Source organism: Streptomyces sp. sk2.1 (assembly GCF_008120935.1).
Lineage (GTDB): Bacteria > Actinomycetota > Actinomycetes > Streptomycetales > Streptomycetaceae > Streptomyces.
Map to the genome: position 1 here is coordinate 224,136 of NZ_RDBO01000071.1, position 56,726 is coordinate 280,861.

The 56,726-nt window shown below is 72.1% G+C and carries 48 protein-coding genes, 1 tRNA gene, 2 pseudogenes and 1 riboswitch; of the genes and pseudogenes, 13 read left to right on the plus strand and 38 right to left on the minus strand.

Annotated features, from left to right (window positions below):
- Both EAO76_RS46650 and EAO76_RS25805 read left to right on the plus strand, forming a co-directional pair.
- A pseudogene (locus EAO76_RS46650) lies at positions 1 to 125 on the plus strand (membrane dipeptidase); the annotation flags it as partial.
- 33 nt (positions 126 to 158) lie between these two features.
- On the plus strand, positions 159 to 1,031 hold the full coding sequence (locus EAO76_RS25805; protein ID WP_148838295.1) for a hypothetical protein: 873 nt from the start codon (positions 159 to 161) through the stop codon (positions 1,029 to 1,031).
- An 87-nt stretch (positions 1,032 to 1,118) separates the two neighbouring features.
- Here EAO76_RS25805 and EAO76_RS25810 read toward each other — a convergent pair whose 3' ends face one another.
- Positions 1,119 to 2,276, minus strand: coding sequence for an acyl-CoA dehydrogenase (locus tag EAO76_RS25810; protein ID WP_148838296.1), 1,158 nt, complete (start codon positions 2,274 to 2,276; stop codon positions 1,119 to 1,121).
- 199 nt (positions 2,277 to 2,475) lie between these two features.
- Between EAO76_RS25810 and EAO76_RS25815 the strand changes: the two genes are divergently transcribed.
- Positions 2,476 to 3,819: a UDP-glucose/GDP-mannose dehydrogenase family protein gene (locus tag EAO76_RS25815; protein WP_148838373.1), complete on the plus strand. Its 1,344-nt coding sequence runs from the start codon at positions 2,476 to 2,478 to the stop codon at positions 3,817 to 3,819.
- A gap of 85 nt (positions 3,820 to 3,904) precedes the next feature.
- On the opposite strand, the gene EAO76_RS25820 is transcribed toward EAO76_RS25815, so the two are convergent.
- Positions 3,905 to 4,417 (minus strand): CGNR zinc finger domain-containing protein, encoded by a 513-nt coding sequence (locus EAO76_RS25820; protein WP_148838297.1) that lies wholly within the window; start codon positions 4,415 to 4,417, stop codon positions 3,905 to 3,907.
- A gap of 95 nt (positions 4,418 to 4,512) precedes the next feature.
- On the opposite strand from EAO76_RS25820, the gene EAO76_RS25825 reads away from it, so the two are divergent.
- Positions 4,513 to 4,875, plus strand: a complete 363-nt coding sequence (locus EAO76_RS25825; RefSeq protein ID WP_148838298.1) for a VOC family protein — start codon at positions 4,513 to 4,515, stop codon at positions 4,873 to 4,875.
- 79 nt (positions 4,876 to 4,954) lie between these two features.
- On the opposite strand, the gene EAO76_RS25830 is transcribed toward EAO76_RS25825, so the two are convergent.
- The 3 genes from EAO76_RS25830 to EAO76_RS25840 are packed head-to-tail and all read right to left on the minus strand — an operon-like array spanning position 4,955 to position 7,829.
- Complete coding sequence (locus EAO76_RS25830) at positions 4,955 to 6,148, minus strand: dipeptidase (RefSeq protein ID WP_148838299.1); 1,194 nt, start codon at positions 6,146 to 6,148, stop codon at positions 4,955 to 4,957.
- A gap of 5 nt (positions 6,149 to 6,153) precedes the next feature.
- Positions 6,154 to 6,693 carry a 5-(carboxyamino)imidazole ribonucleotide mutase gene (purE, locus tag EAO76_RS25835; protein ID WP_148838300.1) on the minus strand — a complete coding sequence of 180 codons (540 nt, stop codon included), beginning with the start codon at positions 6,691 to 6,693 and terminating at the stop codon, positions 6,154 to 6,156.
- The gene (locus EAO76_RS25840) at positions 6,690 to 7,829 is read right to left on the minus strand and encodes a 5-(carboxyamino)imidazole ribonucleotide synthase (protein WP_148838301.1); all 1,140 of its coding nucleotides are present in this window, start codon (positions 7,827 to 7,829) and stop codon (positions 6,690 to 6,692) included. Before EAO76_RS25840 ends, purE begins: the two co-directional genes overlap by 4 nt.
- A gap of 177 nt (positions 7,830 to 8,006) precedes the next feature.
- On the opposite strand from EAO76_RS25840, the gene EAO76_RS25845 reads away from it, so the two are divergent.
- The gene (locus EAO76_RS25845; protein WP_262375742.1) at positions 8,007 to 8,645 is read left to right on the plus strand and encodes a GtrA family protein; all 639 of its coding nucleotides are present in this window, start codon (positions 8,007 to 8,009) and stop codon (positions 8,643 to 8,645) included.
- A gap of 24 nt (positions 8,646 to 8,669) precedes the next feature.
- Here the strand turns inward: EAO76_RS25845 and EAO76_RS25850 are convergent, their stop codons facing one another.
- Positions 8,670 to 9,935, minus strand: a complete 1,266-nt coding sequence (locus EAO76_RS25850) for an ATP-binding protein (RefSeq protein ID WP_148838302.1) — start codon at positions 9,933 to 9,935, stop codon at positions 8,670 to 8,672.
- Between the two features lie 144 nt (positions 9,936 to 10,079).
- Complete coding sequence (locus tag EAO76_RS25855; RefSeq protein WP_148838303.1) at positions 10,080 to 10,757, minus strand: response regulator transcription factor; 678 nt, start codon at positions 10,755 to 10,757, stop codon at positions 10,080 to 10,082.
- A gap of 493 nt (positions 10,758 to 11,250) precedes the next feature.
- Between EAO76_RS25855 and EAO76_RS25860 the strand changes: the two genes are divergently transcribed.
- On the plus strand, positions 11,251 to 12,741 hold the full coding sequence (locus EAO76_RS25860; protein ID WP_148838304.1) for an oligopeptide:H+ symporter: 1,491 nt from the start codon (positions 11,251 to 11,253) through the stop codon (positions 12,739 to 12,741).
- A gap of 156 nt (positions 12,742 to 12,897) precedes the next feature.
- Here EAO76_RS25860 and EAO76_RS25865 read toward each other — a convergent pair whose 3' ends face one another.
- From EAO76_RS25865 to EAO76_RS25890, 6 genes are all read right to left on the minus strand, one after another.
- The gene (locus EAO76_RS25865) at positions 12,898 to 14,280 is read right to left on the minus strand and encodes a hypothetical protein (RefSeq protein ID WP_187438802.1); all 1,383 of its coding nucleotides are present in this window, start codon (positions 14,278 to 14,280) and stop codon (positions 12,898 to 12,900) included.
- Between the two features lie 38 nt (positions 14,281 to 14,318).
- A complete protein-coding gene (locus EAO76_RS25870; protein ID WP_148838305.1) occupies positions 14,319 to 15,491 on the minus strand; it encodes a hypothetical protein in 1,173 nt (390 codons plus the stop codon).
- Positions 15,488 to 16,570 (minus strand): hypothetical protein, encoded by a 1,083-nt coding sequence (locus EAO76_RS25875; RefSeq protein ID WP_187438798.1) that lies wholly within the window; start codon positions 16,568 to 16,570, stop codon positions 15,488 to 15,490. Before EAO76_RS25875 ends, EAO76_RS25870 begins: the two co-directional genes overlap by 4 nt.
- A 35-nt stretch (positions 16,571 to 16,605) precedes the next feature.
- Complete coding sequence (locus tag EAO76_RS25880) at positions 16,606 to 17,301, minus strand: peptidase (RefSeq protein ID WP_262375744.1); 696 nt, start codon at positions 17,299 to 17,301, stop codon at positions 16,606 to 16,608.
- Positions 17,302 to 17,506: 205 nt separating this feature from the next.
- A complete protein-coding gene (locus EAO76_RS25885) occupies positions 17,507 to 18,031 on the minus strand; it encodes an ATP-binding protein (RefSeq protein WP_148838306.1) in 525 nt (174 codons plus the stop codon).
- Positions 18,032 to 18,256: 225 nt separating this feature from the next.
- Positions 18,257 to 18,625: an STAS domain-containing protein gene (locus EAO76_RS25890; RefSeq protein ID WP_148838307.1), complete on the minus strand. Its 369-nt coding sequence runs from the start codon at positions 18,623 to 18,625 to the stop codon at positions 18,257 to 18,259.
- Between the two features lie 284 nt (positions 18,626 to 18,909).
- Here EAO76_RS25890 and EAO76_RS25895 point away from each other — a divergent pair, with 284 nt between their 5' ends.
- Positions 18,910 to 19,953: an RNA polymerase sigma factor SigF gene (locus EAO76_RS25895; protein WP_148838375.1), complete on the plus strand. Its 1,044-nt coding sequence runs from the start codon at positions 18,910 to 18,912 to the stop codon at positions 19,951 to 19,953.
- A 200-nt stretch (positions 19,954 to 20,153) separates the two neighbouring features.
- On the opposite strand, the gene hutI is transcribed toward EAO76_RS25895, so the two are convergent.
- From hutI to EAO76_RS25940, 9 genes are all read right to left on the minus strand, one after another.
- On the minus strand, positions 20,154 to 21,326 hold the full coding sequence (hutI, locus tag EAO76_RS25900; protein WP_148838308.1) for an imidazolonepropionase: 1,173 nt from the start codon (positions 21,324 to 21,326) through the stop codon (positions 20,154 to 20,156).
- 126 nt (positions 21,327 to 21,452) lie between these two features.
- Positions 21,453 to 22,838 (minus strand): formimidoylglutamate deiminase, encoded by a 1,386-nt coding sequence (locus EAO76_RS25905; RefSeq protein ID WP_148838309.1) that lies wholly within the window; start codon positions 22,836 to 22,838, stop codon positions 21,453 to 21,455.
- Positions 22,829 to 24,112, minus strand: a complete 1,284-nt coding sequence (locus EAO76_RS25910; RefSeq protein WP_148838376.1) for an allantoate amidohydrolase — start codon at positions 24,110 to 24,112, stop codon at positions 22,829 to 22,831. Before EAO76_RS25910 ends, EAO76_RS25905 begins: the two co-directional genes overlap by 10 nt.
- A gap of 2 nt (positions 24,113 to 24,114) precedes the next feature.
- Positions 24,115 to 25,776 (minus strand): urocanate hydratase, encoded by a 1,662-nt coding sequence (hutU, locus tag EAO76_RS25915; RefSeq protein ID WP_148838310.1) that lies wholly within the window; start codon positions 25,774 to 25,776, stop codon positions 24,115 to 24,117.
- 125 nt (positions 25,777 to 25,901) lie between these two features.
- Positions 25,902 to 26,468: a hypothetical protein gene (locus EAO76_RS25920; protein ID WP_262375745.1), complete on the minus strand. Its 567-nt coding sequence runs from the start codon at positions 26,466 to 26,468 to the stop codon at positions 25,902 to 25,904.
- 158 nt (positions 26,469 to 26,626) lie between these two features.
- Positions 26,627 to 27,238, minus strand: a complete 612-nt coding sequence (locus EAO76_RS25925; protein WP_148838311.1) for a hypothetical protein — start codon at positions 27,236 to 27,238, stop codon at positions 26,627 to 26,629.
- 111 nt (positions 27,239 to 27,349) lie between these two features.
- The gene (locus tag EAO76_RS25930; RefSeq protein WP_148838378.1) at positions 27,350 to 28,195 is read right to left on the minus strand and encodes a MurR/RpiR family transcriptional regulator; all 846 of its coding nucleotides are present in this window, start codon (positions 28,193 to 28,195) and stop codon (positions 27,350 to 27,352) included.
- A 146-nt stretch (positions 28,196 to 28,341) separates the two neighbouring features.
- Positions 28,342 to 29,040, minus strand: coding sequence for a hypothetical protein (locus EAO76_RS25935; RefSeq protein WP_148838312.1), 699 nt, complete (start codon positions 29,038 to 29,040; stop codon positions 28,342 to 28,344).
- Positions 29,033 to 29,569, minus strand: a complete 537-nt coding sequence (locus EAO76_RS25940) for a SigE family RNA polymerase sigma factor (protein WP_262375746.1) — start codon at positions 29,567 to 29,569, stop codon at positions 29,033 to 29,035. The genes EAO76_RS25935 and EAO76_RS25940 overlap by 8 nt, the downstream gene beginning before the upstream one ends.
- A 183-nt stretch (positions 29,570 to 29,752) precedes the next feature.
- On the opposite strand from EAO76_RS25940, the gene EAO76_RS25945 reads away from it, so the two are divergent.
- Positions 29,753 to 30,172, plus strand: coding sequence for a hypothetical protein (locus tag EAO76_RS25945; protein WP_148838314.1), 420 nt, complete (start codon positions 29,753 to 29,755; stop codon positions 30,170 to 30,172).
- A 339-nt stretch (positions 30,173 to 30,511) separates the two neighbouring features.
- Here EAO76_RS25945 and EAO76_RS25950 read toward each other — a convergent pair whose 3' ends face one another.
- Positions 30,512 to 31,918, minus strand: coding sequence for a cystathionine beta-synthase (locus EAO76_RS25950; RefSeq protein WP_148838315.1), 1,407 nt, complete (start codon positions 31,916 to 31,918; stop codon positions 30,512 to 30,514).
- A 155-nt stretch (positions 31,919 to 32,073) separates the two neighbouring features.
- Here EAO76_RS25950 and EAO76_RS25955 point away from each other — a divergent pair.
- From EAO76_RS25955 to EAO76_RS25965, 3 genes and pseudogenes are all read left to right on the plus strand, one after another.
- Positions 32,074 to 33,051 (plus strand): annotated as a pseudogene (locus EAO76_RS25955) (SGNH/GDSL hydrolase family protein); the annotation flags it as partial.
- A gap of 367 nt (positions 33,052 to 33,418) precedes the next feature.
- A complete protein-coding gene (locus EAO76_RS25960; RefSeq protein WP_148838316.1) occupies positions 33,419 to 34,639 on the plus strand; it encodes an acetyl-CoA C-acetyltransferase in 1,221 nt (406 codons plus the stop codon).
- A gap of 441 nt (positions 34,640 to 35,080) precedes the next feature.
- Positions 35,081 to 35,914: a hypothetical protein gene (locus tag EAO76_RS25965; protein WP_148838379.1), complete on the plus strand. Its 834-nt coding sequence runs from the start codon at positions 35,081 to 35,083 to the stop codon at positions 35,912 to 35,914.
- Positions 35,915 to 35,997: 83 nt separating this feature from the next.
- On the opposite strand, the gene EAO76_RS25970 is transcribed toward EAO76_RS25965, so the two are convergent.
- The 6 genes from EAO76_RS25970 to EAO76_RS25995 form a co-directional block, all read right to left on the minus strand.
- A complete protein-coding gene (locus tag EAO76_RS25970; protein ID WP_148838317.1) occupies positions 35,998 to 36,315 on the minus strand; it encodes a hypothetical protein in 318 nt (105 codons plus the stop codon).
- A 194-nt stretch (positions 36,316 to 36,509) separates the two neighbouring features.
- Complete coding sequence (locus EAO76_RS25975; RefSeq protein WP_148838318.1) at positions 36,510 to 37,397, minus strand: Bax inhibitor-1/YccA family protein; 888 nt, start codon at positions 37,395 to 37,397, stop codon at positions 36,510 to 36,512.
- A gap of 167 nt (positions 37,398 to 37,564) precedes the next feature.
- Positions 37,565 to 37,906: a metalloregulator ArsR/SmtB family transcription factor gene (locus EAO76_RS25980; RefSeq protein WP_148838319.1), complete on the minus strand. Its 342-nt coding sequence runs from the start codon at positions 37,904 to 37,906 to the stop codon at positions 37,565 to 37,567.
- Positions 37,907 to 38,135: 229 nt separating this feature from the next.
- A complete protein-coding gene (locus EAO76_RS25985) occupies positions 38,136 to 38,564 on the minus strand; it encodes an ATP-binding protein (RefSeq protein ID WP_148838380.1) in 429 nt (142 codons plus the stop codon).
- A gap of 255 nt (positions 38,565 to 38,819) precedes the next feature.
- A complete protein-coding gene (locus tag EAO76_RS25990) occupies positions 38,820 to 40,910 on the minus strand; it encodes a SpoIIE family protein phosphatase (RefSeq protein ID WP_148838320.1) in 2,091 nt (696 codons plus the stop codon).
- Between the two features lie 352 nt (positions 40,911 to 41,262).
- Positions 41,263 to 41,348 (minus strand) — tRNA-Leu (locus EAO76_RS25995).
- 503 nt (positions 41,349 to 41,851) lie between these two features.
- On the opposite strand from EAO76_RS25995, the gene EAO76_RS26000 reads away from it, so the two are divergent.
- Positions 41,852 to 42,622, plus strand: a complete 771-nt coding sequence (locus EAO76_RS26000; RefSeq protein WP_148838321.1) for an ABC transporter ATP-binding protein — start codon at positions 41,852 to 41,854, stop codon at positions 42,620 to 42,622.
- 70 nt (positions 42,623 to 42,692) lie between these two features.
- On the plus strand, positions 42,693 to 45,221 hold the full coding sequence (locus EAO76_RS26005) for an ABC transporter permease (RefSeq protein WP_148838322.1): 2,529 nt from the start codon (positions 42,693 to 42,695) through the stop codon (positions 45,219 to 45,221).
- A gap of 251 nt (positions 45,222 to 45,472) precedes the next feature.
- Here the strand turns inward: EAO76_RS26005 and EAO76_RS26010 are convergent, their stop codons facing one another.
- The 9 genes from EAO76_RS26010 to EAO76_RS26050 all read right to left on the minus strand — a co-directional run bounded on the left by EAO76_RS26010 (position 45,473) and on the right by EAO76_RS26050 (position 56,721).
- Positions 45,473 to 46,777, minus strand: coding sequence for a cyclopropane-fatty-acyl-phospholipid synthase family protein (locus EAO76_RS26010; RefSeq protein WP_148838323.1), 1,305 nt, complete (start codon positions 46,775 to 46,777; stop codon positions 45,473 to 45,475).
- Positions 46,778 to 47,098: 321 nt separating this feature from the next.
- Positions 47,099 to 48,484 (minus strand): NAD(P)/FAD-dependent oxidoreductase, encoded by a 1,386-nt coding sequence (locus EAO76_RS26015; protein ID WP_148838324.1) that lies wholly within the window; start codon positions 48,482 to 48,484, stop codon positions 47,099 to 47,101.
- 467 nt (positions 48,485 to 48,951) lie between these two features.
- Positions 48,952 to 49,893, minus strand: coding sequence for a Ppx/GppA phosphatase family protein (locus tag EAO76_RS26020; protein WP_148838325.1), 942 nt, complete (start codon positions 49,891 to 49,893; stop codon positions 48,952 to 48,954).
- 191 nt (positions 49,894 to 50,084) lie between these two features.
- Positions 50,085 to 50,618 (minus strand): DUF501 domain-containing protein, encoded by a 534-nt coding sequence (locus EAO76_RS26025; RefSeq protein ID WP_148838326.1) that lies wholly within the window; start codon positions 50,616 to 50,618, stop codon positions 50,085 to 50,087.
- Between the two features lie 59 nt (positions 50,619 to 50,677).
- The gene (locus tag EAO76_RS26030; RefSeq protein WP_148838327.1) at positions 50,678 to 51,157 is read right to left on the minus strand and encodes a septum formation initiator family protein; all 480 of its coding nucleotides are present in this window, start codon (positions 51,155 to 51,157) and stop codon (positions 50,678 to 50,680) included.
- A 125-nt stretch (positions 51,158 to 51,282) separates the two neighbouring features.
- The gene (eno, locus tag EAO76_RS26035; RefSeq protein WP_148838328.1) at positions 51,283 to 52,569 is read right to left on the minus strand and encodes a phosphopyruvate hydratase; all 1,287 of its coding nucleotides are present in this window, start codon (positions 52,567 to 52,569) and stop codon (positions 51,283 to 51,285) included.
- A 338-nt stretch (positions 52,570 to 52,907) separates the two neighbouring features.
- Entirely contained in the window at positions 52,908 to 53,669 is a 762-nt protein-coding gene (locus EAO76_RS26040; protein ID WP_148838329.1) for a transglycosylase family protein, read from the minus strand.
- A 3-nt stretch (positions 53,670 to 53,672) separates the two neighbouring features.
- Positions 53,673 to 53,844, minus strand: a riboswitch (cyclic di-AMP (ydaO/yuaA leader).
- Between the two features lie 311 nt (positions 53,845 to 54,155).
- Complete coding sequence (locus tag EAO76_RS26045; protein WP_148838330.1) at positions 54,156 to 55,142, minus strand: transglycosylase family protein; 987 nt, start codon at positions 55,140 to 55,142, stop codon at positions 54,156 to 54,158.
- A 106-nt stretch (positions 55,143 to 55,248) separates the two neighbouring features.
- Positions 55,249 to 56,721, minus strand: a complete 1,473-nt coding sequence (locus tag EAO76_RS26050) for a cytochrome P450 (protein ID WP_148838331.1) — start codon at positions 56,719 to 56,721, stop codon at positions 55,249 to 55,251.
- Positions 56,722 to 56,726: the final 5 nt, after the last annotated feature.

Genomic DNA, 56,726 nt, shown 5'->3' on the forward strand with positions numbered 1-56,726 from the left:
CCAAGCTCACCTGGCGCAACGCGGTACGGGTGCTGCGCGACGCCGAGGACGTGGCGCGCGAGCTGCGCACCCGCCGCGGCCCGTCGCACGCCACGATCGAGCAGCTGGACGGCCCGGCCGCCTGACCGGAACATCACCCACGACCCGAACGGACCTGCATGGTCAGCTCGCCCCACGAGGCAATGCACCGCATCTTCCAGGAGTACCCCGGCCTCTTCTCCCGCGTCTCCGAAGTGCTCGGAGTCGACATCCCGCCCCCGACCTCGGCCGTCGCCCTGCCCACCGACCTCACCGAGGCCCGCCCCGTCGAACGCCGGGTGGACACCCTCCTGCGCATCGAGACGGAGCACGAGGGGTCCTTCCTCCTCGCCATCGAGGCCCAGGGCAAGAAGGACCCGCGCAAGACCGCCGGCTGGCCGTACTACGTCAGCTACCTCCACAACAGATATGCCCTGCCCGTCCTGCTGCTGGTCGTCTGCCAGGACCACGCCACCGCCGAATGGGCCGCGCGCCCCGTCTCCATCGGGGTCCGCCGATGGCAGACACTCACTCTGAGCCCCCTCGTCGCCGGGCCGCACAACATGCCCGTCATCACCGACGTGGCCGAAGCCCGCAAGGACCTCGCGCTCGCCACCCTGGCCGCCATCACACACGCCGACAATCCGGACGTCGGTGCCATACTGAAAACCCTGTCCGCCGCACTGCGGGACGCACCGGAAACCATCGCCAACCCCATCGTCGAACTCACCGCACAGGGCCTGGGCAACCGCTCGGCCGCACAACAGTGGAGAAACCTGGTGGCCGTGGACCTCTCTTTCTACAAGTCCTTCATGTCGGAAGAAATCCGGGACGAAGGCCGGGCAAAGGGCCTGGCAGAAAGCGTTCTACTGGTTCTCCAGGCACGCGGCATCGCCGTCACCGACGAACTCCGCGAGAGGATCGGCAGCTGCGGCGATTCCCGGCTCCTCCTCCAGTGGCTCAACCGCGCCGCCACAGCCACCACCGCCGAGGAAGTCTTCACCGACGAGTGACCCACTCGGTCCTTTGACCTCATACACGCATCCGGCCCCCCGATGGACCATCGCTATCGGGGGGCCGGATGTTCGGGGCAGCGGCCGTTACGGCAGGTTCCGCGCCATGACGATGCGCTGGACCTGGTTCGTGCCCTCGTAGATCTGGGTGATCTTGGCGTCGCGCATCATCCGCTCCACCGGGTAGTCCCGCGTGTAGCCGTAGCCGCCGAGGAGCTGGACCGCGTCCGTGGTGATCTCCATCGCGACGTCGGAGGCGAAGCACTTGGCCGCGGCGCCGAAGAAGGTGAGGTCGCCGTCGACGCGCTCGGACTTGGCGGCGGCCGAGTAGGTGAGCTGGCGGGCCGCCTCCAGCTTCATGGCCATGTCGGCGAGCATGAACTGGATGCCCTGGAAGTCGGCGATCGGCTTGCCGAACTGCTTGCGCTCCTGGACGTAGCCCTTGGCGTAGTCCAGGGCGCCCTGGGCGATGCCGAGGGCCTGGGCCGCGATGGTGATGCGGGTGTGGTCCAGGGTCTTCATCGCGGTGGCGAAGCCGGTGCCCTCCTCGCCGATCATGCGGTCGGCGGGGATGCGGACGTTGTCGAAGTAGACCTCGCGGGTCGGCGAGCCCTTGATGCCGAGCTTCTTCTCCGGGGCGCCGAAGGAGACGCCCTCGTCCGACTTCTCGACGACGAACGCCGAGATGCCCTTGGAGCGCTTGGTCGGGTCGGTGACGGCCATGACCGTGTAGTACTCGGAGACGCCCGCGTTGGTGATCCAGCGCTTCACGCCGTTGAGCACCCAGAAGTCGCCGTCGCGCACGGCGCGGGTCTTCATGCCGGCCGCGTCGGAACCCGCGTCGGGCTCGGAGAGGCAGTACGAGAACATGCCGTCGCCCTTGGCGAGCGGGCCCAGGTACTTCTTCTTCAGGTCCTCGGAGCCGGACAGGATCACCGGGAGCGAGCCGAGCTTGTTCACGGCCGGGATCAGGGAGGAGGACGCGCAGACCCGCGCCACCTCCTCGATCACGATGACCGTGGCGAGGGCGTCGGCACCCGCGCCGCCGTACTGCTCGGGCACGTGCACCGCGTGCAGGTCGGCGGCGGTCAGGGCGTCGAGCGCCTCCTGCGGGAAGCGCGCCTCCTCGTCGACCGCGGCCGCGTGCGGGGCGATCTTCGCCTCGGCGAGCGCCCGCACCGTCTCCCGGAGCATCTCGTGCTCCTCGGCCGGACGGTACAGGTCGAAATCGGTCGAACCCGCCAAGACGCTCACTCCCCAAAGACGCTAACTACCGTTAAGTAACCCAATTTTAGATCCCGGCTCCCACGATGGCCTATGCCGAGCGTGCGTGAGCTTCACGACAGGGGTGGCAGAAGCCTCGCAGCCGGTCGGAAACCGGGCCTCCAGGAGCACGACTATGCTCGTTCACCGCATGTCTGTCCGCATCTCCCAGGAGCGTTCCATGGCCCTCAGGATCACTGTGATCGGCACCGGCTACCTCGGCGCCACCCACGCCGCGGCCATGGCGGAACTGGGCTTCGAGGTACTCGGCCTCGATGTCGTGCCCGAGAAGATCGAGATGCTGGGCGCCGGCCGGGTCCCGATGTACGAGCCCGGCCTGGAGGAGCTGCTGCGCAGGCACGTCGAGGGCATCGAGGGGTCCACGGGGCGCCTGCGGTTCACCTCCTCGTGGGAAGAGGTCGCGGCCTTCGGCGACGTCCACTTCGTCTGCGTGAACACTCCGCAGAAGCACGGCGAGTACGCCTGCGACATGAGCTACGTGGACAGCGCGTTCGAGTCGCTGGCCCCGCACCTGACCCGGCCCGCGCTGGTCGTCGGGAAGTCGACCGTCCCGGTGGGCTCGGCGGCCCGGCTCTCGGCGCGGCTGACGGAGCTGGCACCGGCGGGCGCCGACGCGGAGCTGGCCTGGAACCCGGAGTTCCTGCGCGAGGGCTTCGCCGTGAACGACACCCTGCACCCGGACCGGATCGTCGTCGGCGTGGCGAGCGAGCGGGCCGAGAAGCTGCTGCGCGAGGTGTACGCGACGCCGATCGCCGAGGGGTCGCCGTTCGTGGTGACGGACTTCCCGACCGCCGAGCTGGTGAAGACCGCGGCCAATTCGTTCCTGGCCACGAAGATCTCGTTCATCAACGCCATGGCCGAGGTCTGCGAGGCCTCCGACGGCGACGTGATGAAGCTGGCCGAGGCGATCGGGCACGACGAGCGGATCGGGTCGAAGTTCCTGCGGGCCGGGATCGGGTTCGGCGGCGGCTGTCTGCCGAAGGACATCCGGGCCTTCATGGCGCGCGCCGGTGAGCTGGGCGCGGACCAGGCGCTGACCTTCCTCCGCGAGGTCGACTCGATCAACATGCGGCGCCGCGGCCACATGGTGGAGCTGGCCCGGGAGGCCGTGGGCGGCGACTCCTTCCTGGGCAAGCGGGTGGCGGTGCTGGGCGCGACGTTCAAGCCGGACTCGGACGACGTACGGGACTCGCCCGCGCTGAACGTGGCCGGGCAGATCCACCTCCAGGGCGGTCAGGTCACGGTCTTCGACCCGAAGGGCATGGACAACGCCCGGCGGCTCTTCCCGACCCTCGGCTACGCGGAGTCGGCGCTGGAGGCGGTGCGCGGCGCGGACGTGGTGCTGCACCTGACGGAGTGGCGCGAGTTCCGCGAGCTGGACCCGGCGGAGCTCGGCGCGGTCGCGTCCCGGCGGATCGTCCTGGACGGCCGCAACGCGCTCGACGGCGAGCTGTGGCGCGGGGCCGGCTGGACGTACCGGGCCATGGGGCGCCCGAAGGCCTGATCCATCCGGCCCGATCCATCCAGCCCGATCCATCCGGCCCGATCCATCCGGCCCGATCCATCCAGCCCGATCCGAACGAAAGGCCCTAGCCGTCGCGCCTGGCGCGGTAGGTGCGCATCTTGGCGCGGGCGCCGCACACCGACATGGAGCACCAGCGGCGGCGTCCCGCCGGGCTGCGGTCGTAGTACGCCCACCGGCAGTCCTCCGCCTCGCACGCCTTGAGCCGGGCCCAGGTGCCGTCGGCCGCCGCGGTGGCGATGGCCGCCGCGATCCGCGCGGTCAGCCCGGCGGGTTCGGCGGCGGGGCGCAGGGTCGCGGCGCCCGCCGCGTCCACGGTGACGCGCAGGGGTGCCCCGGCGAGCAGCCGGTCCAGCAGCGGCGCGGCGGCGTCCGGCGGACGGTGGCCGGCGTGGGCGAGGCAGACGGTGCGCAGCGCCTCGCGCAGTTCCCGGGCGTCCCCGACGTCCTGCTCGGCGATGCCGAACGCGGCGCGCCCGTCCTCCGTGTCGAGGCGGTCCGCGCCGGTCTCGATGTCCAGTGTGTTGACCAGCGCCTCGATCAGCGCGAGTCCACCGGGCGCGGATTCCTTCTCACTCATGGTTGCGACGTTACCCGTCATGCGGCAGCATGCAGTAACGGTTACCGGTTGAACCCATGTAGCGGTAACCACGTCGTTCTGAGGAGGAACACGTCATGGCTCTGGCCACACTGGGTGCCGTCGTCCTGGACTGCCCCGACCCCGCCGCACTCGCCGGTTTCTACGCCGGGCTGCTCGGCGGGGAGATCGAGCGCGGCGGTGACGACTGGGTGCAGCTGACCGGGGTCGGGGGCACGGTCGTCGCGTTCCAGGCCGCGCCCGGTCACGTACCGCCGAAGTGGCCGGCCCCGGACGGCTCGCAGCAGCTCCATCTGGACCTGGTCGTGCCGGACCTGGACGCGGCGGAGAAGGAGGTGCTCGCGCTGGGCGCCACCGTGCTGGACGCGGCGGACCGGGAGCGGAGCTTCCGGGTGTACGCGGACCCGGCCGGGCACCCGTTCTGTCTGTGCCTGAGCTGAGGCCCCGGGCCCGGCCGGAAAACACGTGTGGGGTGCCCCTCCGGGAGGGGCACCCCACACGTCCGTCGTGACCGGCCGGTCAGGCGGCCGGGCCGTCCAGCTGCTCGATCGTGGCGTGCGACGGGCCGCGGCGGGTGCGCAGCTCGCGCGCCACGTCCTCGGCGTCGCGCAGCACCCGTACCGCGTTGCGCCAGGTGAGCTTGGCGAGGTCGGCGGCGGACCAGCCGCGGCCGAGGAGCTCCGCGATCAGGTTCGGGTAGCCGGAGACGTCCTGGAGGCCGTCCGGGAGGAAGGCCGTGCCGTCGTAGTCGCCGCCGATGCCGATGTGGTCGATGCCGGCGACCTCGCGCATGTGGTCGAGGTGGTCGGCGATCGTCGCCACGGTGGCGACCGGGCGCGGGTGGGCCGCCTCGAAGTCGGCGTGGATCCGCATGGCCCGCTCGGTGGTGTCCAGGTGGTGCAGGCCGTGGGCGCGCATGTTCTCGTCCGCGGCCAGGGTCCAGGCGACGGCCTCCGGGAGGACGAACTTCGGCACGAAGGTCACCATGGCGATGCCGCCGTTGGCGGGGAGCCGGCCGAGGACGTCGTCGGGGACGTTGCGCGGGTGGTCGCAGATCGCGCGCGCGGAGGAGTGCGAGAAGATCACCGGCGCGGTGGAGGTGTCCAGCGCGTCGCGCATCGTGGTGGCCGCCACGTGGGAGAGGTCGACCAGCATGCCGGTGCGGTTCATCTCCCGTACGACCTCGTGGCCGAAGGGCGAGAGGCCGCCGACGCCCGGTTCGTCGGTCGCCGAGTCCGCCCACGCGATGTTGTCGTTGTGGGTGAGCGTCATGTAGCGGACGCCCAGCGCGTGCAGGGCGCGCAGGGTGCCCAGCGAGTTGTCGATGGAGTGGCCGCCCTCGGCGCCCATCAGGGAGGCGATGCGGCCCTCGGCGCGGGCCGCCTCCATGTCGTCGGCGGTGAGTGCGCGCCGCAGGTCGGCGGGGTACCGGTCGAGGAGCTCGGTGACGACGTCGATCTGCTCCAGGGTGGCGCTGACCGCTTCGTCGCCCGCCATGTCGGACTGGACGTAGACGGACCAGAACTGCGCGCCGACCCCGCCCGCGCGCAGCCGGGGTATGTCGGTGTGCAGGTGGGCCGACTGGTCGCCGGCTATGTCGCGGGCGTCGAGGTCGTAGTGGACCTGTTCGCGCAGCGCCCACGGCAGGTCGTTGTGCCCGTCGACGACCGGGTACTCGGCGAGGAGTTCCCTCGCCCGCTCCAAGCGCTCCACGGCCCCTACTTCCCGAAGCCGAAGGAGTCGGAGCCCTGGACCTTGCTGCGGAGCCGCTTGCCCTTCTCCGTCGCCTGGTGGTTCAGCTCCTGCTGGAACTCCCGCATCCGGGCCAGCAGATCGCCGTCGTGGGCGGCGAGGATGCGGGCGGCGAGCAGGCCCGCGTTGCGCGCGCCGCCGACCGAGACGGTCGCGACCGGCACCCCGGCGGGCATCTGCACGATGGAGAGCAGGCTGTCCATGCCGTCCAGGTACTTCAGCGGGACCGGCACGCCGATGACCGGCAGCGGGGTCACGGAGGCGAGCATGCCGGGGAGGTGGGCGGCACCGCCCGCGCCCGCGACGATCGCCTTCAGGCCGCGCTCCGCCGCCTGCTCGCCGTACGCGATCATCTCGTGCGGCATGCGGTGGGCGGAGACGACGTCGACCTCGTAGGGGATCTCGAACTCGTCGAGGGCCTTGGCCGCGGCTTCCATGACGGGCCAGTCGGAGTCCGAGCCCATGACGATGCCGACGAGGGGCGCGGCGGTGGCGGGGGAGGTCATTCGGTGATCGTTCCTCGCAGGTAGTCGGCCGCGTGCCGGGCGCGCTCCCGCACGTCCGCCAGGTCGTCGCCGTAGGTGTTGACGTGTCCGACCTTGCGGCCGGGCTTCACGTCCTTGCCGTACATGTGGATCTTGAGCTGCGGGTCGCGGGCCATGCAGTGCAGGTACGCCTGGTACATGTCCGGGTAGTCGCCGCCGAGGACGTTGGACATGACCGTCCAGGTGGCGCGCGGGCGGGGGTCGCCGAGCGGCAGGTCGAGCACGGCCCGGACGTGGTTGGCGAACTGGGAGGTGATCGCGCCGTCCTGGGTCCAGTGCCCGGAGTTGTGCGGGCGCATCGCGAGTTCGTTGACCAGGATGCGGCCGTCCTGCGTCTCGAAGAGCTCGACGGCGAGGTGGCCGACGACGCCCAGTTCGGAGGCGATGCGCAGGGCGAGCTGCTGGGCCTCGCCGGCGAGCCGCTCGTCCAGATCGGGGGCGGGGGCGATGACCGTGTCGCAGACGCCGTCGACCTGGATCGACTCGACGACCGGGTAGGCGACGGCCTGGCCGTGCGGTGAGCGGACGATGTTGGCCGCCAGCTCCCGTACGAAGTCGACCTTCTCCTCGGCGAGGACCGCGACACCGGCCCGGAAGGGGTCGGCCGCGTCCGCCTCGGAGCGGACCACCCAGACGCCCTTGCCGTCGTAGCCGCCGCGGACCGTCTTGAGGACGACGGGGAAGCCGCCGGTCTCCTCGGCGAAGGCGGCCACGTCGGCCGGGTCCGCCACGATGCGGTGGCGGGGGCAGGGCGCGCCGATCTCGGTGAGCTTCGTGCGCATCACCCCCTTGTCCTGGGCGTGCACCAGCGCGTCGGGCCCCGGGCGCACGGGGATGCCGTCCGCCTCCAGGGCCCGCAGGTGCTCGGTCGGTACGTGCTCGTGATCGAAGGTGATCACGTCGCAGCCGTGCGCGAAGGCGCGCAGCGTGTCCAGGTCGCGATAGTCGCCGACGACGACTTCGCTCACCACCTGGGCCGCCGAGTCCTGGGGGGTGTCACTGAGGAGCTTGAACTTGATGCCGAGGGGGATGCCCGCCTCGTGGGTCATACGGGCGAGCTGACCGCCACCGACCATGCCGACTACCGGAAACGTCACTTCTCCAGGGTATCCGCCGTCCCGGGAACCCTCCGACGACGCCCTCCGCTCCGGTCCGCCCGCCGCCCGGCCACGTCACAGCATCGCCACACCGGACACCGCATCCGGAGCGGGGCGCGGACGGGCTGGTTAGCATGACCGGGTTGACGTAACCGACGGACGGGCTGAGCGATCACCATGAGCGAACGGGGCGCACTGCGGGCCCGGCTGGAGCTGCTGGCCCGGGAGATCGCCAAGTTCGGCGTGGTCGGCGGGGTCGGCCTGGTGGTCAACATCGGGGCGTCCAACCTGCTCTGGCGGTACACGGACATCCCGACGGTCCGGGCCGGTCTGCTGGCGACCCTGATCGCCGTCTTCGGCAACTACCTCGGCTTCCGCTACTGGACGTACCGGGACCGCGACAAGAGCGGGCGCACCCGGGAGCTGACGCTGTTCCTGCTGTTCAGCGCGGTGGGTGCGGTGATCGAGTCCGGTGTGCTGTACGCGGCGACGTACGGCTTCGGCTGGAACAGCCCGGTCCAGAGCAATGTCTTCAAGATCATCGGGATCGGCATCGCGACGATGTTCCGCTTCTGGTCCTACCGGACGTGGGTCTTCAAGGCGCTGCCCGAGGCGAGGCCCCGGCCCGAAGGGACGCCCCCGACCGGTGCCGCCGTTTCCGGGACCGTTGCCGGTGCCGGCGCCGGCTCCGCGGCGGACTCCCCGTCCGACGGGGAGTCCGCGCCGGACGGGCCCGTGCGGGTCCCCGAGGGGTTCCTGGAGCAGCGCCGCGCGGAGCGGCTGCCGCGGGTCGAGGCGGATCCGGTACGCCGGTAGCCGGTACTCCCCCGGCTGCCGCGGTCACCGCACCGGGCGTTCCGGTTCCTCCCGCTTGCGGGCCACCCGGCTGAGGAACAGGGCGAAGACCGGCGGCTGCTGCTGGAGCAGTTCGAGACGGCCGCCGTCCGCCTCCGCGAGGTCCCGGGCGACGGCGAGGCCGATACCGGTGGAGTTGCGGCCGCTGATCGTCCGCTCGAAGATCCGGGCGCCGAGACCGGCGGGAACGCCGGGGCCCTCGTCCGTGACCTCGATGACCGCCTGATTGCCGGTGACCCGGGTGCGCAGCGCGACCGTGCCGCCGCCGTGCATCAGCGAGTTCTCGATCAGCGCGGCCAGCACCTGGGCGACCGCGCCCGGGGTGCCGACGGCCTGCAGCCCCTGTTTCCCGGAGCAGACGATGGCGCGGCCCGCGCTCCGGTAGGCCGGACGCCACTCCTCGATCTGCTGCTTGACCACCTCGTCGAGGTCGAAGACGACGGCGGAGCCGGTGCGCGGGTCGCGGGCGTTGGTCAGCAGCCGCTCCACCACGTCGGTGAGCCGCTCGACCTGGGTGAGCGCGATGTTCGCCTCCTCCTTCACCGTGTCCGGGTCGTCGGTGACGGAGATCTCCTCGATCCGCATGGAGAGCGCGGTCAGCGGGGTGCGGAGCTGGTGCGAGGCGTCGGCGGCCAGCCGGCGTTCCGCGGTCAGCATCCGGGCGATCCGTTCGGCGGAGGCGTCCAGGACGTCGGCGACCCGGTCCAGCTCCGGCACCCCGTACCGCTTGTGGCGGGGCCTCGGGTCGCCCGAGCCCAGACGCTCGGCGGTCTCGGCGAGGTCGGTCAGCGGCAGGGTCAGCTTGTTGGCCTGGCGCACCGCCAGGAGCACGGCGGAGATGATGGCCAGCAGGGCCACCGCGCCGATGATCATCAGGGTGCGGCCGACCTCACGGGTGACCGCGGAGCTGGACTCCTCGACGGTGACCCGCTCGCCGCGCTCCCCCTCGGCCGTGCCTCGGATCACACGGCCGGTGGGGCGCTCGCCGACCTCGATCGCGGGCCGGCCGGGCACCTTGATCAACGCGTAGCGCTTGCTGTCGATCTGCTGGGAGAGCAGGCCGGGGGTGAGCCGCTCGTCCTCCACGAGCCGGCTCTCGACGACGCTGATGAGCCGCAGCGCCTCGGAGTCGACGCTCTCCTGGGCGCTGTTGCTGATGGTGCGGGTCTCGACGATGACGAGGGAGACGCCGAAGACGGCGATCACCACGAGCACCACGGCGAGCGTGGAGTTGATCAGTCTGCGGCGCATGGTTGCTTCTGCTCGTCGGTTCTTCCCCGGGTTCCGGTGCTCCGGTGCTCCGGTGCTCCGGTGTTCCCGGGACGTCAGTTCCTGCCGGTCGGCTTTCCCCGGTCGACTCTTCCCGACCGGTTCCTGCCGATCAGTCTCTCCCGGTCAGCTCTTCTCGAAGCGGAAGCCGACGCCCCGTACGGTCGCGATGTACCGCGGGTTGGCGGCGTCGTCGCCGAGCTTCTTGCGGAGCCAGGAGATGTGCATGTCGAGGGTCTTGGTCGACGACCACCAGGTGGTGTCCCAGACCTCGCGCATCAGCTGGTCGCGGGTGACGACCCGGCCGGCGTCGCGCACCAGGACCCGGAGCAGGTCGAACTCCTTCGCGGTGAGCTGGAGTTCCTCGTCGCCCATCCAGGCCCGGTGCGACTCGACGTCGATCCGGACGCCGTGCGTCGCGGGCTGCGGGGCGGGCTCGGTGGCACCGCGGCGCAGCAGGGCCCGGACCCGGGCCAGGAGCTCGGCCAGCCGGAAGGGCTTGGTGACGTAGTCGTCGGCGCCCGCGTCCAGGCCGACGACGGTGTCCACCTCGTCGGCACGGGCGGTCAGCACCAGGATCGGGACGGTGTGGCCCTCGGCGCGGAGTCTGCGGGCCACTTCGAGCCCGTCCATCCCGGGCAGGCCCAGGTCGAGCACCACCAGGTCGATCGATCCCTGGAGGCCGGCGTCGAGCGCGGTCGGACCGTCCTCGCGGACCTCGACCTCGTAACCCTCCCGACGCAGTGCGCGGGCCAGCGGCTCCGAGATGGACGCGTCGTCCTCGGCGAGCAGTACACGGGTCATGCAGTGATGGTAGTCCGCGCGGGGCGGGTGCCGGGAGGTGATCCAAAAGCCCTGCGGGTCTGCGAAACAAGGGGAGGGAAACCTTCGAATGCATGGACATGACTCCACCCTGACCTGTGATCCATCTCTCAAGTCCGTTCATTTCGGGCTCTGTCATGTCGTATGGTTGCTCGACGCCTGTTGCACCACTCAAGGACCCTTGGGCAGCTTTTAGCGCCGAGGGTCTCTTTTGTTTTGCCGGCTGGTACCCGCCAGTCGTGAATGTCAGTGAATGACCTGCGGCCGGGCCCGGAGCGCGAGGATGCGTACCGGGCGTGGATCCCTGCACGGTCGGTCCCCGTCGCTCCGCCGGCTCCTCGACGAGCACGGCGGTCGGGACGGAATCTCCTCCGGGGCGTCGGGGAGCGGGACGTGTCCGTGCCGGTGCCGGCCTCCCCCCACCGGGCGCACCACGCTCACAAGGCGTCGCGTCCCGAGCACACAAGGATCGACCATGGCGTCCAGCCTGACGAAGGACCCGGCCAGTACTTCTGGATCCGAGAAGGCCTTCTTCGGCCACCCCCGCGGCCTGGCCACTCTCTTCATGACCGAGATGTGGGAGCGCTTCAGCTTCTACGGCATGCGGGCCCTGCTTCCGCTCTACCTGGTGTCCGGCTCCGGCCTGGACATGAACGCGGCCACGGCCACCTCGATCTACTCCATCTACCTGGCGATGGTGTACCTGCTCGCCATGCCCGGCGGCTGGTTCGGCGACCGGGTGTGGGGGCCGCGCAAGACGGTCACCGTCTCGGCCTCGGTCATCATGCTGGGCCACCTGACGCTCGCGCTGCCCGGTTCCGGCACCTTCTTCGCCGGTCTGGCGCTCGTCGCGCTCGGCTCGGGTCTGCTGAAGGCCAACATCTCGACGATGGTCGGCCACCTCTACGACGGCCCGGAGGACCCGCGCCGCGACGGTGGCTTCACCGTCTTCTACATGGGCATCAACCTCGGTGCCTTCGCCGCGCCGCTGATCATCGGCACCGTCGGCGAGAAGGTGAACTGGCACCTCGGCTTCGCCCTCGCGGCGGTCGGCATGGCGCTGGGCCTGGCCCAGTTCCTCATCGGCACCCGCCACCTCAGCGCGCGCAGCAGCGTCGTCCCGAAGCCGCTGTCGGCCGAGGAGCGCCGCTCCACCCTGCGCAAGGGCCTGATCTGGCTGATCGTCGCCGTCGTCTTCTACGGCGTGCTCGTCGCCACCGACGTCTACACGCTGAACTGGGCGCTCGTCCCGATCACCGTCGCCGGTCTGATCATCCCGATCGCGGTGCTGACCCGGATCAAGCGGGACCGCGACCTGTCGAAGACCGAGCAGTCGAAGATGTCCGGCTACATCTGGTTCTTCGTCGCCGCCGCCGTGTTCTGGATGATCTACGACCAGGGCGGCTCCACGCTGTCGCTCTTCGGTGAGTCCTCCACCACCAACAGCGTGCTGGGCCTGGACTTCCCGACCTCCTGGTACCAGACGATCAACCCGGTCTTCATCATGGCGCTGGCCCCGGTCGTCGCCTGGATCTGGCTGGCGCTGAACCGGCGCGGCAAGGAGCCGAGCACGGTCGTCAAGTTCGGCTCGGGCCTCTTCCTGGTCGGCATCTCCTTCTTCGTCTTCATCATGCCGCTGACCATCGCGTCGGACGGCGACAAGGTCAGCCCGATGTGGCTGGTGTCGATCTACTTCCTGCAGACCGTCGGTGAGCTCTGCCTCTCCCCGGTCGGCCTGTCGGTCACCACGAAGATGGCCCCGGCGAAGTACGGCAGCCAGATGATGGGTGTCTGGTTCCTCGCGGTCACCGCGGGCGACTGCACCACCAGCCTGCTGTCGCTGGCGGGGGTCGACCTGAACAAGACGGGGATCGTGACCCTGGAGGCCACGCTCGCGGTCCTCGCGGCGTTCGCGATCTGGATGTACCGCAAGAAGGTCACCCAGCTCATGGGTGACGTGCGCTGACGCGCCGATCCCGCGTCGCACGCCCGTGCCCGCGCCGTCCGGATGCTCCGGAGGGCGCGGGCACGGTGCGTTCCGGGGCCGCCGCGCCGCCGGTGCGGCGGCCCCGGGTGTTCCCGTCCGCGTACGTACGGACACGGGCACGGGTACGGGTACGGCTCAGGCGGTGCCGCGGAGCCTGCGCCAGGGGGTGAAGGTGAACACGGCGCCGCCGAGCAGGATCGCCGTGCCCGCGACCAGGCCGAGGGCACGCAGGGTGCCGTGGTCCCCGGCCCCGGTGTCGGCCAGTCCGCCGCCGGAGGCCGCGGAGCCGGACGCGGAGCCGGTGGCCCCGGCCGAACCCGAGGTGGCGGAGCCGGACGCGCCGCCCTCCTGGGCGGTGGTGTCGAGTTCCAGCGACGGACTCACCGTGCCCTTGATCTTGCAGGGGATGCTGATCTTCGAGGCGCCCAGGGTGACGTCGATCGTCAGGGTGCCGGGGCTGAGCGTGGACTTGCCGGACGCGCCCGGCTTGTAGGTGCCGGTCATGTCGGACAGGTCGACCGGCTTGCCCTGCTCCAGCGGTTCGGTGTTGGCGGGGCCGGTGACCTTCACCGAGCCCTTGTCGGCACCGCCCAGGGTGACGTCCATGGAGGGCTTGAGCGCACCGGCCGGCAGGGCGGCCGGGCTGTCCATCACGCCCTTGGCCGTCTTGACCGTGAGCGCGTAGCTGCCACCGCTCTTCTTGGCGTTGATCGTCACCTTGGAGGCGATATCGGCCGGGCCGGGGGACGTACAGGTGAAGTTGGCGGAGACCTCCTTGCCGGGGAAGTCGGTCTGCCCGTCGCCCCCGCCGGAACCGGACGTGGTGCCGGACGTGGTGCCTCCGGAGGCCGACGTGCTGCCGCCGGAGCCCGAGGTGGTGCCGGAGGTCGTACCGCCCGCGGTGGTGGAACCGGAGCTGGTGCCGCTGGTCGTGCCGGAACTCGTACCGCTCGTCGTGCCGGAGCTCGTGCCGCTGGTCGTACCGGAGCTGGTACCGCCCGTGGTCGTCGAACCGCCGTCGGTGACCTTGATGGTCGCCCCCGGCTGCACGGCCTCCTTCGGGCTGCACTTGGTGTCCGTGGAGATCGGCTTGGAGACGTTGATGTCGTACGCGTCCGGCGTCAGCGTGATCTCACCGGCCTTCTCCAGCTTCAGCGTGCCCTTCATGTCGGACAGCAGCATGTCGCTGTTCTTCGGGATCGGCGGGTTCTGCCGCGGTCCTTCCATCCGCAGGGTGCCGGTGGCCGCGCCGCCCAGCTTGATCGTGCCGGTCGGCTTGACCGTGTCCTTGCCCAGGTCGAGCATGTCGGGGTTCTTGGAAGCGGCCCGGACCGTCTTCCACACCACCTCGACGGTGTCCCCGACCTTGGCCTCGGCCGGCGCGGTCAGCTGCACCACGGTGGTGCCCTGCACGGCCGGCAGCCCGGAGATGGGCGGGGGTATGCACTCGGTGCTGTACGAGATGTCGGCGGCCTGGGCCGGGGTGGCGGCCAGCAGCAGGCCCGCCCCGCCGAGCATCATCGCGACTCCCGCCGCGACCGTCCTCCGTTGCGTACTCACGACTGTCCCTTCGTCGTCGGTCTGTTCCCTGACGGTGCGGAATCGGGGGTGAACCACGGCAGCGCGGCCGTGGTGGCGGCCGGGTCGTCGGTGGACCCGGCCGGGGGGTTCGTGGCGGTGCCCGGCGCGCGGCGCCCCGCGGTCGCGGCGGTCGGCCGCGGCCGGCGGCGGCGCCCGGCGCGGGCCGGAGCGCGTGGGGAGCGGGCCGGGGTACGGGCCGGAGCGCGCGAGGAACGGGGGCGCACCTTGTCGACGACCGCCATGCCGATCCGGAACACGGCGGCCGGCACCACCAGGCACAGCAGCACCCAGAAGAGCGTGACCCCCCAGGGGCGGCCGACCCCCCACGGCTGTTCGACCAGCACCTTGCCGCCGTACCTGAGCGAGATCTGGTAGTCGCCGTGGGCGCCCGCGGCCAGTTCGACCGGCAGCTCGATCCGGGCCTTGCGGCCGGAGGCGATGGTGCCGCGCCACGGCCGTTCCTCCCACTGCGGCGCGAAGACGCCGTGCGCGGTGCCGATCTCGAAGACCGGGTCCTCGACCGGGGCCGAGCCGAGGTTGCCCACGGTGAGGACGAGGCGCCGGGCGGGCGGGGCCCCGAACCAGGTGAGGATTCCGCTGTCGCCCTCCAGCCGCGCGGTGGCGAGCACCGCGAGCCTGCCGCCCGTGCCCTCCTTCGGCAGCGGGGCGGTCGGGTGGCCCGCGACGACGAACCCGGCGTCGGCGTCGGCCCGTTCACCGGTGACGGTGGCGACGTGCACCACGCAGGGGCAGGGCACGGGCGGTTCGGCGACCGGCAGCTTCTTGCGGAAGCCGCCTTTCGCGTCGGTGGTGACGGCCCGGCCGTCGGCGTTGGCGCAGGAGTTGGTGCCGCCGATCACGCCTCGGTCCGGGGTGGACCGGCCGCAGATCAGCATCATCAGCAACGCGTTCGGCCGCCAGCCCCGGCCCTTCACGGTGATCTCGCCGCCCTTGCCCGCCTGCCGGGCGGAGAGCGTGACCACGGGCTTCGCGTCCGCCGTCGTCGCCTTCGCGCCCGCCGCTCCGGCCCCGGTCGCGGGGAGCAGCAGGAGGGCGGGCAGAAGCACGGGCAGCAGTACGACGAGCAGCGCCGCGGTCCGTCGCCGACCGCCTCTCCGGAGTGCCGCCGGTCCGGCCTGTCCCGTCACGATTCCGCTCCCGCCTGCACCGAATGCCTCGTCCCGGAGTACTGCTGGTCCCGCTCGGACCGGTCGCCGCCCGGCAACCGTCCGCCGTCCACCGGCCGGTCCCCGCCCGCCGGGCACCCGTCGTCCACCGGGCACCCGTCGTCCACCGGGCACCCGTCGTCCACCGGCCGGCCGCGCGGGCGCCCGCGCCGGTACGCGTACGCACCGGTGGCGACGGCGGCCAGGAGGAACAGCGCGCCGCCGGTCAGCGGCGCCCACGGGACGAAGACCGCGTGGGCGGTCGCCTCGCCGTGCGCGTCGCCCGCCGCGGTGACGCGCAGCCGTACGGTCGTCGAGTCCAGCGCGGGGGTGTCCCGCCACGGCTCGGTGAGCCCGAGGCGCTGCCCGGGCAGCAGGCGCACCGGCAGGGCGCGGGCCTCGCGCCGCAGCAGCGTTCCGAACAGCCCGTCGGCCCGGACGGCGACTTGCGGGGCGAGGACCGTGTTGCCCCGGTTGACCAGCGTGTAGTGGATGGTCCGGCCGGACACGGTGACGTCCTCGACGGTGAGCGCGGCCACGGCCGGTCCGCCGATCCGCAGCCGGAGGCCCACCTCCACCGAGCGGCCGCCGCCGCGTACGGCGATCGCGCCGGAGCGGTCGCCGGGCACCGCCCCGGCCGGGACCGTGACGGTGAACGGCACATCGGCGCGGGTGCGGGCGGGCACGGTCACCTCGGTGGCGGCGGCCCGCAGCCAGGCCCCGGGGCCGGTGCCGGGCGCGCCCTCCGTGCCCGGCCGCGGCACGGTCCTCGCCCCGGGCCCGTCCGTGCCGCGCAGGCGCACGGTGATCGGGGAGCGGCCGGGGTTGGTGACGGAGAGCCGGTCCTGCAGAACGCTGCCGGGTGCCCCCTCCAGGTAGAAGTACGGTCTGCCGCCCTTCCCGCCCGAGCCGCTCCCGGCGGGCCGCGCCGTCCACGACGCGTCCTTCGCGGGCGACGGCGCCCGGGGAGCGGCGGCCGCCGCCGGGGGCACGGCGAGGGCGCACAGCAGTACGGCGAGGGCGAGTCGGACGGCGCGGCCGGTCGTCGGCGGCGGCGGCATGGGCGGCTCCCTGGTGCGTGACGGCGGCGGCTGGGTCATGGACCGCGGGCCCGGACGTACCGGGCACGGGCGTACCGGGCTCGTCGGGCCGGGTGCGGGCGTACCGGGTGCGGGCGTGCCGGGTGCGGCCGGGCCGGGTGTGTGGGGCCGGAAGGAACGCCTAGTGGCCCACCGCCCCCGCCCCCTGCCGCTGTCCCCGCCGGGTCAGCCACAGCCCCGCCCCCGGCGGCCGTCACGTCGAGCCGGAGCGAGGGGCCGGGGTTGTTGGCGGGGGTGCAGGTGGTGGTCGTGCCCAGCGCCTTGATGGTGAGCACCCCGGCGGTGAAGTCGACCTTGCCGCTCTTCTTCGGCGTGTAGGTGCCCGACAGGTCGCTGATCTTGATGGGGGTGTTGGCGGGTATCGCCGCGGAGTTCGACGGGCCGGAGACCTGGACCCGGCCCGGATCGGCGCCGCCCACCTCGATCACCGCGCTGGGGTTCATCGCGCCCTTGCCCAGTTCGACGGGGCTGGACGAGACGCCCTTCTGGAAGGACATCGTGAGCCGGTAGCCGCTGCCGCTCCTGACACTCTTGATGTCGATGGGGGACACGGCGCTCTTGTCGCCGATCGGGGTCTTGCACTTGTAGTCGACGTCCACGACCGTGGCGTGGGCGGCGGGCGCGGCCATCAGCACCACCGCGCCCGCCAGCGCGGACGCCAGCGCGAGAGCTGTTCGCTTCTGGTAGGACACCTCTGAGTTCCCCTCATGCCGGAAGTCGCCGGAAGTCGTCGGAAATCCTCGGGAGCCGCCGCACGCCGTGGGTCGGGCGCACCGACGCAAGTTACTGACGACACATCAGATCGGCGCTCAAGGTACGCCCGGCACCTTGAGGAGGGAAGACAAAGAGCGCGCCGATCCGGCGCGCTCCTGAGGGGCGGTGCGTACGGGCGGCGCCCTACGCGGGGGCGGCCAGCTCCGCCCAGACCGTCTTGCCGGGCCTGCCGGGCACCCGGAGGACGCCCCAGTCCAGGCAGAGCCGCTGCACGATGAACATGCCGTGGCCGCCGGGCCGGCCGGCCCGGTGCGGGGTGCGCGGCGCGGGCTGCCCCGCGCCCGAGTCGACGACCTCCACCCGCAGCACCTTCGCCGTGCAGGCGATGCGCATCTCCTCGGGGCCGTCCGCGTGCAGGCAGGCGTTGGTGACCAGTTCGGAGACGACCAGCAGGACGTCCTCGGCGGCGGCCCGGCCGTCGGCGCTGGACGCGGGGAGCCAGCCCCATTCGTGGAGCGCCCGGCGGGCGAAGTCGCGGGCCGTCGGCACGGTGCCGCCGACGTCGCGCAGCGACAGGGTGTGCCACTGCCACTCGGCCGGTCCGGAGGAGGAGGCGGCACCGGCGCCCGCGTCCGGGTGTGCGTCCACGCCGACGTCCTCCGGCTCGCGGCCGAGGTCGCCCGGCGGATGCTGCCGGGTGGTGCTCATCAGCGCTTCACCTCACCGATTCACCATGTCGCCATCGAAACAATGTGACAGTCGCAGTTTCAGGTACAGATACAGGTACGGGTACGGATGTGGAGCCCGCCGGTCGCCCGCGGCTCCGCCGGATGTCTTCTGCCCGGCCGAATCGTGACAACACCCGCTTCGTCCGCGCGGATCGCGTGACACGGGCAACAGACCGCGTGCCCGGGTCGCGATCGCGCGGCGCGATCACCCGTCCAGAGCGGCTTCGAGGGAGTCATGGACGGTGAAGACCGCCTCGGCCCCGGTGATCTCGAAGACCCTCGCCACCACCGGCAGCATTCCGGCCAAATGGACCCCTCCCCCGGCCGCTTCCGCCTTGAGGCGGGCACCGAGCAGCACGTTGAGCCCGGTGGAATCACAGAATTCGAGGCGCGAGCAGTCGACCACCAGGCGCGCCCGCCCCTGCTCGACCGCGTGCTCCAGGGGTTCCCGCAACAGGTCCGCCGTGTGGTGATCCAGCTCACCCACCGGTGTCACGACCTCGCTGCGTCCCTCGGTCCGGACCTCGACCTGAAGTCGTCCCCGGTTCGCGCTGCCGACCGTCCCGCGGTCCATGCCCGTCCCTCTTCGCCGTTCGTCACTGGCCGCGTCCCCGCGTGCGCAGATCCGTATGTGCTGTCTCTGACGTTCTTGAAACAGTACGCGCTCTGTGCGCCATGCGATACCCAAAGACCTCAATAAACCGGACATATAGCATCAATTGGCGCTTGTAACTGTCCGTCCGTAACGGGTAAGGGTAGAGGGACCCCAAAAAACACGGCCGGCTTCGGAGGCGCCGCTTCACCGCAGGAACACGTATGGGCATCGGCAGCCATATGCCGAGAACGATGGAGGAGACCATGTCACCCCGGCTCGACGGACCGCGTACCCCCGACGCGACGTCAGCAGGTCCTCAAGGACTGACCCCCTCAGACTCCCCTGCCGCGAACGCCGGAGACGGCCCGCGGAACAGCAGCACCTTCAGCACCGTCAGTACCACTGTCAGTACCGCTGCGAGCACCACCGGCACCGCCGGCAGCGGCCCCGGTCACCCCGATGACACCGGCAGCCGCCCCGTCGCCACCGACCACGGCGACGGCCTCGAAGGACTTCCCGAGATCCCGCCCTACGACGAGGTGGGGCCGCTGGACGCCAGGGCGCTGTCGAAGACGCTCTTCGCACGGCTCGAATCCCTCGAAGAGGGCACCCACGAGTACTCGTACGTCCGCAACACGCTCGTCGAACTGAACCTGGCCCTGGTCAAGTTCGCCGCCTCCCGGTTCCGCTCCCGCAGCGAGCCGATGGAGGACATCATCCAGGTCGGCACGATCGGTCTGATCAAGGCGATCGACCGGTTCGAACTCAGCCGGGGCGTGGAGTTCCCCACGTTCGCGATGCCGACCATCATCGGCGAGATCAAGCGCTTCTTCCGCGACACCAGTTGGTCCGTGCGCGTTCCGCGCCGACTGCAGGAGCTGCGGCTCGACCTGGCCAAGGCGGGCGACGAGCTCGCCCAGCAACTGGACCGATCGCCCACCGTGGGCGAGCTCGCCGACCGCCTCGGCATCACCGAGGACGAGGTCGTCGAGGGCATGGCGGCCAGCAACGCGTACACCGCGAGTTCGCTGGACGCCAAGCCCGAGGAGGACGAGCACGAGGGCGCGTTGGCGGACCGCATCGGCTACGAGGACCACGGGCTGGAGGGCATCGAGTACGTCGAGTCCCTGAAACCGCTGATCGCCTCGCTGCCCCGGCGCGACCGGACGATCCTCTCGCTCCGGTTCGTCGCCAACATGACGCAGTCGGAGATCGGCGAGGAACTGGGCATCTCCCAGATGCACGTGTCGCGCTTGCTCTCCCGCACCCTGGTCAAGCTCCGCAGAGGGCTGACGCTGGAGGAGTGAGCGCCACCCCTCGACGAAGGACCCGTCCCGGCAGGGGCGGGTCCTTCCGCATGTCCGACGACCCGTCACCGGGCCGTGCACGGGCGCCCGGTGGGCTCCCGGAGGCGGCGGCCCGGGCGGTCGTCGGCCGGGCCGCGAGGAGACCGGGCCGCACGGGACCTGGCCGCGAGGGACCTGCCGCACGGCGGTCCGGGCCGCTCTCAGAGGACGCGCTCGCCCCGCCGCCAGACAGCGTGGACCAGCGGGACGCCCGGCCGGTAGGCGAGGTGGACGTGGCTGGGCGCGTCGAGGAGCACCAGGTCGGCGCGGGCTCCGGGGGCGATGCGGCCGATGTCCGTGCGCCGCAGCGCCGCAGCGCCGCCCGCGGTGGCCGACCAGAGCGCCTCGTCCGGCGTCATTCCCATGTCGCGCACGGCGAGGGCGATGCAGAAGGGCATCGAGGACGTGAACGACGAGCCCGGGTTGCAGTCCGTCGAGAGCGCGACGGTGGCGCCCGCGTCGAGGAGGCGGCGGGCGTCCGGCCAGGTGGCGCGGGTGGAGAACTCGGCGCCCGGGAGCAGTGTGGCGACGGTGTTCCCCTGGGCCAGGGCGTCCACGTCGGCGTCGGTGAGGTGGGTGCAGTGGTCGGCGGACGCGGCGTCGAGTTCGACGGCGAGCTGGACGCCGGGACCGTGGCCGAGCTGGTTGGCGTGGACGCGGGGGTGCAGGCCCCGGGCCCGGCCCGCGGTGAGGACGGCACGGGCCTGGTCGCCGTCGAAGGCGCCGCGCTCGCAGAACACGTCGACCCAACGGGCGTACGGGGCGCAGGCGTCGAGCATCGCACCGGTGACCAGTTCGACGTAGCCGGCCGGGTCGTCGGCGTAGTCCGGGGAGACGATGTGGGCGCCGAGGTAGGTGACCTCCTCGGTGTGCCGGGCGGCGATGCGCAGGGCGCGGGCCTCGTCCTCGACGGTGAGGCCGTAGCCGGACTTGGTCTCGATGGTGGTGGTGCCCTGGCGCAGCGCCTCGGCGAGGTAGCGGGCGACGTTGGCGGAGAGTTCGTCGTCGGTGGCGGCGCGGGTCGCGGCGACCGTGGTCCTGATGCCGCCCGCGCTGTAGGCGCGGCCGGACATCCGGGCGTTGAACTCCTCGGTGCGGTCGCCCGCGAACACGAGGTGGGAGTGGGAGTCGACGAAGCCGGGGATCGCCGCCCGGCCGCCCGCGTCGACGACGTCGTCGGTGGCGGGTGCTCCGCCCGATTCGCCGACCCAGACGATCCGGTCGTCCTCGATGACGACGGTCGCGTCCCGGACCGGGCCCAGGGGGGAATCCGCGCGGAGGGAGGGGTCGTTGGTGACCAGGCTCGCGATGTTGGTGATGGCGGTCGTCGTCATCGGGTGGTTGYTCTCCTTGCGGGGGCGGGTGTCGGGGTCCGGCGGGTGGCCGTCCGGCCGGGGGTCACCCGGCGGGCTCTCGGAACCTGCCGGTTGGCCCCCGGCCGGGGTCCGCTCGGCGGGCTCTCAGCGGTGCAGGGCCGCGATGGCCGAGGCGAGCGCCGCGGGGACGTCCTCGACCAGCGTGTGCCGGCCGTCGCGGACGATGTGCCGTCCCGCCACGACCGTGTGCCGCACATCGGCCGCGGAGGCGGCGAACACGACCGCCTCGGCGGCGAGCCGGGGCACCGGTCCCGCTGTTCTGACGGAGTCCAGGGCCACGGTCGCCAGGTCGGCGGGGGCGCCGGGTTCGATGACGCCCGCCTCCGGCCGGCCGAGCGCGGCGTGGCCGTCGGCGGTCGCGGCGCGCAGCAGGGCCGCCGCCGTCCAGTGGCCCCGGGTCCGGGTGCGCAGGCGCTCGTCGAGTTCCATCGCGCGCGCCTCCTCGAAGAGGTCGATCACGGCGTGGCTGTCGCTGCCGAGGGAGAGCGGCGAGCCCGCCCGCTGGAGGGCGACGGCCGGGCCGATCCCGTCGGCGAGGTCGCGTTCCGTGGTGGGGCACATGCAGGTGCCGGTCGACGAGGAGCCGATCAGCGCGATGTCCTCGTCGGTGAGGTGGGTGTTGTGGATGCCGGTGGTGCGCGGGCCGAGGACGCCGTGGTCGGCGAGGAGCCGGGTCGGCGTGCGGCCGTGGACGGCGAGGCAGGCGTCGTTCTCGGCGGTCTGCTCGGAGAGGTGGACGTGCAGCGGCGCCCGCCGTTCCTCGGCCCAGGCGGCCACGGTGGCGAGCTGCTCGGCCGGCACGGCGCGCACGGAGTGGACGGCGGCGCCGATCAGGGCGTGGTCGCCGCCCTTGAGCAGCGAGGCGCGTTCGGCCCAGGACTCCGCGGTGGTGTCGGAGAACCGCAGTTGGTACTGGTCCGGCGGCTGGTACTGGCCCGGGCGCCTGCCGAATCCGGCGGAGAGGTAGGCGGTGTCCAGCAGGGTGATCCGGATGCCGGCCTCGCCCGCCGCCGCGATCAGGGCCTCGCCCATGGCGTTCGGGTTGTCGTACGGGGTGCCGCCCGGCGCGTGGTGCAGGTAGTGGAATTCGCCGACCGCGGTGATGCCGGCCAGCGCCATCTCGGCGTACACGGCGCGGGCGAGGTCGTGGTACGAGTCGGGGGTGAGCCGGGAGGCGACCCGGTACATGGTCTCGCGCCAGGTCCAGAAGGTGCCGGAGCCGACCTGGACGGTGGAGCGCAGGGCGCGGTGGAAGGCGTGCGAGTGGGTGTTGGCGAGCCCGGGGACGGTGAGTCCGCGCAGCACGGTGGCGCCCGGCGGCGGGGTGGCGACGCCGGTGCGGACGCCCGCGATGATCCCGCCGGAGACGTCCAGGGCGACGCCCGGCTCGACATGGGTGCCGAGCCAGGCGTGGGACAGCCAGTACGTCACGGTGGCGGACCGGCCCGCCGGTTCCGTTGTCAGCTGCACGCGAGACCTTCCAGTACGTCGGCGAGTGCGGTCACTCCGGCCGCGCAGTCGTCCTCGGCCGCGTGTTCGGCCGGGGAGTGCGAGACGCCGGTGGGGTTGCGCACGAACAGCATGGCGGTGGGGACCGAGGCGGACAAAATACCCGCGTCGTGTCCGGCCCCGGTGCCGAGGACGGGGACCGGCCGGCCGTCGCCGCCGCGGCCCTTGAGGATCCTGCCGAGTTCGTCGCGCAGGGCGTGCTCGAACTCGACGACGGGCGTGAAGGACTCCCGTACGACGTCGAGGTCGATCCCGGCCCGCTCGGCGTGTTCCCGGGCGGCCCGCTCGATGCCGGTGACCACCGTGTCGAGGGCGGCCTGGTCGGCGGCGCGGGAGTCGAGCCAGCCCCGGACGAGGGACGGGATCGCGTTGACGCCGTTCGGCTCGACGGAGATCTTGCCGAACGTAGCGACGGCACCGGCGAGTTCGGCCTCGCGGCGGGCGGCCAGCACGGTCTCGGCGTACGTGAGCATGGGATCGCGCCGGTCGGCCAGACGGGTGGTGCCCGCGTGGTTGGCCTCGCCGCGGAAGTCGAACCGCCAGCGGCCGTGCGGCCAGATCGCGGAGGCGATGCCGACCGGGTCGCCGGTGAGGTCGAGGGCGCGGCCCTGCTCGACGTGGAGTTCGACGAACGCGCCGATGCGGGCGAGCCGTTCGGGGTCCGGACCGATGGCCCCGGGGTCGTACCCGGCCGCCTCCATGGCCTGCGGCAGGGTGACGCCGTCGCCGTCGCGGAGCCGGTGGGCCGCCTCCGCGGTCAGCTGTCCGGCGGCGAGCCGGGAGCCCACGCAGGCGAGGCCGAATCGGGCCCCCTCCTCGTCGCCGAAGTTGCTGATCGCCAGCGGCCGGACGAACTCCACTCCCCTGTGGCGGAGTTCGTCGAGCGCGGCGAAGGCGGAGACCACTCCGAGCGGTCCGTCGAAGGCGCCGCCGTCGGGCACGGAGTCGAGGTGCGATCCGGCGACGACGGCGTCCCCGGCGAGCGGGTCGCCGAGCCAGGCCCACTGGTTGCCGTTGCGGTCCACCTCGTGGGCGAGCCCGCGCGCCTCGGCCTGGGCGCGGAACCAGGCGCGGCAGTCGGCGTCGGCCCCGGTCCAGGCGTAGCGGCGGTAGCCGCCGCTGTCCCGGTTCCGGCCGACCGGCAGCAGGTCCCGCCACATCTCCTGGAACGACGACGCCCCGGACCGGGGGCCGGCACCCGTGCCGGCCCCGGTGTCCGCGCCGCCGGACGGCAGGCTCACTGGCCTTCCTCCTTCATCGGCACCCGTACGCCCTTGTCGGCGGCGACCGACTCCGCGATGTCGTACCCGGCGTCGACGTGCCGGATGACGCCCATGCCCGGGTCGTTGGTGAGGACCCGGCGGATCTTCTCGCCCGCGAGCTTCGTGCCGTCGGCGACGGTCACCTGTCCGGCGTGGATGGACCGCCCCATGCCGACGCCGCCGCCGTGGTGGATGGAGACCCAGGAGGCCCCGGACGCCACGTTGACCATGGCGTTCAGCAGCGGCCAGTCGGCGATCGCGTCGGACCCGTCGAGCATGGCCTCGGTCTCCCGGTACGGGGAGGCCACGGAACCGCAGTCCAGGTGATCGCGCCCGATGGCCAGCGGGGCGGCCAGTTCGCCGCTCGCCACCATGTCGTTGAAGCGCTCGCCGGCCCGGTCGCGTTCGCCGTGGCCGAGCCAGCAGATCCGGGCGGGCAGTCCCTGGAAGTGGACGCGCTCGCCGGCCATCCTGATCCAGCGGTGCAGCGACTCGTTCTCCGGGAAGAGCTCCAGCATCGCCCTGTCCGTCTTGTGGATGTCGGACGCCTCGCCGGACAGGGCCGCCCAGCGGAACGGGCCCTTGCCCTCGCAGAACAGCGGCCGGATGTAGGCGGGCACGAAGCCGGGGAAGTCGAAGGCCCGGTCGTAGCCCGCGAGCTGCGCCTCGCCTCGGATCGAGTTGCCGTAGTCGAAGACCTCGGCCCCGGCGTCCATGAAGCCGACCATCGCCTCGACGTGCCTGGCCATCGACTCCCGGGCGCGCTGCGTGAAGTCGGCGGGCTTCTCGGCGGCGTACGAGGCCATGTCGTCGAAGTCGACGCCGAGCGGGAGGTACGAGAGCGGGTCGTGCGCGCTGGTCTGGTCGGTGACGATGTCGATCGGCGCCCCCTCGGCGAGCATCCGCGGCAGCAGCTCCGCCGCGTTGCCCAGCAGCCCGATGGAGAGCGGGCGGCGGGCGTCCCGGGCCTCGGTGGCCAGCTGGAGGGCGTGCTCCAGGGAGTCGGCGCGCACGTCCAGGTAGCGGTGCTCGATCCGGCGCTCGATGGCGCGCGGGTCGCAGTCGACGCAGATCGCGACGCCGTCGTTCATGGTCACGGCGAGCGGCTGGGCGCCGCCCATGCCGCCGAGCCCGGCGGTCAGGGTGATCGTGCCGGCCAGCGTCCCGCCGAACTTCTTCGCGGCGACGGCGGCGAAGGTCTCGTACGTGCCCTGGAGGATGCCCTGGGTGCCGATGTAGATCCACGAACCGGCGGTCATCTGGCCGTACATGGTGAGTCCGAGCGCCTCCAGGCGGCGGAACTCCTCCCAGTTCGCCCAGTCGCCCACCAGGTTGGAGTTGGCGATCAGCACCCGCGGCGCCCACTCGTGCGTCTGCATGACGCCGACCGGGCGCCCGGACTGGACGAGCATCGTCTCGTCCTGCTTGAGGGTCCTGAGCGTGCGCACCATCGCGTCGAAGGAGCGCCAGTCGCGGGCCGCCTTGCCGGTGCCGCCGTAGACGACGAGCTTGTCGGGGTGCTCGGCGACCTCGGGGTCGAGGTTGTTCTGCAGCATGCGCAGGGCGGCTTCCTGCTGCCATCCCAGGGCACTCAGTTCCGTACCGCGCGGTGCCCGTACGGGGCGGGGTCCTGACATGGCGGCGCCTCCTCGTGACTGTAAGTCTTCTATTCACATCCTGAAGGTCTGAATACTCGTAGTCAACAGCCCCGCGCCGGTGTGCCCGGACGCGGGGCCGATCGTGTCGGGGTCCGCGCGGGGGCTCAGCTCCGGCGCGGCGCCCCGCCGAACGCGGCGTCCCCCGCCATCGGTCCGGTGGTCCGGTACCCCTTGACCCGCTTGCCCGCGGGCCGTCCGCGCTCCGTCCAGTCGGTCCGCACCCAGTACAGGACGTCGTCCCGGTGCTCGGCCCGGCCGATCCGGACGGCCTTGATCCACAGCCCGGCCCCGGCCCCGGCCAGCACCAGCCCGCCGGCGGCGGGCAGCAGGAACGCGCTGGCGACGGCGGCCAGGAACGCCCCGAGCAGCCACCACCGGTGCCCGCGCCGCCACTCGCGCACGGTCACGGCCCGGTCCTGGAGGAAGTCGGACCGCCCGGCGCGAGTGGCCGCCGCGGCCAGCGCCGTGTACCGCCGGCCGCGCACCAGTGCCACCGCGGCGGCGGTGATCAGGAACAGCGCCGCCCCGGCCAGCAGCCCGATCCGGCGCCCGGTGAGCCCCGGCACCAGCGCGCCGATCGCCGCCGCGAGCAGCCCGGGCCACCACAGCGGCGCGGCCCCGGCCCGTACGATCACGGCCACCCTCGCCAACGACTGAGCTCCGCGCCCCACGTCCGTACCTCTCTTCCCACGGCGTCCCCGGCCTCCGGCCGGGCCTGTCGGAGCCGGAGGGTAGTGGCCGCAGATGAGCGGTGTCTGAGAAACGGCGGGCGGTCCGCCGCGGAACGAGCGGGCCCCGACACGGGACGAAAGGCCCCGGTACGGGGTCGTCAGAGCATGATCCCGACCATGCCGTCGCCGCCCGCGGCACAGCCGAACCGTCCCCGGCAGCAGCTCTCCCAGCCTCCGTTCCCGTCCCCCGCCAGGACCAGTTCCCGCCACGGCTCACCGGCCGGGACGTCCTGCCCGTCCAGGCGGAGCGAGAGCTGCGGCACGACCACCCACCCCCGGGCCTCCGGCGGCCGGACCGGTTCCGGAAGCACGGCGAGCACCTCCTCGGCGGGGTGCCCGAACAGGTCGACGCCGTCCCACACCGCCCCCGGGCCCCGCGCGCCGGAGCCCGGCCGTCCCCCCGTGATCCTGATCCGCGCGAGCCGGTCCGCCGCGTCCGGTCCCCCGCCGTCCAGGGCCAGCCGGACTCCGTCGAACTCGGCGACGACGTTCCACTCCGGCTGGTGGAGGTAGCCGGAGCACCAGGCGTCATGGGCGTGGCGCGGTTCGGAGTAGTCCGCGAGCGTCAACGAGCTGCACTGCGGCCCCCGGTACGTCCGGGGCGCGGCCGCCTCCAGCCGGGCCAGGGCCTCCTCGGGCCCCGCCCCGAACCGGAGCGTCCCGGCCCCGCCCGGCAGCTCCACACCGATCCCCGGCAGCAGTTCCAGCACGGCCCCATTGTCGGGGTCGCCGACGCCCGCCCGGAACCCGGGCCGGACCACCGCCGGCGCCCGCCCGGAACCCGGGCCGGGGCCGCCACCGGTACGCACCCGGCGGCGGCCTCACTCGACGAACAGCCCCCGCGCCGCCGCCCGCGCGTCGAACTCCTCCAGCCGCGCCTGTGCGTCGGGCAGGGCGTCGCACATCGCCTCCAGCAGCACCCGGCCCAGCAGCATGGGCGCGCACGCGGTGTCGAAGGCGAGCCCGGTGCCGACGGCGGCCGGGATCAGCAGGTCGCTGTGCCCGGCGACGGGCGCGAAGGCGGAGTCCGCGACGGACACGACGGTCAGCCCCTGTTCGCGCGCGTACGCGAGGGCGTCCACGACCTCCTTCGGGTACCGGGGCAGCGCGAAGCAGATCAGCGCGGTGGCACCCGCGCGCCGGGCGGCGTCGATCCGGTCGGGCAGCATGCTGCCGCCCTCGTCGAGCACCCGGACGTCGGGGTGGACCTTGGCCGCGAAGTACCCGAAGCCGCGCGCCTGCGAGGAGGCGGCCCGCAGCCCGAGCACCGGCAGCGGGCGCGAGGCCGCCAGCAGCCTGCCCGCGCGCTCGACGGGCCCCGGGTCGGCGAGCAGTTCGGCCAGGTGCCGCAGGTTCTCGATCTCGCCGAGCACCGCCTGCTGGTACTCGTTGTGCGCGTCGTCCCCGTCCCCCGGCGCGGATTCGGCGGGGGCGACCTCCCGCAGGTGCTTGCGGAGCGCCGGATAACCGTCGAAGCCGAGCGCCACGGCGAACCGGGTGACGGACGGCTGGCTGACCCCGGCGAGTTCGGCCAGCTCCACGCTCGACAGGAACGGCACGTCCCCGGCCCTGCGCACCATCGAGTGCGCGATCCGGCGCTGGGTGGGCGTGAGCCGGCGCCCCTCGAAGAGCTGCTGCAACCGCGCGGCCGGGCCGCTCCCGCTCATGCTGTCCCCTCGGTCGATCCGGCGCACCATGATCCGGCGCCGACAGATCCATTCAGCCAGCATGGCATCTGCATGTCCATATGCAGCCGGGCCACCGGAACCCGGGCCCGGACCAGGAACCCCGGCCCGGCCCCGGAACCCGATGCTCAGGAGTCACCGTCCAGGACCTCGACGACCGAGACCCAGGACTTCCAGCGCTGTGTGAAGACCCGCAGCGTATGGCCGCCCGGCACCTTCCCGGACCAGGCGGTGACCGTCTCCGGGGCCGCCGCGCCTTCCCGTACGTCCTGCGACGCGCCCGCCGTACGGCTCAGGCCGTCCGCGTCCAGTCCGGCGAGCACCGTCCTCAACTCGTCCCCGGCCGTGGCCTCGTCGTCGTACTCGACGAGGCACTGCCGGGCCACGGCCTTGCGCACGCCCCGGTACTCCTTGGTGTAGCCGATCCGGTCGACCCGGCCCGTCTCCGGGGACGTCCCCGGGCAGAACGTGCCGAGTCCCGCCCGGTTCAGGAGGTCGCCGCGGGCGTCGGAGTCGACGGGCCGCCCCTCGTTGTCCTTCCAGCGCCACGTGCCGTACAGCGGTACCTCCTTCGCGGGCAGGTTCCGGACCGCGCCGTTCTCGCGGAACGGGTTGTCCGGTGCGATGGCCACGGCGCCCCGCCCGTCCGGCCCGTCCGGCCCGCCCGGCAGCAGGGCCCACGCCCCGGCGGCCAGCAGCGCGACCGTGCACAGGGCCGCCGCGCCCGTCCTGCGGCGCGCCCGGCGCCGCTGTCCGCGCCGTCGGATCTCCTCGGCGGCCGGCAGCCGCACCGCGACACCGTCCAGCAGTTCCTCGACCTCAGCCATGGTCCGCACTCCCCACTCGCCCGGCGGTGACGAAGGGATCGGCCAGCCTCTCGCCGAGCACCTTGCGGGCCCGGTGGAGCCGGGTCCGTACCGCACCGTTCGACACACCCGTCTCACGCGCCACTTCTTCCACCGGCAGGTCCAGCAGGTGGTGCAGGACCACGGCCCGGCGCTGCTCGGCGTTCAGCTCGCCGAGGGCGTCCAGCAGCGCCACCCGGTCCGCCGAGAGGCCGGGCGCGTCCGCGGGCGGCCCGTGCCGGAAGTGCGCGCGCACCCGGTTGCGCGTCCTGCGCCAGGTGCTGATCGCCAGCCGGACCGCCACCGTCCGCACCCAGGGGAGCGGATCGCCCTCGCGCACCAGGCGGTCCCAGCGCTGCCACGCCCGTACGTACGCCTCCTGCACCGCGTCCTCCGCCTCCGCCAGATCACCGGTCGTCGCGTAGACGGTGGCGACCAGTCTCTTGGCCGTGGCCGTGTAGAACGCGTCGAAATCCTCGGCCCCCGTCAGCATCGTCCTCCGTCCGTCCATCCATCCCCCGGGAACGGTTCGGCCCCCGGGAACTGCTCTCACCGGGTACACGCACCGGCGGCGGCGAATGTTACGAACGACTTTCCGGGACTCCCGCGGGCGCCCTCCGTGAGGCGTTCCCCCCGGCAAAGAGGGGGGACAGCCCCACTGCGCGCGAGGGCGTCGGTTCCTAGCCTGAGGGGCATGAAAGCCGGAGACCCCGAGCTCAGGAACGAGCTCGACGCCGCCCTGCGGGCCCGTGGCGAGCTGGGCTCGGAGTACGAGTCCGCGCTCGTCGAATCCTTCCTGGAGAAGGTCGAGCACCGGCTCGACGCCACGCTCGACCGCCGCGTCCGGCGCCATCTCGCCGAGCAGCGGGTGAGCCTCGCCAGGGGCACGCGCCCGCCGCATCCGCTGGGCGGCTTCGCCGAGCGCTACGGCTTCGCGATCGTCTCGCTGGTCCTGGCCGTGCCGCTGTCGGCGATCGGCGCCGAGACGGCCCACACCAGTGGTCTGGTCGTCGCCTGGCTGGGGATCGTCGCGGTCAACGCGGTGCACGCCGCCCGCAACTGGCCGTTCCTCCAACGGCGTTCCGGGCACGTGGCCTCGGACTGGGAGGACTGAACCCGCGCCCCGTGCCCGACGGGCGGGTCGTCGTCCCGTGTGTCGCGGGGACCGCCGCACCCCCGGTTTCCCAGGGGGCGGGACGACGGCGGTCCCCGCGAGGGACGCGGCCCGGGTCAGTACCGGTCGACGCGTCCCGGCGACGGTGGAGGTCCGGGAGCCGCTCCGTAGTCCGGTGTCGCCGTATCGGGTGCCGACGGGTCTCCCCCGCCGACACCCATCAATCTGCCGGACCCGTGTTAAGCCGGTGCTGCGCGTACGTGTCGCGCTCGTACCGTTTTCGCGAAGCCCGGCCCCACCGCCCCGCAGAAGCCGGGCCCCGCGGGGCCCGGCCCCGCGCTACGCCTTGCCGGCCGACGCGTCCTTGGCGAGGAACGCCAGCAGGTCCTGGCGGCTGACGACGCCCTTCGGCTTGCCCTCCACCAGCACGATCGCCGCGTCCGCCGCGTTCGTGCCGCCGAGCGCCGCCATCAGGTCCTCGACCGGTTCGCCGGAGCCGACCTGCGGCAGCGGCGGCGACATGTGCTTCTCCAGCGGGTCGGAGAGCGAGGCGCGCTGGGCGAACAGCGCGTTGAGCAGCTCCCGTTCCACCACGGAACCGATGACCTCGGCGGCCATCACGTCCGGGTGGCCGGCCCCCGGCTTCACGATCGGCATCTGCGAGACGCCGTACTCGCGCAGGACCTCGATCGCCTCGCCGACGGTCTCCTCGGGGTGCATGTGGACGAGCGTCGGGATCGGCCCCTCCTTGTGGTCGAGCACGTCCCCGACCCGGGCCGACGGACCGGCGTCCTCCAGGAACCCGTAGTCCGCCATCCACTCGTCGTTGAAGATCTTGCTCAGGTAGCCGCGCCCGCTGTCCGGCAGCAGGACGACGACCACGTCGTCCGGGCCCAGCCGCTTGGCGACCTCCAGCGCGCCGACCACCGCCATGCCGCAGGAACCGCCGACCAGCAGGCCCTCCTCCTTGGCCAGGCGGCGGGTCATCTGGAAGGAGTCCTTGTCGGACACGGCGACGATCTCGTCCGTGACCGTGCGGTCGTAGGCGCTCGGCCAGAAGTCCTCGCCGACGCCCTCGACGAGGTACGGACGCCCGGAGCCGCCGGAGTAGACCGAGCCCTCCGGGTCCGCGCCGATCACCTTCACCGCGCCGTCGCTGACCTCCTTGAGGTAGCGGCCGGTACCGCTGATCGTGCCGCCCGTGCCGACGCCCGCGACGAAGTGGGTGATCTTCCCGTCCGTCTGCTCCCACAGCTCGGGACCGGTGGTCTCGTAGTGCGAGCGCGGGTTGTTGGGGTTCGAGTACTGGTCCGGCTTCCAGGCTCCCGGCGTCTCCCGGACCAGCCGGTCGGAGACGTTGTAGTAGGAGTCGGGGTGCTCGGGGTCAACGGCCGTCGGGCAGACGACGACCTCGGCACCGTAGGCGCGCAGCACATTGATCTTGTCCGTGGACACCTTGTCCGGGCAGACGAAGATGCACTTGTACCCCTTCTGCTGGGCGACGATCGCCAGGCCGACGCCCGTGTTGCCGCTGGTCGGCTCGACGATCGTGCCGCCCGGCTTCAACTCGCCGCTCTGCTCGGCGGCCTCGATCATGCGCAGGGCGATCCGGTCCTTGACCGAACCGCCGGGGTTGAAGTACTCGACCTTGGCCAGGACCGTCGCCTGGATGCCGGCCGTTACATTGCGCAGCCTCACCAGCGGGGTATTGCCTACGAGACTGATCATCGAATCGTGGAATTGCACCGTGTACTCCGGGGTCTCCGTAATGGTCCGGCAAGGGTATGCGTACGGGGACGTGATTGGGCGAAGCGATTGAGCGACGGTCGCCGCGGGGCAGTTAGCTGTATGTACGGCGGTACGGCGACGAGGAGGTGGACCGGACTGTGTCAAGAGCGAGGGTGGCACGGCGGATCGCGGCGGGCGCGGCCTACGGCGGCGGCAGCATCGGGTTGCTCGGTGCGGCGGCGGTGGGCGTCCTGCTGGCGGAGGTCCAGCTGGCGAAACGACAGGTGGGCGGCGGTATCGCACCGGTTCCGCCGAGCGCCGACGGGCGGTACGGGGTGGCGTTCACCGGGCCCGCGGAACCGCTGCGACTGGGGTTGCTGGGGGACTCGACGGCGGCCGGGCAGGGGGTGCGCCGGGCCGGACAGACACCGGGCGCGCTGCTCGCGTCGGGGCTCGCGGCAGTCTCCGAACGGCCGGTGGACCTGCGCAACGTCGCCCAGCCGGGTGCCCGGTCGGACGATCTCGAACGGCAGGTCTCGCTGCTGCTCGCCGACGCCTCCCGCACGCCCGACGTGTGCGTGATCATGATCGGCGCGAACGACGTCACGCACCGCATCCCGGCCACCCAGTCCGTGCGCTGCCTGACCACCGCGGTGCGCAGGCTGCGGACGGCGGGGGCCGAGGTGGTGGTCGGCACCTGCCCCGATCTGGGCACGATCGAGCCGGTCTACCAGCCGCTGCGCTGGCTGGCCCGGCGGGTGAGCCGGCAGCTGGCGGCGGCCCAGACGATCGGTTCGGTGGAGCAGGGCGGGCGGACGGTGTCGCTGGGCGACCTGCTCGGGCCGGAGTTCGAGGAGAACCCCCGGGAGCTGTTCGGGCCGGACAACTACCACCCGTCGGCGGAGGGCTACGCCACGGCGGCGATGGCGGTGCTGCCCACGCTCTGCGCGGCGCTGGGGCTGTGGCCGGAGTCCGAGCGGCTGGACGGGGCCCGGCGCGAGGACATGCTGCCGGTGGCCGAGGCGGCCTCCCAGGCGGCCAAGGAGGCCGGTACGGAGGTCACGGGGGCCCGGGCCCCCTGGGCGCTCCTCAAGCAGCGCAGGCGGCGGCGCCTGCCCGCGACCACGGAGCCCCACCCCGAGCCGGAGACGCACGAGGAAGCGGCGCAGGACGCGGAGGGCCTGGAGAGCGTGGCGGACGCGGAATCCGCCGGGAACACCTCGCGGGACACGGACGGCGGTACGTCGGCCGGGGCGACGACCGGGAAGGCGGACCGCGGAACGGACGGGGGGACCGACGGCGGAACGCACGGGAAGAAAGGTGGCGAGAAGGACGGAGAGAAGGACGGGAAGACGTGCGGGGAGCCGCGCAATCTCCCGGCCAATTGATCGACTGAGCGGTCGCTTAGAAAAGAGGTCGGCATCACATGCGCTGCCCGGTGACCCAGCCCCTACGTACAGGTAACTTCCAAGTCAGCACCTGCCAGAACCCGCCTTCCAGCCCTCATGGAGCCGCGTGATGCCCGAAGCCGTGATCGTCTCTGCCGCCCGTTCCCCCATCGGCCGGGCCTTCAAGGGTTCGCTGAAGGACCTGCGCGCGGACGACCTGACCGCCACGATCATCCGGACGGCGCTGGCGAAGGTGCCCGAGCTGGACCCGAAGGACATCGACGACCTGATGCTCGGCTGCGGTCTGCCGGGCGGCGAGCAGGGCAACAACCTGGGCCGGATCATCGCCGTGCAGATGGGCATGGACCACCTCCCGGGCTGTACGGTCACCCGCTACTGCTCGTCCTCCCTGCAGACCAGCCGGATGGCACTGCACGCCATCAAGGCCGGCGAGGGCGACGTCTTCATCTCGGCCGGTGTCGAGATGGTGTCCCGCTTCTCGAAGGGCAACTCCGACAACTGGCCGGACACGCACAACCCGCTGTTCGCCGAGGCCGAGGCCCGCACCGCGGCCCGCGCCGAGCAGGAGGGCGCCGGCTGGCACGACCCGCGCGAGGACGGCCTGGTCCCGGACGCGTACATCGCGATGGGGCAGACCGCGGAGAACCTCGCCCGGCTCAAGGGCATCACCCGCCAGGACATGGACGAGTTCGGCGTCCGCTCGCAGAACCTCGCCGAGGAAGCCCTCAAGAACGGCTTCTGGGAGCGCGAGATCACCCCGGTCACCACTCCGGACGGCACGGTCGTCGCCAAGGACGACGGCCCGCGCGCGGGCGTCACCATGGAGGGCGTCCAGGGCCTGAAGCCGGTGTTCCGCCCGGACGGACTGGTCACCGCGGGCAACTGCTGCCCGCTCAACGACGGTGCCGCCGCGCTCGTGATCATGTCCGACACCAAGGCGCGCGAGCTGGGCCTGACCCCGCTGGCCCGGATCGTCTCGACCGGTGTCTCGGGCCTCTCCCCCGAGATCATGGGGTACGGCCCGGTGGAGGCCAGCAAGCAGGCGCTGAAGCGGGCCGGGCTGACCATCGACGACATCGACCTGGCCGAGATCAACGAGGCGTTCGCCGCCCAGGTGATCCCCTCCTACCGCGACCTCGGTCTGCCGCTGGAGAAGGTCAACGTCAACGGCGGCGCCATCGCCGTCGGCCACCCCTTCGGCATGACCGGCGCCCGGATCACCGGCACGCTGATCAACAGCCTGCAGTTCCACGACAAGCAGTTCGGCCTGGAGACCATGTGCGTGGGCGGCGGCCAGGGCATGGCGATGGTCATCGAGCGGCTGAGCTGAGGTGCAGCGGAGGGTAGGGGTCGCCCGAGGAACGAGGGCGGCACCTGCCCGCAGCGGAAACGAAGCGAACGCGACCACGAACACGCGCGGCCGAGCCGAGGTGCAGCGGAGTCGGGTCGGCCGGGTGTCGGGCCCGCCTTAGTGGGCCCGACACCCGGCCGTCGCCGGAGGGCATGGCTTTCGGCCGATCTCCGGACCGCGAAGTGGCTGTTTCCGAGCCCCGACCGTGACCGAATCTCCCCCAGGATGTGACCTATCTCCTGGGGGAGAGTCATTCCCGCAGGCCACACCCATCCCGGGGTTAAACCCCGGGCCCAAAGACCTGTCCAATTCGTGACGTAATGCACTGACACAGGGCGCAGGTAGGGGACAAGCTGAGGTAGGAAGTCGGGGGATCGATTGAAACCGGGAGTATGTGTGAGCGCCATGCCTCTTGCCCTGTTGCTGACCACCGCCGCCGCCACGGCCGTGGGCGCTGCTGCTCTGCACGCTGCTCACGGGCTGCGCAAGCAGGTCTCGGCCCTCCGTACGGAGCTGGCCGCGGCCCGCGTCCACGGCGCCGTCGTGCCCGCGCAGAACCGCGGTGACATCGCCACCCCCGTCGCCGAGATACGCGCGGCCGTCGCCGAGGCGCTCGCCGAGGAGCGCGAGCGCGAACTCGCCGAGGCCCGCGCCTTCTGGGCCTCCCAGGAGGCCCGTGACGCCGCCGACGCCCCGTCCCTGCTGGGCGGTCCGGTCGGAACGGGCGAGGAGGGGCCGTTCTTCATGCCCCGCCAGGCGGACTTCGCGGGACTGGACGCGATGGACCTCGACGCCACCGAGGCCCTGGAGGAGCTGGCGGAGCTGACCGGGCTCTCGGACATGACGGAGCTGACCGGGGCCACGGAGTTCGCCGAGGACTCCCCCGAGCTGGCCGCGGCCCGCCGCCGCCACCCCTCGCACCCCGACTTCGTACCGGTGCAGACCCCCGTCGTCACCGATCACGAGCGCACCGTCAACCGCCTCGAAGAGCTCGCCGACAGCCGTACGGAGCTCGCCGACGTGCGCCCCGGCCCGCTCGGCACGCTCGATGTCTACGTCTTCGTCGACGGGACCACGCTCTGCATGACCCCGGGGCACCGCGAGACGGCCGAGCGACTGTCCGAATCGCTACTGGCGGGCGAGCACCCGGTTCTGCTGGGCGGTTCCGGCGTCTCCGGCGCGTACGCGCTGACGTTCTCCTGCGGCAAGGAGAACGTCTACATCCTCGCCGACCGCGTCATCGCCTCGTTCTGACACCTGACGCCTGACACCGCGGCACACGGGCGGAACGGCTCCCGCCGGCCACCGGCCATCGGCCACCGGCCACCGGCCACCGGCTAGGCGAACGCCCGCTCTGCCGCCTCCATGACGAATCGCACGGCCTCGTCGAGCTCGGTCGACGAGGCCGTTTCCAGTGCCACCGCCAGATCGCGCCCCGCCACGGCGAGCTGGTCGCCGACCGCGAAGACCCCCGCGTCCGGCATGGTCCGGGGCTCCCGGTCCGGCGCCTCGATCCTCTGGGCCCGCAGCGCCAGCTCCCTGGCCGCGGCAAGCGCCTCGGCGGCGGCTCCGCGCTGGAGACGGCTCTGCGGGGCGGCGCGCAGCCGGTCGGCGAAGCGGTCCACGGCGGTGATCAGCGGGGTCGTATCGAGCACCCCGCGACCCTACGCGCCCCGGCCGGGTGCCCGCCAACGAGCCGACGCCTCCCCTCATGAGAAACACGAGGGGCACGAGGGGCACGAGAAACACGGCAGGAAACACGGCGGGAAGCTCGGGAAACGGGAACGGCCCGCAGGCACWGTGCCTGCGGGCCGTTCCCGTCGTACGGGTGCTGCGGTTGCTGCGACGGTCAGTCGTCGCCGCTCAGGATGGAGAGCAGACGCAGCATCTCCAGGTAGATCCACACCAGGGTCATGGTGAGGCCGAAGGCGGCCAGCCAGGACTCCTCGCGCGGGGCGCCGAACGCGATGCCGTCCTCGACCTGCTTGAAGTCCAGCGCCAGGAAGCAGGCGCCGAGGATGATCCCGATGACACCGAAGAGGATGCCGAGGCCACCGCTGCGGAAGCCGAGGCCGTCACCGCCGCTGAAGACGGCGAACAGCAGGTTGACCACCATCAGGAGCATGAAGCCCATGGCGGCCGCCATCACGAAGCCGTAGAAGCGGCGGGTCACGCGGATCCAGCGCATCTTGTACGCGATGAGCACACCGGCGAAGACACACATGGTGCCCATCACCGCCTGCACCACGACGCCCGGTCCGATGTACGTGCTGACCGCGCTGGAGATCACTCCGAGGAAGACGCCCTCGAAGGCCGCGTACGAGACGATCAGCGCCGGGACCGGCTTGCTCTTGAAGGACTGGACGAGCGACAGGACGAACGCCACCAGCGCGGCGCCGATCGCGATGCCGTACGACTTGCCGAGGTTGGCCGGGTCGACCGGCAGCAGGGCCCAGGCGGCCGCGGCGCCGAGCACCACGGTGCCGAGCGTGATCGCGGTCCGCGTGACGACGTCGTCGATCGTCATCGCGCCGGAGCGCGTCGGCGCCTGCGGGGCACCGTACTGGGTGTCCGGCTGGGCGTAGGGGTTGGTGGCGTACGGGTTCGCGGCGGCGCCCTGCGCGTACGGGTTGGTGCCCGCTGCGGGGGCCCCGGCCTGCGGCGCCGCGTTGAAGCCCGCGTATCCGTTGTCGCGGCTGAAGCCCCGTCGCGAGAAGACCGGGTTGCTGCTCCTCATCTCACTCCTCCATGGCCACCCTGCGTGGCCTTCCCACAAGAGTAATGGGTAGGCAAAAGAATCAGACTAGTGCTTGGGGAGGATCTTTACGGAAACGATGAACGGGTCGTCGCGCGCGTGGCGGGCCCCGGACCCGGCGGAATCCGGGCCCCGGGCCGTTCCCCGCCCTAGGGGCGGTCCGGGTCGGCCGCGCGCAGGTCGGCCAGCAGCTCGGCCTGGCCGGCGAGGACCCCCGACAGGATGGTCCTGGCGACCCTCAGCAGCTCCGCCACCTGGGTGTTGGCCAGCGAGTAGTACACGCCCGAGCCCTCCCGGCGCGTGACCACCAGGTTCGCCCGCCGCAGCACGGCCAGCTGCTGCGAGAGGTGGGCCGGCTCGACGCCGATCTCGGACAGCATCTCGGACACCGCGTGCTCCCGCTCGCTGAGGAGTTCCAGCACCCGGATCCGCACGGGGTGACCGAGCGTCTTGAAGAACTCGGCCTTCAGTTGGTACAGCGGAGCGCTCATCGCAGCGGCCTCACGCACCCGGTACCGGCCGTCCGGCCGGTCCGTCGTGGTCGTACGTGTCCCGTGCATCGCGTCCACCCAAAACTCTTCGCCATGGGGCCATCCTCGCGCGCCCGCTCCGATGTGCGAGCCTCGCGAGTTGCCGACATCGACAATTCGTAATGTTCTGGCGGCAGGTACGGGACGAAGTGCGGAGGGGCCGGGCGCCGGGTCTCGGCGCGCTCCGCCCTCACCGCAGGGGCACGGTGATCCAGATGCTCTTGCCCAGCCCGTCCGCGTCGTCGCGCACGACGGCCGTGCCACCGAGGGCCAGCGTGAGTTCGGCGACCGTGGCCAGGCCGCCGCCGGCCGCGCCGGCGGCCGGTGCGTGCAGGGCGGGCCGGTACGGGTGGCGGTCGTGGACGCCGAACGCGAACGTGTCCGGGCCCGCCGCGTAGAGCACGGTCACGCTCGGGGACAGCACGGCCGCGTGCCGGACGCTGTTGGCGACCAGCTCGCTGAGGATCAGCAGGGCCGGGCCGACGCCGGGGTGGTTCAGGCCGATGCCCCACTCGACCAGCACCTGCTCGGTGGTCTCGCGCGCCGTGCGGACGGCGGCGCCCATCATGGGCAGGGTCAGCACGTGGCGCAGGGGCAGGGCTTCGAGCCGCTCCGTCATGAGCCGTACACCCGCCAGGAGCACGAGCCGCACACCCGCCAGGAGTCGGACACCCGCCGGAAGGACTCGGGCTGCGCCCGGTACAGCGGAACCGGCACGACCACGGACCCCCTTCGGCCCCGGGGTTCCGGGGCGTCGCTGGACACCGGCACGCCCGCGGACACTTGCCGACACACCGAGCACAGCATGTAATTAATTGCATAATTTTGCAATTCACTCATACCGGGGCCGTGTCCGGCGCGGTCCCCGCGACGCTCAGTCCCGGTCGGGGGTGAGCTGCGCGATGAGCAGGGCGACGTCGTCGTCGTGGCCGGGGTGGCGCAGCACGGTCAGCACCCGGTCGCAGGTCGCCTCCAGGGAGGCGTGGGGTTCGGCGAGCAGGCGCAGCAGGGAGCCCAGGCGGGCGTCGATGGACTCGTCACGGGTCTCCACCAGCCCGTCGGTGTAGAGGACGAGGCTGTCCCCGGCCCGCAGGTCCAGGGCCGCGGTGCGGAAGGGGACGCCGCCGACGCCCAGCGGCGCCCCGGTGGGCAGGTCCAGCAGCCGGGGGGCGCGGCCGGGCCGGAGCAGGACGGGCGGCGGGTGGCCGGCCAGCGCGACGCGGTACGTGCGGCGGTGCGGGTCGAGGGCGGCGTAGACGCAGGTGGCGGTCATCTCGTGCAGGTCGGCGGTGACGCGGTCCAGGTGGTGCAGCACCTCGGCGGGGGCGAGTTCGAGTCCGGCGAGGGCGCGGGTGGCGGTGCGCAGCTGTCCCATCGTGGCGGCGGCGTTGATCCCGTGGCCCATCACGTCGCCGACGACGAGGGCCGTCCGGCCCTGCGGGAGGGGGATGGCGTCGAACCAGTCGCCGCCGATCCCGCTGGCCGTCTCCGCCGGCTGGTACCGGTAGGCGATCCGCAGACCGGACGGCTGCGGGGGCCGGTGCGGGAGCAGATGGCGCTGGAGGGTCAGGGCGGTGCCGTGCACGTGCTGGTACCAGCGGGCGTTGTCGATGCACACGGCGGCGCGGGAGGCCAGCTCGCAGGTCATCGCGACGTCCTCGTCGTCGAACGGCCGCGGGTCCCGGGTGCGTACGAGGTCGAGCACGCCGAGGACCTGCCCGCGGGCGATCAGCGGCACGGCCAGGTAGGAGTGCACACCCGCCTCCTTCATCAGCTCGACGGCCTTCTCGTCGCGGGCGATGCGGTGCAGGTCCCGGTCGGCGACCTCGGCCACGAGGACCGGGCGGCCGGTGGTCACGCAGCGGGTGACCAGGCGCTCCGCCGCGTAGAGGGCGGTCTCCCCGGGCGGGTCGGCGGCGAGCATGCCGGGGCTCTCGTGGCCGGCGGCCACGGCCAGGGCCCGGAAGGCGTGCGGGCCCCGGTCGAGCGGGGCGGCCGGCTCGGAGGCGGCCAGGACCGAGTCGAGGACGTCGACCGCCGCGATGTCGGCCAGCTCGTCCACCACCACCTCCGCCAGTTCGCGGGCGGTGAGCTCCAGGTCCAGGGCGGTGCCGACCCGCTCGGAGGCGCGGGCGATGACCGCCAGCCGCCGCCGGGCCTCGGCGGCCTCCAGGGACGCCCGGTGCTGCTCGGTCACGTCCGACACGATCATCGTGACGCCGATCAGCCGCCCGCCGGGGTCCTCCAGCCGGTAGCACGACATCGACCAGGCGCTCTCGTGGCCGGGGTCGGCGGGGGAACGGCCGGTCATGAACCGGTCGCGCACGGAGACGCCGGTGGCCAGCACCCGGCGCATGGCGGACTCGATCCCGTCGCCGTCCAGGAACGGCAGCAGTTCGCGGGGGCCTCGGCCCAGGTGCTCGGCTGCCGGTCGTCCGGTGATCCGCTCCAGCGCCGGGTTGACCAGCAGGAGGCGCAGCTCGGGGTCCAGCACGGCCAGCCCGAAGGGCGACTGCGCCACCAGTCGGGCGTGGAGCGCCAGATCGCGCTCCACGCCGCGCAGCGTGGCCTCCTCGCAGACGATGCCCAGCGCGTACGCGTCGCCGTGCTCGTCCAGCAGCCGCATGTTGCGGAACTCCAGCCGACGGGTGGAGCCGTCCTTGTGCCGTACGGGGAAGACCCCGGCCCAGGTGCCCTTCCCCGCCATGACGGCCGCGAACAGCTCCACGACCTGGTCCACGTGCTCCTCCGCGACCATCAGCGCGGCCGCGTACTGCCCCAGCGCCTCCTCGGCGCTCCAGCCGAACAGGTCCTGGGCCTGCGGGCTCCACAGCGCGATCCGCCCGTCGGAGCCGAGCACCACCGCGGCCACACTCAGCGCGTCCAGCAGACTGCCCGGAGCCGACGGGGCGTCCTTCTCCGCCTCCGCCCCGGTCTCCACCCGCCACGCATCCGACGCAACCATCGAACGACCCTCCTTGCCCGCTCCGGCGACCGTCCGGAGCGGGGCGGCTCCGCGCCTCGCCCGTCCCGCGCAGCCGTCCTCCCATCGTCCCCCCGCACCCCCGCCCCGGCAGCTCAGCCACCGCACGGCGGAAGCGGCGGAGGGCGCGGGGGCGGCGGGTACGGTCACGCGCCGTGACTCCCGCACGCCATGGGTTTCACACGCCACGGGTTCGCATGCCGCGGGTTTCACATGCCATGGGTTTCACGCGCCGCCGACCGGGCACGCGCCGTACGAGGAGGATTCCCGTCGCCCGTCCGTACGGGCCCGGGGGCCGGGGGCGGGAGTGCGTCCGCCTGCGCCATGTGCGTAGTGGTGCCCGGAACCGGACTCGAACCGGTACGCCCCCGAGGGGCAGCGAGGTTTAAGCTCGCCGTGTCTGCATTCCACCATCCGGGCCTGGCGCGTTGGCCATGACCCTAGCCGGGGACTTCCCCCGAACAGCGGATCAGTGGCGCGATGTTGTCTTATTTTATTGATCGTTTGAGGGGGCGTCAGCACTCGTCGAACGACATCGCCACATGCCTGGGCGGGGTAGCGGGCACGCGGGGCGTGATTCCGGATTGACGTAAAGTCGCCGCACCCGGACGGCGCATCCGCCGGGTGCGCGACGGGGGCGCCGCCGGGGCGGCCCGAGGAGCGGGGAAAACCCCGGGTGGAGCGCCGGGCGAAGGACCGGCCGCACGGCCCCCGGTACCGGGCCCCGTGGTCCCGGGGACGGGTGGCCTCGGGGTCCGTGTCATACCGCAGGAGGAGGCCGCGGGCCCCCCGGTGCGACTCAAGACGGCCCCAGGAACGGGCACGGGGACTGACGTCCGGCGGCGGACCGGAGGTGACGATGGAGGGGTTCCGATCCACTCCCGGACGATGCCTCGGCCGGAGCCCCGAACCAGGAGATTCCCGTGACCACCATTTCCACCGCACACCGCGTCACCACGGTGGCCGCCCGCGCCACGGATCTGTCGAAGGTCTACGGGGAGGGCGAGACCCGGGTGACCGCCCTGGACGGGGTCACCGTGGACTTCCCCCGCGGCGAGTTCACCGCGATCATGGGCCCGTCCGGCTCCGGCAAGTCCACCCTGATGCACTGCGTGGCCGGTCTCGACAGCTTCAGCAGCGGATCGGTGCGGATCGGTGACACGGAGCTGGGCTCCCTCAAGGACAAGCAGCTCACCCAGCTCCGCCGGGACAAGATCGGCTTCATCTTCCAGGCGTTCAACCTGCTCCCCACGCTGACCGCGTACGAGAACATCACGCTCCCCATGGACATCGCGGGCCGCAAGCCCGACGCCGAGTGGGTGCGCCGGGTCATCGACATGGTGGGGCTCTCCGACCGGCTGACCCACCGGCCCACCGAGCTCTCCGGCGGACAGCAGCAGCGCGTCGCGGTGGCCCGTGCCCTGGCCTCGCAGCCGGAGATCATCTTCGGTGACGAGCCGACCGGGAACCTGGACTCCCGCTCCGGCGCCGAGGTCCTCGGCTTCCTGCGCAACTCGGTGCGCGAGCTGGGACAGACCGTGGTGATGGTGACCCACGACCCGGCCGCCGCCTCCTACGCGGACCGGGTCATCTTCCTCGCGGACGGCCGGATCGTCGACCAGATGCTGCACCCCACCGCGGACGGGGTCCTCGACCGGATGAAGGCGTTCGACGCCAAGGGCCGCACCAGCTGACCCCCGCCCTCCTCCGCGTCCTCACCCGAGCCCTCGCCCGGAACCCCTCCCCATCCCAGGACTGACAGACATGTTCCGTACCGCCCTGCGCAATGTGCTCGCGCACAAGGCCAGGCTGCTGATGACCGTCCTCGCCGTGATGCTCGGCGTGGCCTTCGTCTCCGGCACGCTGGTCTTCACCGACACCCTCGGCAACGCCCTTCGCAACCAGTCGGCCAAGAGCTACGACGACGTCGCCGTCGCCGTCACCACCTATGCCGACCGGCAGGACGAGAAGGTCCCCGGCATCACCGCCGCCACCCTGGAGAAGATCCAGCGCCTGGACGGCGTCGACACCGCCACCGGCCGGGTCTCCGGCTTCGCCGGGGTCGCCGACCCCGACGGCAAGCTGATAGGCAACGGCTGGTCGAACACCGGCGGGAACTTCTTCCCCGGCAAGGACGGCAAGGACCGCGCGTACACCTTCGTCGAGGGCACGGGTCCGGCCTCGGCCGACCGGGTCGCGCTCGACAAGGAGACCGCGAAGAAGGGCAAGTACCAGGTCGGCGACCGGGTCCGGGTCGCCACGAACGGCCCGGTGAAGGAGTACGTCCTCTCCGGCGTCTTCACCACCGAGGACGGCGCGGTCAACGCCGGCGGCAGCCTGGTGCTCTTCGACACCGAGGTCGCCCAGAAGCTGTACCTGAGGCCCGGCGTGTTCCGGGACGCCACCGTGTCCGCCGCTTCCGGCGCCTCCGCCGACAAGCTGCTGTCCGAGGTGAAGCCGCTGCTGCCCGAGGACGCCGAGGCCAAGACCGGCCAGGACCTCGCGGACGAGCAGGCCAAGCAGATCGAGAGCGGTCTGAGCACCATCAACACCATGCTGCTCGCCTTCGCCGGCATCGCCCTGTTCGTCGGCATCTTCCTGATCGCCAACACCTTCACGATGCTGGTGGCCCAGCGCACCAAGGAGCTGGCCCTGCTGCGCGCCGTCGGCGCCTCCCGCCGCCAGGTCAAGCGCTCGGTGCTCATCGAGGCCGCCGTGGTCGGCGCGATCGCCTCGGTCATCGGCTTCGCCCTCGGTCTCGGCCTCGCCACCGCGCTGCGCTCCGTGATGGGCATGTTCGGCGGGAAGATCCCGGCAGGCCCGCTGGTCGTCTCGCCCACCGCGGTCGGCTCCGCCTTCGCCGTCGGCATCCTGATCACCCTGCTGGCCGCCTGGCTGCCCGCCCGCCGGGCCGCCAAGATCCCGCCGGTCGCGGCGATGAGCAGCGTGCACGCGACGGCCACCGTCAAGTCCCTGGTGCTGCGCAACTCGATCGGCGCGGTGCTCACCCTGCTGGGCTCGGCGGGGATCGTGGCGGGCGCCGCCAAGTCCGGTTCGGCCGGACGGACCCTCATCGCCGCGGGTGCCTTCCTCGCGCTGATCGGTGTCATCGTGCTGATCCCGCTGCTGTCGCGGCCGGTGATCGCGCTGGTCCGCCCGATGCTGAAGCGGCTGTTCGGGGTCTCCGGCAAGCTGGCCGCGCAGAACGCGGTCCGCAACCCGCGCCGTACCGGCGCCACCGCCTCCGCGCTGGCGATCGGCCTCACCCTGGTCACCGGCATCTCGGTGCTCGGCGTCACCCTCGGCCAGGCGGTCGACCGGATGACCACGGACAACGTCCGGGCCGACTACATGGTGACGATGGCGAGCGGCGACGCGCTCGACGAGTCGGCGCTCACCGCCCTGGAGAAGGCCAAGGGCGTCTCGGCGGTCTCGCCGCAGCAGGCCACCTCGATCCAGGTCAAGGACGAGTACCACTCCGCGTCCGCCGTCACCCCGGGTGCCGTGCAGCAGGTCTTCGCGATCGAGACCGTTTCCGGTTCGCTCGACGCGCTCGGCAAGGGCGAGATCGCCGTCGACGAGAAGACCGCGAAGTCCAACGGATGGAAGACCGGCGACACCCTGCCGGTGAAGTTCGAGGACGAGAAGAACGGCGAGCTGAAGGTCGGCGCCGTCTACAAGGGGAACGAGTTCCTCTCCCCGGTCCTGCTCCCGAAGGACATCGCCGACCGGCACGGCAGCCTGGCCAACATCCGGGAGGTCTGGCTGAAGATGGACGGCGGCGCGACCGAGGCCAACGAGCAGGCCCTGGTGGACGCGCTGGGCGACAACCCGGCCATGAGCATCATGGACCGTCAGGACATCCGCGACATGTTCGGCGGCTCGGTCAACCTCGCGATGAACATCATGTACGGGCTGCTGGCGATGGCCCTGATCATCGCGGTGCTCGGAGTCGTCAACACCCTGGCGATGTCGGTCTTCGAGCGCCAGCAGGAGATCGGCATGCTGCGGGCCATCGGCCTGGACCGGCGCAGGGTGAAGCGCATGATCCGGCTGGAGGCCGTGGTCATCTCGCTCTTCGGCGCGGTGGTCGGTATCGCGCTCGGCATGTTCCTCGGCTGGGCGATCGGGCAGACCCTGTCGTCGGACATCCCCGAGTACGCGCTGGTCATCCCGTGGGACCGGATCGCGGTCTTCCTGGTGCTGGCGGGGGCCGTGGGCGTGCTGGCCTCGCTCTGGCCGGCCCGCAGCGCCGCGAAGCTGAACATGCTGACGGCGATCAAGACCGAGTAGCGGTCGGGGTCCGCACACGGCCGGGGGCCGGTACGCGCAGCACGGTGCTGCGCGTACCGGCCCCCGCTCCGTCGTGGGACCCCCGTTCCGTCGTGGGCCCCCGGGGACCGGCCCGGGGGCTCGCTCCCGTCGTGGGCCTTCGTGGGACCCCGGCCGGTCCGTCCCGGGGGCTCGCTCCCGTCGTGGGCCTTCGTGGGACCCCGGCCGGTCCGTCCCGGTCCCCGGGACCGTCCCGCGGGGCGCGTGGGCGGTCAGCCGGTCGCGGACGCCGTCCAGTCGCGGGCCCGCAGCGGCATGCGGGAGGCCCCGCCCTCCGCCGGGCGCACCACGAGGATCTGGTTGACGCCGATCTTGTTGTGCTCGAAGGAGAGCGCGGAGGCGGCCATGTAGAGGCGCCAGACCCTGGCCCGCCCGTACGAGGTCATCCGGACCGCGCGGTCCCACTGCTTCTCCAGGTTGGCGACCCACCGGCGCAGGGTCAGGGCGTAGTGCTCGCGGATCGACTCCACGTCGCGGGCCTCGAAGCCGGCCTCCTCAAGGGTCGTCACGGTCCGTCCGACCGGGGCCAGTTCGCCGTCCGGGAAGACGTAGGCGTCGATGAAGTCGTCCACGTGGTACGCGGACTCGTTCCGCTCCGGGCGGCGGGCGATCTGGTGGTTGAGGAGCCGGCCGCCGGGCTTGAGGAGCGCGTAGAGGTCGTCGGCGTACTCGCGGAAGCGGACCGCGCCGACGTGCTCGGCCATGCCGATGGACGAGACGGCGTCGTACGGGCCGTCCCTGACGTCCCGGTAGTCCTGGACCCGGATCTCCACCCGGTCGGCCAGGCCCTCCTCCACGACGCGTTTCCTGGCGTAGGCGGCCTGTTCGGCGGAGAGCGTCACCCCGGTGACCCTGGCGCCGTACTCGCGGGCCGCGTGGATGGCCATCGAGCCCCAGCCGCAGCCGACGTCCAGGAGGCGGTCGCCCTCCTTCAGCGCGAGCTTGCGGCAGACCAGGTCCAGCTTGTCGCGCTGGGCGCCCTCCAGGTCGCCGCCGTCCTCCCAGTAGGCGCAGGAGTAGACCATGGACGGGCCGAGGACCAGTTCGTAGAAGTCGTTGCCCACGTCGTAGTGGTGGCTGATGGCCTCCTTGTCGCGGCGCCTGGTGTGCCGGGCGCCGACGCGGCGGCGCACCTCCTCGGGCGGCGGGGGCGGCGGGAGCCAGGGACCGGCCAGTCGCAGCAGCCCCTTGGCGAAGGCCCGGACCCGGGGGTCGCGGGCCGGGTGGACCCGGTCCGCGGCGGTGCCGGGGCGTTCCCAGATCATCGAGGCCAGGAGGTCCAGGGTCTCGTAGAGGTCGCCCTCGATGTCGATCTCGCCCGCCACCCAGGCGCGGGCCAGGCCCAGTTCGCCCGGCTTCCAGAGCAGCCTGCGCAGCGCGCGGCGCCTGCGGACGACGAGCACGGGTGCACCGGGCGGTCCTGATTCGCTGCCGTCCCAGGCCCGGATCCGGACCGGCAGCCTTTCTCCCAGCAACTCCTCGACGAGAGCGGTCAGCCGCAGCGCGGCGTCTGCCATGGCACACACCTCCGTGGTGGTGTTCCCGATGTGCCCGGGCACGCCCGGGCATGCCGCGGCCGCGCCGGGCACCGGTGGCACCGCGGCGAGCCGCATACCCGTCAACAGTCGGCGAAGCGTGCCCCATCCCGCTACCGCGCAATGGAAGGGCAAAATAGCTGCACGTTGCACGCATCCGCTGCTGCGGCGACCACCGGGTCCCCGTGCCGCGCCCCGTCGCACGGGGCCGGATACGCCGAAGGGGCCGTCCGCACCACGGATGGCGGACGGCCCCTTCGGGGTCGTGCGTGTGCTTCGCGGACGAGTGGGCCCGCGATCGGACTAGGAGGCCTTGGCCTTCTCGCCCTCGGCCTTGGCGGCGGCCGGTGCCGGGGCCGGCTTGGCGGCCTCGTAGAACTCCTCGCGCGGCGTCTCCATGGCGCCGAGCGAGACGACCTCGCGCTTGAGGAACATGCCGAGCGTCCAGTCGGCGAAGACCCGGATCTTGCGGTTCCAGGTCGGCATCGCCATGCCGTGGTAACCACGGTGCATGTACCAGGCGAGACGGCCCTTGAGCTTGATCTTCATCTTGCCCATGACGATCATCGCGACGCCCTTGTGCAGCCCCAGACCGGCGACGGCACCCTTGTTGGCGTGGCTGTACTCGCCCTGCGGGAAGCCGCGCATCCCGGAGATGACGTTGTCACCGAGGACCTTGGCCTGACGCAGCGCGTGCTGGGCGTTGGGCGGGCACCAGGCGTTGGGGTTGCCGGCCCGGCGTCCGACCATGTCCGGGACCTGGGCGTTGTCGCCCGCGGCCCACACGTAGTCGAGGCCGTTGACCTGGAGCTTCTCGTTGCAGTCCACGTGGCCGCGGGGGCCGAGCGGCAGACCGAAGCGGGCCAGCGCCGGGTTCGGCTTCACACCGGCGGTCCACACGATGGTGTTGGAGTCGACCTCCAGGCCGTTCTTCAGAACGACGTGGCCGTCGACGCAGGAGTCCATGGAGGTCGAGAGGAAGACCTCGACGCCGCGGGACTCCAGGTGCTCCCGGCCCCAGGTGCCCAGCTTCGGGCCGACCTCGGGAAGGATCTTGTCGGCGGCGTCGACGAGGATGAAGCGCATGTCCTCGCGCTTCACGTTCGTGTAGTACTTCGCCGCGTCGCGGGCCATGTCCTCGACCTCGCCGATGGTCTCCGCGCCGGCGAAGCCGCCGCCCACGAAGACGAACGTCAGCGCCTTGCGGCGGACGTCCTCATCGGTCGTCGAGTCGGCCTTGTCCAGCTGCTCGAGAACGTGGTTGCGCAGGCCGATGGCCTCCTCGATGCCCTTCATGCCGATGCCCTGTTCGGCGAGGCCGGGGATCGGGAAGGTGCGGGAGACCGCGCCCATCGCGATGACCAGGTAGTCGAAGGGCAGCTCGTAGGCCTCGCCGACGAGCGGCGCGACCGTGGCGACCTTGCGGTCCTGATCGATAGTCGTGACGCGGCCGGTGAGTACCTCGGCCTTCGGCAGGACGCGTCGCAGCGGGACGACGACATGCCGAGGCGAGATGCTGCCGGCAGCAGCTTCGGGGAGGAAGGGCTGGTACGTCATGTACGAGCGCGGGTCGACGACCGTGACGGTCGCCTCTCCGTAGCGCATCTTCTTCAGAATGCGTCGAGCTGCGTACAGGCCTACGTACCCACCGCCTACTACGAGGATCCTGGGACGCTCCGTGGTGCTCATGCCATCGAGTATCCACCCCCCTCCGGGGGAGCCCTCGTGAGCCCCTTCACAAGGTATGGGCAACCCTCTGCTACACTTCGCCGCCCGCGTGACCCAGGTCATGGGACCTCGGGGGAACCACGAGGCGGTCGTGAACGTTGTTCACCGCTTGTGAGCTGGCCCTTGGCCCCGAACGAGGGGCCGATCGCCCCTTCGGAACGCGTCTCCGTGACGCCCCGGGAGCGCTCCCCGAACAGCGCGGAACGCACCCCTCCGGGGCTTCGGACGCCCGTACGGACCGGAACCGCCCTCCGAAGGGCCGAATTCCTTGTGAAGAAGTTCACGAACTTCGTCGCGCCGGGCTGCCCGGCCCCCTCCCGAACCACCCGACGGAGACTCAGAAGTGCAGGCAGAAGTGCGCATGAGCACCTCCGCCGACCCGGCGCCCCGACCCGCCGGACACCTCCGACCGACCGGCCCCGGCGCCCCTACGCGATCGACCAGCCGATGCCGTCGAGGATGTCGTGCTCGCTGACGACGACCTCCTGGGCCCCGGTCCGCTTCATCACGGCGAGCAGGATCAGCGCCCCGGCGGCGATCACGTCGACGCGCCCCGGATGCATCGCGCCGATCGCGGCCCGTTCGGCGTGGGTGGAGGCGAGGAGCCGGGAGGTGATCTCCTGCACCTGGTCGAAGGAGATCCGGGAGTGGTGGATCGCATCCGAGTCGTACGCGTCGAGCCCCTGGGCGATCGCGGCGACCGTGGTGACCGTCCCGGCGAGGCCGACGAGGGTGGCGGTCCCGGCGAGCGGGACGCTCTTCTCGGCGAGGTCGAGGGCGGCCTCGATGTCGGCCCGGATCGCGTCGATCCGGCCGGCGGACGGCGGGTCGGTCACGACGCCGTCCCGCACCAGGTGACGTTCGGTCATCCGGACGCAGCCGATGTCCACGGAGCGCGCGGCCCGGACGTGGTCGTCGCCGACGACGAACTCGGTGGAGCCGCCGCCGATGTCCACCACGAGGTACGGCTTCGCCAGGTGGTCGTGGTCCGCGAGCTCCCTGGTGGCGCCGGTGAAGGAGAACTCCGCCTCCTGGTCGCCGCTGATCACCTCGGGATCGACGCCCAGGATCTCCCGCACGCCGCGGACGAACTCGTCCCGGTTCTCCGCGTCGCGGGAGGCGGAGGTGGCCACGAAGCGGATCTTCCGCGCACCGTGCTCCTCGATCACCTCCGCGTACCGGCGGCAGGCGGCGAACGTCCGCTCCAGGGCCTCGGGGGCGAGCCGCCCGGTGCGGTCGACGCCCTGGCCGAGGCGGACGATCTCCATCCGGCGGTCGAGCTCGACGAGTTCACCGGTGGCCGGGTCGGCGTCGGCGACGAGCAGACGGATGGAGTTGGTACCGCAGTCGATGGCGGCCACGCGGGTCATGAAGTACTCCCAGATCGAGCCCCTCCGAGGAACGGGAACGGAGGAGCGAACCAAGCCCCTCCGGCGCCTGAGGAGCGGATCGAACCCCTACGGCGCTTGAGGAGCAGGGTCCGGGGCAGCGCCCCGAAACCGAGCCGCTCCGGCGCTTGAGGAGCGGGGTCCGGGGGCCGGGCCCCCGGGAAGAAGACCGGTCAGTCCTCGTCCGGCCCGCCGCACGGCGAGACGCACGGCCCCTTGCGCCACCACTCCGGCAGCATCGCGATCGCCTCGTCGCCCAGCGGGTTCACTCCCGGCCCCGCGGCCAGCGAGTGCCCGACCAGGACGTGCAGGCACTTCACGCGGTCCGGCATGCCGCCCGCGCTCGGGAAGCCCTCCAGCACCTCGATGGCGTCGCGCCGGGCGATGTAGTCCTCGTGGGCGGCCCGGTAGGCGGCGGCCAGCTCGGGGTCGGTGGCGAGGCGCTCGGTCATCTCCTTCATGACCCCGTTCGCCTCCAGCGTGCCGATCGCGGACGCGGCGCGCGGGCACGTCAGGTAGTACGTCGTCGGGAACGGCGTGCCGTCCTCCAGCCGGGGCTGCGTCTCGACCACGTCGGGGTTGCCGCACGGGCAGCGGTGCGCGATCGCGCGCAGGCCGCGCGGCGGCCGGCCCAGCTGCTGCTGGAACGCGGCGATGTCCGCCTCGGTGGGCGCGGTGGGCTCGGTCTGGGGAGGGGGCGTTTCCATGCCTGCCTAGGTTCTGATCGGGCTGCTCGAACTGCGGTTCTGCAGATGGGTGGAGAGGGTCAGTCGCGGTCGGCGCCGTCGGCGCTGTCGATGCCGTCCCAGAGGTTGGAGTGCCACGGCCCGCCGGACTCGCCCGCCCGGCCGTTGCGCTCCTCGACCGCGTCGGGGTCGATCACCGTGTAACCGGTCTCCCCGGGAAGAAGGTAGTGCAGATGCGTACGGGCCAGCTGCCTGATGTACGCGTCGTCCTGGAGGCGCGCCTTCTCGTCGCGCAGCTCCTCGGTACGGACCCGCGCCTCCTCCGCCAGTCGCTCCTGTTCGGCGATCTCGTCCCGCTGCGAGACATAGCTGCGCATCGGGTACGCGAGCGCGACCACCAGGGAGCAGACGACGAGGGCGAGGAACGCCGCCCGGCCGGTGAGCCGCGAGCGGCGGGCCTGGCGGCGGTTCTGGGACCGGTAGACGCGGGCGGCGGTCTGCTCGCCGAGCAGCCGCAGCCGGGTCGCGGTGGAGAACCGGTCCCGGTCCTTCGCGGCCATTTCTCCGCCTCCCCAATACGCACCCGATACGCACGTCCGTCCCCGCACACGGTACGGGACCGAGTGCGGGGACGGACGGACGCCATGGCCCCGTACTCACGACGGGGCGGCCGGCCGGGAACGGCCTAGTTCGCGGAACGGAACCGGGGGAACGCCGAGCGGCCCGCGTACACCGCGGCGTCGTCGAGGATCTCCTCGATGCGCAGCAGCTGGTTGTACTTGGCGACGCGCTCGGAACGGGCCGGGGCGCCGGTCTTGATCTGGCCGCAGTTGGTGGCGACGGCGAGGTCGGCGATGGTGACGTCCTCGGTCTCGCCGGAGCGGTGCGACATCATGCACTTGAAGCCGTTGCGCTGGGCCAGCTCCACGGCGTCCAGGGTCTCGGTCAGCGAACCGATCTGGTTGACCTTGACGAGCAGGGCGTTGGCGGTGCCCTCCTCGATGCCGCGGGCCAGGCGCTCCGGGTTGGTGACGAACAGGTCGTCGCCGACGAGCTGGACCTTGGAGCCGAGCTTGTCGGTGATGACCTTCCAGCCGGCCCAGTCGTCCTCGTACAGCGGGTCCTCGATGGAGACCAGCGGGTACGCGGAGACGAGCTCCTCGTAGTACTCGGTCATCTCGGCGGCCGAGCGGGACTTGCCCTCGAACTCGTACTTGCCGTCCTTGTAGAACTCGGACGCGGCGACGTCGAGCGCGAGCGCGATGTCCTTGCCCGGGACGTAGCCGGCTTCCTTGATGGCTTCCAGGATGAGGTCGAGGGCGGCGCGGTTCGAGTCCAGGTTCGGCGCGAAGCCGCCCTCGTCGCCGAGACCGGTCGACAGGCCCTTGGCCTTCAGGACCTTCTTCAGCGTGTGGTAGACCTCGGTGCCCCAGCGCAGGGCCTCGGAGAAGGACTCCGCGCCGATCGGAGCGATCATGAACTCCTGGATGTCCACGTTGGAGTCGGCGTGCGAGCCGCCGTTGAGGATGTTCATCATCGGAACGGGCAGCAGGTGCGCGTTCGGGCCGCCCAGGTAGCGGAACAGCGGCAGGTCCGAGGCCTCGGACGCGGCGTGGGCGACGGCCAGCGAGACGCCGAGGATGGCGTTGGCGCCGAGCGAGCCCTTGTTCTCCGTGGCGTCCAGGTCGAACATCGCCTGGTCGATCAGCCGCTGCTCGGTGGCGTCGTAGCCGACGAGCTCCGGGCCGATCTGCTCGATCACGGCGAGGACGGCCTTCTCGACGCCCTTGCCCTGGTAGCGGTTGGGGTCGCCGTCACGAAGCTCGATGGCCTCGAACGCACCGGTGGAGGCGCCGGACGGGACGGCAGCACGGCCGGTGCTGCCGTCGTCGAGGCCGACCTCGACCTCGACCGTGGGGTTTCCGCGGGAGTCGAGGATTTCCCGGGCTACGACGACGTCGATGGACGGCACGAGGCATCTCCTTCTGGGATATGACGCTGGTTGTGCAGGGTCGCTTTGGCCTTGCGACAAGAGCCTAACCGGCCCGGCCCGATCAGCCCGACGACCGCCCGTCCCCTGGGACGAAAAAGGACCCGAGGGCGGACAATGCGGGATGAAAGGCCAGATTTTTACCGGCCAGTAACTACAGGAGTTGAACAGTCCCTCCCCTTTACGGGGAGGGGGGCTCCGGCGGAAGGGACCCTCGAGGGAGGACCGGGAGCCGCCCGCGCGGCGGGAAGGCCGAAGCCCCGGCCCGCGCGTACGGAGAATCGCGCGGGCCGGGGCCGCCGGGGAGGAGAGGGTCCCGACTACTTCGTCAGGTGCAGCTGCTGACCCGGGTAGATCAGGTCGGCGTTCTCGACGATGTCCTTGTTCAGCTCGAACAGCTTCTGCCAGCCGCCCTCGACGTTCTGGTCGGCGGCGATCTTGCTCAGCGAGTCGCCGGAGACGACCTTGTACTCGCCGTCGCCCTTCTTGACCTTCTTGCCGGTCGGGGTGGTGACGGTCTTCTTCGCCTCGGCCCGCGGGGCGGCGGAGCGGGAGGCGGCGGGGGCCTCGGTGCGCTCCTGCTTCGGCTGGGCCTGGCGGGTCGGCTGCGACTGCTGCTTCGGGGCGGCCGGGGCGCTCTGCTGCTGGGTGGAGCCGGACTTCTCGGTGGAGCTGGAGGAGCCGGTGTCGACGCCCGGGTCGACGCCGTCGTTGGTCAGGCCGCCGGCACCGGCGCAGGCCCAGGCACCCGGGCCCTGCAGGTCGAGGAGTCGCTCGGCGGTGGCGATCTGCTGGGCCTTGGTGGCCAGGTCGGCGCGGGAGGCGTACTGCAGACCACCGGCGGCGGCCCAGCTGGACTGGGAGAACTGCAGGCCACCGTAGTAGCCGTTGCCGGTGTTGATCGACCAGTTGCCACCGGACTCGCACTGGGCGACGGCGTCCCAGGTGGCGACGGAGGCGGCGGAGGCGCTGGTCGCGCCCATCAGGGGGGCGGCGACGGCGGCACCGGTGACACCGGCGAGCGTGGCGATGCGGACGGCCTTGGACGGGCGGCGGTGCTTGCCCTTGCTGGAAAACAGCATGGAACTTCTCCTCACCGACGCCTACGAGGTGAGCTGTCGGGTTCGGGCCAAGTGAGTTGCCCGGTCGCACGTCCTAGCACGCGACTTCACCCCAAGCCGGTCCTGATGCGTCCTTCGACGATCGGGGCCGGCGCCTACCTGGGTCCCCCGCTCCTGCCTACGGCGCTTTACGCGTCTGTTCCCTCCGACCGACGGCAGGATTCGGCGTGACGGTCGACGGGGCCCGCGGTGCGAGCGGTTCCGACCGTAAACATACGCAACCCCCACATTCAAAGATGGACACATCGGACAATAAGCCCTTACTTGCATCTGAGGATCTGTTGTTTCCGCAGGTCGGACCCGATGCGAAGGGGTTCTCGGCGCGCGACACGCCAGTTGACGCAAAGAGACCCATGTCTCACTTACGCATAAGTGGACATAGGTCCCTGAACTGCCCCGGTTACGGGGTCTTTTTCAGCCGGTTGTCAGGCCGCTCTCACGCGGCTCTCACTCGGCCCGCACATCGAGGTCGAGCCGCTGGCCGGGAAGGATGAGATCCGGGTCGGAGCCGACCTCGTCCCTGTTCGCCTCGTACAGCGCGGTCCACCCACCAGGGACCTTCTGCGCATCGGCGATGGCCCAGAGGTTGTCGCCGGGGCGGACGGTGTACGGGTCACCGGCGGCCGGGGCGTCCGCGTCGCGCGCGCCGTCGCCGCCGCGGGAGGCGTGACGGCCCGACTCGCGGCCCTCGCCGGCACCGGCCCCGGGGCCGTTCTCGACCGCCGGGGCGCCGCGGTGCTTGCCGCCCTGACCGCTGGACGATTCAGGTGAACCGGACGGGACGGACTCCCCGGGCGTGTCGGACGGGGCCGTCGTGGAGCCCTTCGAGGGCGGGGCGGTGGGGGTTGTGGACGAGGGGTCCGGCGACGGCGTGACCGCCCCTGACGGCTCGTCGGCACCGTCCGTCCCGGACGAACCGTCCTCACCGTCCACGGCGCCCGCACCGTCCGACGGGTCGGCCTCGTCGGCCGGGGTCTTCGACGGCTTCCCGGTGGACTTCCCGTCCTGCTCCGGGTCGACGGAGGGCGCGGTCCCCGGGTCGACGCCGGGCAGCGTCCCGTCCGTCGCGAGGCCGGAGATGACCGCGCAGCTGGGCCACGCCTGCGGCCCCCGGTCCTCCAGGACCTTCTGGGCCACGGCGATCTGCTGCGCCCGGCTGGCGAGGTCGGCGCGCTCGGCGTACGACTCGCCGCCGTACGCCTTCCAGGTCTCCGGCGAGAGCTGGAGCCCGCCGTAGGAGCCGTTGCCGAAGTCGGCGCTCCATGTGCCGCCGCTCTCGCACTCGGCCACCCGGTCCCAGGTCGTGGCGTCGGCCGCGTGCGCACCGGACGCGCCGAGCAGCGGGATGGCGATGGCGGACCCGGTCACGCCCGCGGCGACGACGATGGCGGGTGCCTGACGGGGGCGACGGTGTTTGCCGTTCGCGGAGCCCATGGGGTTTGCCTTCCGTGTAGCTGACGTGTGACTGGTGGGTCGAACGGTGAACCTAGCTGGACTCGAACGGGAGTCACAAGTCGATGCAGCGCGGATCACGTAAAAGTCACAGAGTTGACAAGGTGTCACTTCCGGCCCGTCCGGACTCCGGCGTGAACTCCACGGGGAGGGTGCGCAATCCGCGCATGATGAGCCCTCCGCGCCACCGCAGATCGCCTGATTCCACCGCGAGCCGCAGGTCCGGGAGGCGTCTCAGCAGCGTGGCGAGCGCGGTCCGGCCCTCCAGCCGGGCGAGCGGCGCGCCCAGGCAGTAGTGGATGCCGTGCCCGTATCCGAGGTGCTGATTGTCACGCCGCGCGAGGTCCAGGGTGTCGGGGTCCGTGAAGCGTTCCGGGTCGCGGTCGGCGGCGGCGAGCACCACGAGCACGGGGTCCCCGGCCGCGATGTCCTGTCCGCCGAGCGTCAGCGGCTCGGTGGCGAACCGCCAGGTCGCCAGCTCGACCGGACCGTCGTACCGCAGCAGCTCCTCGATCCCGGTCTCCAGCAGCCCGCCCTCCTCCGTCTCGATGGAGCGCTGGAGCAGGGCGCGCTGCTCCGGGTCGCGCAGCAGGGAGTGGACGCCGTTTCCGATGAGGTTGACCGTCGTCTCGAACCCGGCGAAGAGCAGGATGAAGGCCATGGCCGCGGCCTCGTTCTCGGTGAGGTGCTCGCCGTGGTCGCTGGCCCGGATCAGCCCCGAGATCAGGTCCTCCCCCGGGTTCTCGCGCTTGCGGTGGATCAGCTCGGCGAGGTAGCCGCGCATCTTCTTCACCGACCTGGCCACCCCGCCGCGCGGGCCGCCGCCGTGGCGGATCATCATGCCCGCCCAGTCCCGGAAGTCGTCCTGGTCCTCGGGCGGCACTCCCAGCAGGTCGCAGATCGCGTAGATGGGGAGCGGGAAGGCGAAGTCGTGGATGAGGTCCGCCTTCCCCTCCTCGGCGAAGCGGTCGATGAGGCGGTCCGTCAGCTCCTGCACCCGCGGTGCGAACTCGGCGACCCGGCGCGGGGTGAACGCCTTGGAGACGAGGCGGCGCAGCCGGGTGTGGTCGGGCGGGTCGATGTTCAGCAGATGCGTCATCAGCTCCGCCTTGCGCTCCCCGGGGATGCCCGTCTTCCCCTTGGCGTGCGCCGGTTCGGCGTGGTGCGCGGGGTTCTTGGAGAGCCGGGTGTCGGCGAGCGCCTGCCGGGCGTCCGCGTACCGGGTGACGAGCCAGGCCTCGACGCCGCTGGGCAGCGCGGTCCGGTGCACGGGGCTGTGCTCGCGCAGCCAGGCGTAGGCCGGGTACGGGTCGGTGGCGAACTCCCAGGTGAAGAGCTCGGGCGCGGCGGCGGGACGGACACCGGACCGGCCGACGGGACAGCCACCGGCGGGCTGATCCGCGGGCTCGTCGGCGGACTCGTCGGTGGACGGGGCCGCGGGAAGGTCCGTGGGCTGCTCGGCGGGACGGTCCGTGGGCTGATCCGTGGGGCGGTCGGCGGGACGGTCCGTGGGCTGCTCGGCGGGCTGATCCGTGGGGCGGTCGGCGGGGCTGTGGTTCACGCCCC

What these genes read in the sequence shown, in the direction of transcription:
- purE (WP_148838300.1), bottom strand. Translation starts at nt 6,693, where the DNA reads ATGACCTCCCCCGCCACCGCCGCGCCCCTCGTCGGCATCGTCATGGGC.
- EAO76_RS26025 (WP_148838326.1), bottom strand. Translation starts at nt 50,618, where the DNA reads ATGGAAACGCCCCCTCCCCAGACCGAGCCCACCGCGCCCACCGAGGCG.
- EAO76_RS26010 (WP_148838323.1), bottom strand. Translation starts at nt 46,777, where the DNA reads ATGGCAGACGCCGCGCTGCGGCTGACCGCTCTCGTCGAGGAGTTGCTG.
- EAO76_RS25895 (WP_148838375.1), top strand. Translation starts at nt 18,910, where the DNA reads ATGTCACCCCGGCTCGACGGACCGCGTACCCCCGACGCGACGTCAGCA.
- EAO76_RS26005 (WP_148838322.1), top strand. Translation starts at nt 42,693, where the DNA reads ATGTTCCGTACCGCCCTGCGCAATGTGCTCGCGCACAAGGCCAGGCTG.
- EAO76_RS26040 (WP_148838329.1), bottom strand. Translation starts at nt 53,669, where the DNA reads ATGCTGTTTTCCAGCAAGGGCAAGCACCGCCGCCCGTCCAAGGCCGTC.
- EAO76_RS25975 (WP_148838318.1), bottom strand. Translation starts at nt 37,397, where the DNA reads ATGAGGAGCAGCAACCCGGTCTTCTCGCGACGGGGCTTCAGCCGCGAC.
- EAO76_RS25845 (WP_262375742.1), top strand. Translation starts at nt 8,007, where the DNA reads ATGAGCGAACGGGGCGCACTGCGGGCCCGGCTGGAGCTGCTGGCCCGG.
- EAO76_RS26015 (WP_148838324.1), bottom strand. Translation starts at nt 48,484, where the DNA reads ATGAGCACCACGGAGCGTCCCAGGATCCTCGTAGTAGGCGGTGGGTAC.
- EAO76_RS25815 (WP_148838373.1), top strand. Translation starts at nt 2,476, where the DNA reads ATGGCCCTCAGGATCACTGTGATCGGCACCGGCTACCTCGGCGCCACC.
- EAO76_RS25985 (WP_148838380.1), bottom strand. Translation starts at nt 38,564, where the DNA reads ATGACGGAGCGGCTCGAAGCCCTGCCCCTGCGCCACGTGCTGACCCTG.
- hutU (WP_148838310.1), bottom strand. Translation starts at nt 25,776, where the DNA reads ATGTCAGGACCCCGCCCCGTACGGGCACCGCGCGGTACGGAACTGAGT.
- EAO76_RS25805 (WP_148838295.1), top strand. Translation starts at nt 159, where the DNA reads ATGGTCAGCTCGCCCCACGAGGCAATGCACCGCATCTTCCAGGAGTAC.
- EAO76_RS25825 (WP_148838298.1), top strand. Translation starts at nt 4,513, where the DNA reads ATGGCTCTGGCCACACTGGGTGCCGTCGTCCTGGACTGCCCCGACCCC.
- hutI (WP_148838308.1), bottom strand. Translation starts at nt 21,326, where the DNA reads ATGACGACGACCGCCATCACCAACATCGCGAGCCTGGTCACCAACGAC.
- EAO76_RS25930 (WP_148838378.1), bottom strand. Translation starts at nt 28,195, where the DNA reads ATGAGCGGGAGCGGCCCGGCCGCGCGGTTGCAGCAGCTCTTCGAGGGG.
- EAO76_RS25980 (WP_148838319.1), bottom strand. Translation starts at nt 37,906, where the DNA reads ATGAGCGCTCCGCTGTACCAACTGAAGGCCGAGTTCTTCAAGACGCTC.
- EAO76_RS25935 (WP_148838312.1), bottom strand. Translation starts at nt 29,040, where the DNA reads ATGGCTGAGGTCGAGGAACTGCTGGACGGTGTCGCGGTGCGGCTGCCG.
- EAO76_RS25850 (WP_148838302.1), bottom strand. Translation starts at nt 9,935, where the DNA reads ATGCGCCGCAGACTGATCAACTCCACGCTCGCCGTGGTGCTCGTGGTG.
- EAO76_RS26020 (WP_148838325.1), bottom strand. Translation starts at nt 49,893, where the DNA reads ATGACCCGCGTGGCCGCCATCGACTGCGGTACCAACTCCATCCGTCTG.
- EAO76_RS25990 (WP_148838320.1), bottom strand. Translation starts at nt 40,910, where the DNA reads ATGGTTGCGTCGGATGCGTGGCGGGTGGAGACCGGGGCGGAGGCGGAG.
- EAO76_RS25945 (WP_148838314.1), top strand. Translation starts at nt 29,753, where the DNA reads ATGAAAGCCGGAGACCCCGAGCTCAGGAACGAGCTCGACGCCGCCCTG.
- EAO76_RS25890 (WP_148838307.1), bottom strand. Translation starts at nt 18,625, where the DNA reads ATGGACCGCGGGACGGTCGGCAGCGCGAACCGGGGACGACTTCAGGTC.
- EAO76_RS25855 (WP_148838303.1), bottom strand. Translation starts at nt 10,757, where the DNA reads ATGACCCGTGTACTGCTCGCCGAGGACGACGCGTCCATCTCGGAGCCG.
- EAO76_RS25885 (WP_148838306.1), bottom strand. Translation starts at nt 18,031, where the DNA reads ATGAGCACCACCCGGCAGCATCCGCCGGGCGACCTCGGCCGCGAGCCG.
- EAO76_RS25860 (WP_148838304.1), top strand. Translation starts at nt 11,251, where the DNA reads ATGGCGTCCAGCCTGACGAAGGACCCGGCCAGTACTTCTGGATCCGAG.
- EAO76_RS26030 (WP_148838327.1), bottom strand. Translation starts at nt 51,157, where the DNA reads ATGGCCGCGAAGGACCGGGACCGGTTCTCCACCGCGACCCGGCTGCGG.
- EAO76_RS25960 (WP_148838316.1), top strand. Translation starts at nt 33,419, where the DNA reads ATGCCCGAAGCCGTGATCGTCTCTGCCGCCCGTTCCCCCATCGGCCGG.
- EAO76_RS25940 (WP_262375746.1), bottom strand. Translation starts at nt 29,569, where the DNA reads ATGGACGGACGGAGGACGATGCTGACGGGGGCCGAGGATTTCGACGCG.
- EAO76_RS25865 (WP_187438802.1), bottom strand. Translation starts at nt 14,280, where the DNA reads ATGCTCGGCGGGGCGGGCCTGCTGCTGGCCGCCACCCCGGCCCAGGCC.
- EAO76_RS25820 (WP_148838297.1), bottom strand. Translation starts at nt 4,417, where the DNA reads ATGAGTGAGAAGGAATCCGCGCCCGGTGGACTCGCGCTGATCGAGGCG.
- EAO76_RS25875 (WP_187438798.1), bottom strand. Translation starts at nt 16,570, where the DNA reads ATGCCGCCGCCGCCGACGACCGGCCGCGCCGTCCGACTCGCCCTCGCC.
- EAO76_RS26045 (WP_148838330.1), bottom strand. Translation starts at nt 55,142, where the DNA reads ATGGGCTCCGCGAACGGCAAACACCGTCGCCCCCGTCAGGCACCCGCC.